At 69.2% G+C, this 48,041-nt stretch carries 46 protein-coding genes; 13 read left to right on the top strand and 33 right to left on the bottom strand.

Annotated features, from left to right (window positions below):
• The first annotated feature begins 272 nt into the window (after positions 1-272).
• Positions 273-1,076, top strand: coding sequence for a MarR family transcriptional regulator (locus DJ81_RS18375; protein ID WP_094526766.1), 804 nt, complete (start codon positions 273-275; stop codon positions 1,074-1,076).
• Positions 1,077-1,140: 64 nt separating this feature from the next.
• Here DJ81_RS18375 and DJ81_RS18370 read toward each other — a convergent pair whose 3' ends face one another.
• The 11 genes from DJ81_RS18370 to DJ81_RS18320 all read right to left on the bottom strand — a co-directional run bounded on the left by DJ81_RS18370 (position 1,141) and on the right by DJ81_RS18320 (position 13,332).
• A complete protein-coding gene (locus DJ81_RS18370; protein WP_094591027.1) occupies positions 1,141-2,235 on the bottom strand; it encodes a radical SAM protein in 1,095 nt (364 codons plus the stop codon).
• A 311-nt stretch (positions 2,236-2,546) separates the two neighbouring features.
• Positions 2,547-3,581: a tyrosine-type recombinase/integrase gene (locus DJ81_RS18365; RefSeq protein ID WP_094591024.1), complete on the bottom strand. Its 1,035-nt coding sequence runs from the start codon at positions 3,579-3,581 to the stop codon at positions 2,547-2,549.
• Positions 3,574-3,954 carry a DUF5805 domain-containing protein gene (locus DJ81_RS18360; protein ID WP_094591022.1) on the bottom strand — a complete coding sequence of 127 codons (381 nt, stop codon included), beginning with the start codon at positions 3,952-3,954 and terminating at the stop codon, positions 3,574-3,576. Before DJ81_RS18360 ends, DJ81_RS18365 begins: the two co-directional genes overlap by 8 nt.
• A 509-nt stretch (positions 3,955-4,463) precedes the next feature.
• Positions 4,464-5,369 (bottom strand): hypothetical protein, encoded by a 906-nt coding sequence (locus DJ81_RS18355; protein WP_094522345.1) that lies wholly within the window; start codon positions 5,367-5,369, stop codon positions 4,464-4,466.
• Between the two features lie 126 nt (positions 5,370-5,495).
• A complete protein-coding gene (locus tag DJ81_RS18350) occupies positions 5,496-7,151 on the bottom strand; it encodes a hypothetical protein (RefSeq protein ID WP_094591020.1) in 1,656 nt (551 codons plus the stop codon).
• A 101-nt stretch (positions 7,152-7,252) separates the two neighbouring features.
• Entirely contained in the window at positions 7,253-8,086 is an 834-nt protein-coding gene (locus tag DJ81_RS18345; protein WP_094591018.1) for an MBL fold metallo-hydrolase, read from the bottom strand.
• Between the two features lie 200 nt (positions 8,087-8,286).
• Complete coding sequence (locus DJ81_RS18340) at positions 8,287-9,621, bottom strand: glutamate-5-semialdehyde dehydrogenase (protein WP_094591016.1); 1,335 nt, start codon at positions 9,619-9,621, stop codon at positions 8,287-8,289.
• Entirely contained in the window at positions 9,614-10,504 is an 891-nt protein-coding gene (gene proB / locus DJ81_RS18335; RefSeq protein ID WP_094522341.1) for a glutamate 5-kinase, read from the bottom strand. Before proB ends, DJ81_RS18340 begins: the two co-directional genes overlap by 8 nt.
• Positions 10,494-11,270: a pyrroline-5-carboxylate reductase gene (gene proC, locus DJ81_RS18330; protein WP_094591014.1), complete on the bottom strand. Its 777-nt coding sequence runs from the start codon at positions 11,268-11,270 to the stop codon at positions 10,494-10,496. The genes proB and proC overlap by 11 nt, the downstream gene beginning before the upstream one ends.
• Positions 11,271-11,366: 96 nt before the next feature.
• Complete coding sequence (locus DJ81_RS18325; protein ID WP_094591012.1) at positions 11,367-12,362, bottom strand: glycosyltransferase family 4 protein; 996 nt, start codon at positions 12,360-12,362, stop codon at positions 11,367-11,369.
• Positions 12,363-12,465: 103 nt separating this feature from the next.
• The gene (locus DJ81_RS18320; RefSeq protein WP_094522338.1) at positions 12,466-13,332 is read right to left on the bottom strand and encodes a hypothetical protein; all 867 of its coding nucleotides are present in this window, start codon (positions 13,330-13,332) and stop codon (positions 12,466-12,468) included.
• A 123-nt stretch (positions 13,333-13,455) separates the two neighbouring features.
• On the opposite strand from DJ81_RS18320, the gene DJ81_RS18315 reads away from it, so the two are divergent.
• Complete coding sequence (locus tag DJ81_RS18315; protein WP_094591010.1) at positions 13,456-14,469, top strand: lysylphosphatidylglycerol synthase transmembrane domain-containing protein; 1,014 nt, start codon at positions 13,456-13,458, stop codon at positions 14,467-14,469.
• Positions 14,470-14,538: 69 nt separating this feature from the next.
• Here DJ81_RS18315 and DJ81_RS18310 read toward each other — a convergent pair whose 3' ends face one another.
• The 3 genes from DJ81_RS18310 to DJ81_RS18300 all read right to left on the bottom strand — a co-directional run bounded on the left by DJ81_RS18310 (position 14,539) and on the right by DJ81_RS18300 (position 17,820).
• The gene (locus DJ81_RS18310; protein WP_094522336.1) at positions 14,539-15,003 is read right to left on the bottom strand and encodes a pyridoxamine 5'-phosphate oxidase family protein; all 465 of its coding nucleotides are present in this window, start codon (positions 15,001-15,003) and stop codon (positions 14,539-14,541) included.
• 132 nt (positions 15,004-15,135) lie between these two features.
• A complete protein-coding gene (locus DJ81_RS18305) occupies positions 15,136-16,785 on the bottom strand; it encodes a DUF2070 family protein (protein ID WP_094591008.1) in 1,650 nt (549 codons plus the stop codon).
• Positions 16,786-17,820, bottom strand: coding sequence for a glycosyltransferase (locus tag DJ81_RS18300; RefSeq protein ID WP_094591006.1), 1,035 nt, complete (start codon positions 17,818-17,820; stop codon positions 16,786-16,788).
• Between the two features lie 324 nt (positions 17,821-18,144).
• Between DJ81_RS18300 and DJ81_RS18295 the strand changes: the two genes are divergently transcribed.
• On the top strand, positions 18,145-19,617 hold the full coding sequence (locus DJ81_RS18295; protein WP_094591004.1) for an NAD(P)H-hydrate dehydratase: 1,473 nt from the start codon (positions 18,145-18,147) through the stop codon (positions 19,615-19,617).
• Positions 19,610-20,122: a cyclic pyranopterin monophosphate synthase MoaC gene (gene moaC / locus DJ81_RS18290; RefSeq protein ID WP_094522332.1), complete on the top strand. Its 513-nt coding sequence runs from the start codon at positions 19,610-19,612 to the stop codon at positions 20,120-20,122. The genes DJ81_RS18295 and moaC overlap by 8 nt, the downstream gene beginning before the upstream one ends.
• A gap of 68 nt (positions 20,123-20,190) precedes the next feature.
• Here the strand turns inward: moaC and fdhF are convergent, their stop codons facing one another.
• Positions 20,191-22,338, bottom strand: a complete 2,148-nt coding sequence (gene fdhF / locus DJ81_RS18285; protein WP_094591002.1) for a formate dehydrogenase subunit alpha — start codon at positions 22,336-22,338, stop codon at positions 20,191-20,193.
• 230 nt (positions 22,339-22,568) lie between these two features.
• On the opposite strand from fdhF, the gene DJ81_RS18280 reads away from it, so the two are divergent.
• On the top strand, positions 22,569-23,213 hold the full coding sequence (locus tag DJ81_RS18280) for a hypothetical protein (protein ID WP_094590999.1): 645 nt from the start codon (positions 22,569-22,571) through the stop codon (positions 23,211-23,213).
• A gap of 18 nt (positions 23,214-23,231) precedes the next feature.
• Here the strand turns inward: DJ81_RS18280 and gcvT are convergent, their stop codons facing one another.
• Positions 23,232-24,413 (bottom strand): glycine cleavage system aminomethyltransferase GcvT, encoded by a 1,182-nt coding sequence (gene gcvT, locus DJ81_RS18275; RefSeq protein ID WP_094590997.1) that lies wholly within the window; start codon positions 24,411-24,413, stop codon positions 23,232-23,234.
• A gap of 145 nt (positions 24,414-24,558) precedes the next feature.
• Here gcvT and DJ81_RS18270 point away from each other — a divergent pair, with 145 nt between their 5' ends.
• Positions 24,559-25,221: a S26 family signal peptidase gene (locus tag DJ81_RS18270; protein WP_094526780.1), complete on the top strand. Its 663-nt coding sequence runs from the start codon at positions 24,559-24,561 to the stop codon at positions 25,219-25,221.
• Between the two features lie 14 nt (positions 25,222-25,235).
• Here the strand turns inward: DJ81_RS18270 and DJ81_RS18265 are convergent, their stop codons facing one another.
• Positions 25,236-25,790, bottom strand: a complete 555-nt coding sequence (locus DJ81_RS18265; protein WP_249269163.1) for an NYN domain-containing protein — start codon at positions 25,788-25,790, stop codon at positions 25,236-25,238.
• A 176-nt stretch (positions 25,791-25,966) separates the two neighbouring features.
• On the opposite strand from DJ81_RS18265, the gene DJ81_RS18260 reads away from it, so the two are divergent.
• A complete protein-coding gene (locus DJ81_RS18260) occupies positions 25,967-26,218 on the top strand; it encodes a hypothetical protein (RefSeq protein ID WP_094522327.1) in 252 nt (83 codons plus the stop codon).
• A gap of 88 nt (positions 26,219-26,306) precedes the next feature.
• Here DJ81_RS18260 and ilvD read toward each other — a convergent pair whose 3' ends face one another.
• The 5 genes from ilvD to purS form a co-directional block, all read right to left on the bottom strand.
• The gene (ilvD, locus tag DJ81_RS18255) at positions 26,307-28,100 is read right to left on the bottom strand and encodes a dihydroxy-acid dehydratase (RefSeq protein ID WP_094522326.1); all 1,794 of its coding nucleotides are present in this window, start codon (positions 28,098-28,100) and stop codon (positions 26,307-26,309) included.
• 86 nt (positions 28,101-28,186) lie between these two features.
• Positions 28,187-29,278: a type I restriction enzyme HsdR N-terminal domain-containing protein gene (locus DJ81_RS18250; RefSeq protein ID WP_094590995.1), complete on the bottom strand. Its 1,092-nt coding sequence runs from the start codon at positions 29,276-29,278 to the stop codon at positions 28,187-28,189.
• A gap of 58 nt (positions 29,279-29,336) precedes the next feature.
• The gene (locus tag DJ81_RS18245; protein WP_094526783.1) at positions 29,337-29,729 is read right to left on the bottom strand and encodes a VOC family protein; all 393 of its coding nucleotides are present in this window, start codon (positions 29,727-29,729) and stop codon (positions 29,337-29,339) included.
• Positions 29,730-29,783: 54 nt separating this feature from the next.
• Positions 29,784-30,461 (bottom strand): phosphoribosylformylglycinamidine synthase I, encoded by a 678-nt coding sequence (gene purQ / locus DJ81_RS18240; RefSeq protein ID WP_094591029.1) that lies wholly within the window; start codon positions 30,459-30,461, stop codon positions 29,784-29,786.
• 73 nt (positions 30,462-30,534) lie between these two features.
• Positions 30,535-30,786: a phosphoribosylformylglycinamidine synthase subunit PurS gene (gene purS, locus DJ81_RS18235; RefSeq protein ID WP_004595793.1), complete on the bottom strand. Its 252-nt coding sequence runs from the start codon at positions 30,784-30,786 to the stop codon at positions 30,535-30,537.
• Between the two features lie 180 nt (positions 30,787-30,966).
• On the opposite strand from purS, the gene DJ81_RS18230 reads away from it, so the two are divergent.
• Together DJ81_RS18230 and DJ81_RS18225 are read left to right on the top strand one after the other, a co-directional pair.
• The gene (locus tag DJ81_RS18230; RefSeq protein WP_094581272.1) at positions 30,967-31,950 is read left to right on the top strand and encodes a formyltransferase family protein; all 984 of its coding nucleotides are present in this window, start codon (positions 30,967-30,969) and stop codon (positions 31,948-31,950) included.
• A gap of 104 nt (positions 31,951-32,054) precedes the next feature.
• On the top strand, positions 32,055-32,243 hold the full coding sequence (locus tag DJ81_RS18225; protein WP_094590993.1) for a hypothetical protein: 189 nt from the start codon (positions 32,055-32,057) through the stop codon (positions 32,241-32,243).
• A 24-nt stretch (positions 32,244-32,267) separates the two neighbouring features.
• On the opposite strand, the gene DJ81_RS18220 is transcribed toward DJ81_RS18225, so the two are convergent.
• The 3 genes from DJ81_RS18220 to DJ81_RS18215 form a co-directional block, all read right to left on the bottom strand.
• Entirely contained in the window at positions 32,268-35,099 is a 2,832-nt protein-coding gene (locus DJ81_RS18220; protein ID WP_094590991.1) for an ATP-dependent helicase, read from the bottom strand.
• Positions 35,100-35,301: 202 nt separating this feature from the next.
• The gene (locus DJ81_RS19005; RefSeq protein WP_141212624.1) at positions 35,302-35,904 is read right to left on the bottom strand and encodes a hypothetical protein; all 603 of its coding nucleotides are present in this window, start codon (positions 35,902-35,904) and stop codon (positions 35,302-35,304) included.
• 45 nt (positions 35,905-35,949) lie between these two features.
• Positions 35,950-36,192, bottom strand: a complete 243-nt coding sequence (locus DJ81_RS18215) for a hypothetical protein (protein ID WP_094526788.1) — start codon at positions 36,190-36,192, stop codon at positions 35,950-35,952.
• Positions 36,193-36,829: 637 nt separating this feature from the next.
• Between DJ81_RS18215 and cmk the strand changes: the two genes are divergently transcribed.
• The gene (cmk, locus tag DJ81_RS18205; protein ID WP_094526789.1) at positions 36,830-37,444 is read left to right on the top strand and encodes a (d)CMP kinase; all 615 of its coding nucleotides are present in this window, start codon (positions 36,830-36,832) and stop codon (positions 37,442-37,444) included.
• An 86-nt stretch (positions 37,445-37,530) separates the two neighbouring features.
• On the opposite strand, the gene DJ81_RS18200 is transcribed toward cmk, so the two are convergent.
• From DJ81_RS18200 to DJ81_RS18185, 4 genes are all read right to left on the bottom strand, one after another.
• A complete protein-coding gene (locus DJ81_RS18200) occupies positions 37,531-37,914 on the bottom strand; it encodes a SaoD/DsrE family protein (protein WP_094526790.1) in 384 nt (127 codons plus the stop codon).
• 98 nt (positions 37,915-38,012) lie between these two features.
• A complete protein-coding gene (locus DJ81_RS18195) occupies positions 38,013-39,077 on the bottom strand; it encodes a YncE family protein (protein WP_094590989.1) in 1,065 nt (354 codons plus the stop codon).
• Positions 39,074-40,222, bottom strand: coding sequence for a sulfurtransferase (locus tag DJ81_RS18190; RefSeq protein WP_094590987.1), 1,149 nt, complete (start codon positions 40,220-40,222; stop codon positions 39,074-39,076). The genes DJ81_RS18195 and DJ81_RS18190 overlap by 4 nt, the downstream gene beginning before the upstream one ends.
• Positions 40,223-41,602 (bottom strand): twin-arginine translocation signal domain-containing protein, encoded by a 1,380-nt coding sequence (locus DJ81_RS18185; protein ID WP_094590985.1) that lies wholly within the window; start codon positions 41,600-41,602, stop codon positions 40,223-40,225.
• 155 nt (positions 41,603-41,757) lie between these two features.
• Between DJ81_RS18185 and DJ81_RS18180 the strand changes: the two genes are divergently transcribed.
• A complete protein-coding gene (locus DJ81_RS18180; protein WP_094590983.1) occupies positions 41,758-42,966 on the top strand; it encodes a YeeE/YedE family protein in 1,209 nt (402 codons plus the stop codon).
• Positions 42,967-42,995: 29 nt separating this feature from the next.
• On the opposite strand, the gene DJ81_RS18175 is transcribed toward DJ81_RS18180, so the two are convergent.
• The 3 genes from DJ81_RS18175 to DJ81_RS18165 all read right to left on the bottom strand — a co-directional run bounded on the left by DJ81_RS18175 (position 42,996) and on the right by DJ81_RS18165 (position 44,939).
• The gene (locus tag DJ81_RS18175; protein ID WP_094590981.1) at positions 42,996-44,126 is read right to left on the bottom strand and encodes a HAMP domain-containing sensor histidine kinase; all 1,131 of its coding nucleotides are present in this window, start codon (positions 44,124-44,126) and stop codon (positions 42,996-42,998) included.
• Between the two features lie 175 nt (positions 44,127-44,301).
• Positions 44,302-44,637, bottom strand: a complete 336-nt coding sequence (locus tag DJ81_RS18170; RefSeq protein ID WP_094525481.1) for a rhodanese-like domain-containing protein — start codon at positions 44,635-44,637, stop codon at positions 44,302-44,304.
• A 2-nt stretch (positions 44,638-44,639) separates the two neighbouring features.
• The gene (locus DJ81_RS18165) at positions 44,640-44,939 is read right to left on the bottom strand and encodes a sulfurtransferase TusA family protein (protein ID WP_094581266.1); all 300 of its coding nucleotides are present in this window, start codon (positions 44,937-44,939) and stop codon (positions 44,640-44,642) included.
• A 150-nt stretch (positions 44,940-45,089) separates the two neighbouring features.
• On the opposite strand from DJ81_RS18165, the gene DJ81_RS18160 reads away from it, so the two are divergent.
• Entirely contained in the window at positions 45,090-46,109 is a 1,020-nt protein-coding gene (locus DJ81_RS18160) for a PLP-dependent cysteine synthase family protein (RefSeq protein ID WP_094590979.1), read from the top strand.
• A 33-nt stretch (positions 46,110-46,142) separates the two neighbouring features.
• Here DJ81_RS18160 and DJ81_RS18155 read toward each other — a convergent pair whose 3' ends face one another.
• A complete protein-coding gene (locus DJ81_RS18155; protein ID WP_094525484.1) occupies positions 46,143-46,406 on the bottom strand; it encodes a MoaD/ThiS family protein in 264 nt (87 codons plus the stop codon).
• Positions 46,407-46,747: 341 nt separating this feature from the next.
• On the opposite strand from DJ81_RS18155, the gene DJ81_RS18150 reads away from it, so the two are divergent.
• A complete protein-coding gene (locus DJ81_RS18150) occupies positions 46,748-47,602 on the top strand; it encodes a molybdopterin-synthase adenylyltransferase MoeB (protein ID WP_094590977.1) in 855 nt (284 codons plus the stop codon).
• Positions 47,603-48,041: the final 439 nt, after the last annotated feature.

The following is a 48,041-nucleotide window of genomic DNA, read 5'->3' as shown; positions in this document are numbered from 1 at the left end:
CGACGACACCACCGACGACGGGTCGGACGACGGCGACGACGGCGTCCTCCCGCTGTAGGACCGCCGCCGGTATCTCTGACTGATAGTCGGGACCGACCGACGTGACGCCCGCTCGTACGCGGCGTCGAGCCATACGACGCGACCGCGGTCGACGCGATCGACCCCCTCCGAATGAAACGCTGTTTTCATCGATCGGCGAGCAGGCTCGTCTGCCGCAAACGGGCCGCCAGATATACAACACTACTTTATTTGCGGCCGCCGAACAGCCGATAATGGCCGACGCCGATGGCGGAGGATCGCCGGACGTCCTCGAGAACAAGCGGAGCGCGACGCGGTATCAGGTGCTCGTGGAGATCGCGGCCCGCCAGCCCGCCGTGAGTCAGGGCGAGATAGCCGAGACGATCGGGGTGACCTCGCAGGCGGTCAGCGATTACGTTCGCGACCTCGTCGAGGCCGGATACGTCGAGAAGGGGGGTCGCGGCCGGTACGAGGTGACCAAGGAGGGCGTCGACTGGCTCATCTCCCGGACCGACGACCTGGAGACGTACCTCGAGCGAGTGAACTCCGACGTCCTCGGGAGCGTCGAGGTCGACGCCGCCATCGCGCTCGGGAACGTGGCGGAGGGGAGCGAGGTCGGACTGGTGATGCGGGACGGCGTCCTCCACGCCGACCCCTCGGGCGGGACCGCGACCGCGGTCACTGTCACGAGCGGTAAAAAGGGCGAGGCCGTCGGCGTCGCCGACTTCGAGGGCGTCGTCGACTACGACACCGGGACCGTCTCCGTGCTTCCCGTGCCCACCGTCACCGACGAGGCCCCGCCCGATCCGGACGTGATATCGGATCACGTCCCGGAAGGCGGGCTTCTCGCGGTCGCCGGGACGGAGGCGTACGCGCTCGTTTCCCGGAGCGACGCGACCCCGGACGTCCGGTTCGGAACCGCCGATGGCGTCGCCGAGGCCGGCATGCTCGGCCTCGACGTCCTGTTGGTGGCGGTTACAGACGAGATCCCGCGTCACACGTCCAAACTCCGCGACAGGAACATCCCGCACCGGGTACTCGATTCGGACGACCGCTGATCGGGCGTTCGGCCCGCGGTCGCCGCCGAACAAGACGGCGACGGTGCGGTCTCGATACGCCCTCTCAATCCGCCGCATCGGTGACGCCCCGACTCTCGCCTTCCAGCCTCGTCGGTAGCTTACCGTCGTACCCCTCCGGCACGTACGGACAGAGCGGGTCGCTTCCGGTCGGGTCCCCGGTCGCCGCGAACGCCCGGGAGCGGCTCCCGCCGCAGACCCGTCGGAACTCGCAGGCGCCGCACTTGCCCGCGAACTGATCCGGTTCCCGGAGCGACTCGAACAGGCCCGAGTTCCGATAGATGTCCACCACGGACCGGTCCCGGACGTTGCCCGCGGACTTCGGGAGGAACCCCGACGGGTACGTCTCTCCGGTATGGCTGACGAAGGCGAACCCCCGGCCGGCCGTGATGCCGCCGCGTCGACGGACCCCGGCGTCGTCGCCGTCGCGCTGAAGACCGACCCGGCGGTAAAACGGCGCCTCCGTGGTCTTGACGCCGAACCGTTCCGCCTCGGCGACGTCGTGGAGCCACTCCATGACGGCCTCCGCGCGCTCCGGGGAGATCGGGTCGAGGATCCGCCCGCGGCCCACGGGCACGAGGAAGAAGACGCTCCAGAGCACCGCGCCGAGGTCACGGACCCGATCGCGAATCGCCGGGAGCTCCTCGACGGTCTCGGCGCAGACGGTGGTGTTGATCTGCAGCGGGAGCCCGTCCTCCCGGGCCGCTCGGACCGCAGTCACCGTATCGCCGAAGCTCCGCTCGCCGCGGAACCGGTCGTGGCTTTCTCGGGTCGCGCCGTCGAGGCTGACCGCCATCCGCTGAACGCCGGCCTCCGCGAGCGCCTCGACGCGGTCGGGGGTCAGCGACGCCGTCCCGCTCGGCGTAAGCGTCATGCGGTGGCCGAGGTCGTCGCCGTGCGAGATCAATTCCGTGAGGTCCTCCCGGGCGAGCGGGTCGCCCCCCGACAGGACGACCAGTTGGCCGTCGCCGAACTCGGCGGCGTCGTCGAGGAGCCGCTTCCCCTCGGCGGTCGTCAGCTCGTCGGGGTGACGCTCCGGCTTCGCGTCCGCCCGACAGTGACGACAGGCGAGGCCGCACGCCTGCGTCACCTCCCAGATCAGGACGAAGGGACGCCGGTCAACGTCGAAGTCGTCGAACATGTGCTCGTCCCGCGCTACGACCTTTGCCCCCTTGGGGAATACCCCGAACGTGTTCAGGTAACGTCCCGCTTCCCCGACCGCGGCTCAGCCCTCGCTCCGCCTGCGATCGGTCATCGAGAAACGCGTACCGACGATGTGCGATCGGCGTTCCGGGGAGCGCCGCTCTTCTCGTTCTCTCTGAGGGATTCGGGGGGACAGCGTGAATTCAGACGTGGGCGAAAATTCGTATAGCGGCATATAATTTATGCGTCCGACTCGCGACGCGATCCACGTTGCTTTCAAGCCAACAAAATACGATTCGGTCCCCGAAACTATCCCATCAGTCGGTAGACGTTCGCCTCGTACGTCTCCCGGACCTGATCGCCCCAGTTGTGCGTGTAAGTGTCGATCACGTCGTCGGCGACGTCGCCCCGCAGGTATTTGACCACGCCGCGGTCACCGGTCCTGTCGCGCAGGTGCGTCGTGAAGAAGTGCCGGAAGTAGTGGGGCGTGACGTTCTCGGCGGCGCCGCCGCCCGTCCGGTACCAGCCCGCATCGCGGGCGTACCGCTCGACGACGTGTCGCACCGCCTGCGGATCGAGCCGCTCGCCCCATCCCTCCGCCGTACCGACGAACAGGGGCTCCGCCGGCGAGGGGCTGTCGGGGCGGATCGCCAGCCAGCGCTTCAGGGTTCGGGCGAGTTCCTCGTCGACGGGGATCACCGTCCCGCGCTTCCGCTTGTTAGACGCCGTCCGCACCTCGCCGTTCAGCTCTTCGCCGACGGTCGCGTCCGGCGTCACGTACAGCGAATTCGGGCGGTCCGCGAGGACGTGACGCGTTCCGAGGTCGTACTCGCCTCGGATCTCGGCGTCGTCGACGGCGAGATCGCGGAGATCGAGGTTACAGCACTCTCCGACCCGCATCCCGGTCTTGAGAAGCGTCACGACGAGGGCCCGATGGAGCGGATGGCGGATCTCGGCGACGAACTCCCGCATCACCGGCACGGGAATGTCTCGGCGAGCGGGGTCCTTATCGACCGTCTCGTCCATTTCCTCCATCACGAGCGTCATCGGGTTCCCCTCGAAGACGCCGACCTCGGTCATGTATCCGTAAAACCGGTGCAGGTAGGCGGCGTACGTCGCCACCGTGCTGTCCGCCACGTCGCCGCGCAGCGAATGGACGAACGACATGCAGTCGCGGTGCGTCGCCGCCGCGGGCGTCGTCTCCGGGCCGAGGAACGACTCGAATCGACGGAGGACGCGCTCGTAAGACTCGCGGGTGCGCTCCGTCTTCCCGTGATACGTGAGGTCCTCGATGAAGTACCCTACCGGGTCCGAGACCTCGTCCGGCGCGCGGGCACTACTCATCGGTGAGAGTGTACCCGCCCTTCCGGCCGTTGTACCGAACGCGGTTGCGATCCTGTAACTCGTCGAGCGCGCCCTGCAACCGGTCCTCGAAATCGCCGACCACCGCCTCGGTGAGTTCCTCCCACGAGAGCGGCCCGTCGGCGAGGGCCGCTTCCACCCGTGTTTCGAGGCCGTCACCCTCGGGGTCAGACCCGGAAGGATCGGGTTCGGCCGGCTTCCCGGAACCGTCCGTCGAGAACCCGCGGCGTCCGGCCTGTACCATCGTCCTGACGAACTCGCTCTGTGACATCCCGAGCTCGTCCGCGTGGTCTCGCCACCGATCCTTTTGCTCGGCGGGAACGTACGTCTTCACCGAGCGGCGATCGTCGCTCATCGTTCGGATTCGGCTTCTCCGGCCGCCGACTTCAATCTATCCCACAATTCCGGATAAGGTCACTTATACTGAGTTATAGGTCTCTCGATGCGGCGCCAAGATGTGTGTATCTTGGTTTCTAGGACTTACTGATCGTCTATTAGTCCTAGAATATGGGATATATTATAGGGGCCGTTCTCAAAACCGCCGGATACTGCGGAACATAATTCGAGTAGAACCTCTCGCTCAGGAGGCCGCGCTCTCGCTTTTCGGTTTGGCCTACGCGTCGAGACGCGTCCCTTCGAGTTTTCATTCCCACTGCGACCACCGCGCCGCTGAGAAGCGCACAGCGCCGCGTCGACCGGCCCTGGTCGGCTCCCGGAGCGAGTGCCCGTCCCTCACACTGAGGGGTCCTCTCGTCGTCTCACCCGGCATGAGAGTTGGCGCCTCCTCACTGAAGAAGCAGAGGGCCCCGTCTCACGGGTCGTCCGCAACAGATGTATCGTATATCGCTATAGAAACAGTGGAGATCAGATTCGGATCTCGGAGGCGGCGTCCTCGACGTCGAGGGCAGCTATCGCGCGCTCGACCCGCGGGTCGCTTTCGACCGCGTTCCGCATCAGGACGGTCTCGCTCGGGAAGAGGTGTTCCCCGACGACGAGGCCGTGATCGCGGGCGGTCGACCCGGTGACGGTGAGATAGACGCCGACGCCAGCCCGGGCGATGCCCGCCTCTTCCTCCTCGTCGGGGTCCGGGTAGACGAACTCGACGCCGTCGAGCGCGTCCGTCCCCAACACAGCGGTAACGAGCCGCTCGTACCGAGGCGAGATACAGAGCGGCCCCTCGTAGCCGGCGAGGAACGCGCGGTCGAGGTCGGTCCCCGGCTGGATCCGCTCCGGTCGGGCCATCAGGGTGTGGTACACGGTGTCACCGAGCCCGTTGACGACGCGGACGTCGGTGTCGACCGGGTCGATCCGCTCGTTGATGTCGGCGATCTCGCCGAGCCCCTCCGGGCGGATCCCGACGACCTCCTCCAGCACGAGGTCCGCCGAATCGAATCCGAGCGCGAACTCATGGGTCCGGAGGGCGCGGAACGGCTCCTCGCGGCCGACGAGCTTCAGCCTGACATCGCCGAGGTCGACGGTCGCCGCGTCGAAGACGATGCGGCGGGGCTTCCCGTCCCGGTCGTCGCGGAGCAGCGTGAACTCCGGCTCGGACGCGGCGTGCGGGTCCGAGTACTCGGCCAGCCGCTCGTAGGGGCCGTCGTCCGCCTCGACGCGGCCTTTCGTGATCGCCTTCTCGTAGCGGAGCGTGTTGCTCACGCCGTCCGCGAGCCCTTCCAGCCGGTCCTCGCGGCCGACGGCCGCGATCCGTTCGAGGACCGCTTCGAGGGGCCGGCCCTTCCGCGGGACGGCGACCGGTACCGGTTCGCTCATTACCCGAGTTGCGTCACCGCGGCTAAAACGGGTTGCGCTTTCGGTCGGGGGAGAACGGCGATCCGACGGGAACAGCGGTCGGGATCGGAACGAACGAACAGAGCGAATTCGGTCGAGAGGGCGCCGTTACGGTCCGAACGCCTCGTTGAGCCGCTTGCGGAACGCCTCGAGCTCCTCCAGGTGGTCGTTGATGGATTCGAGCTCCGTCTCGACGTCGTCGATGTCCTCGCCGAGCCGGTCTTCGATCTCCGTCAGCCGGGTGTCGACCTCCGCGAGGTCGTCCCACAGGTCGTCGAACTCCTCGTCGAAGCGGCCCAGCCGGGACTCCACGTCTTCGACGCGGTCCGCCGTCGCCTCTGCCGCGGCGGCGGCGTCGTCGACCTCTTCGTACAGCGTCTCCACGTCGTCGCCGACGTCGTCGAGCGCCTCGTCGAGCGCGTCCGTCTCCGCGTCGATCCGCGAGACGTCGTCGGTGACCTCCTCGACCGTCGCCTCCACGTCGCCGACGCTGGCTTCGACGTCCTCGACGGTCGATTCGACCCCGTCGACGCGTTCGGTCACGCCGTCGACGCGTTCGGAAACGCCGTCCACGCGCTCGGTCACGCCGTCGACCTCCGTCGAGACGGTCTCGACGGAGTCGTCCACCCGACCGACCGTCTCGCGCAGGTCATCGCGGTCCGCGTCGGCCGCGTCGACCCTGTCGTCGAGCGCCGCCATCTCCGACTCGACGGTCTCCACCTTTCGGTCGAGCTCGTCGAGGATCTCACGGGCCGTCCCCTCGCCGTCGATGAACTCCGCGAGCGCGTCCGCGTACGCCTCGATGTCGGCGACGCTCGACTGGAGCCGCGAGATGCGGACGTCGACGCTCCGCGGGACGCCGACGTCGAGCTCCTCGCCGATGGTCTCGAGGTCCTCGTCAGCGACGTCGCCGGCGCGGATCTCGGCCGCCAGCGCGGCCGCGAGACCGCTCTCGGGCGACGGATCGGGGGCGGACTCGTCCGATTCCGGAGACTCTTCGGTCGCGTCGTCGGCGTCTGTCGAGTCTGTCGCTGCGGCCGCTTCGGCCGCCTCGTCAGCGTCGCTCGCCTCGGTCGTGTCATCCGCTCTCGACTCCGCCGCCTGCTCCGTGTCGTCGACTCCGTCGTCGCCCGTCTCGTCGTGCATCGTCACCGCCGCGCTGCCGCCCGCGGTGACGGTCCGGGGTTCCGGGGCGTCCGCCTCGGCGGCGGTCTCCGCTTCCGGATCCGCCTCGGTGACGGTCTCCGCTTCCGCGTCCGCCTCCGCGTCGGAATCGGCCGCTCCCGCGCCCTCCCCCTCCGCGACCGACCCCTCCATGCCGGGCAGGGTCGCGCGGTCGCCCGAGAGGACTTCCCTGACGGCGTCGGTGTCGCCGGTGCCGAGGACGTCCTCGATCTCCTCGCCGACCGGGACGTGTTCGATCACCGGCGTGCCGAGGAAGCCGTCGAGGTCCGGATCGTCGTCGCGGATGCCGAACACGGTCTCGATCTCGTCTCCCGGGTCGAGCACGCGCTCGAACTCGACGCGGTGGTCCTTGTACGCCGTCCAGTTCTCGCTTTCGTACTCCGGGTGAAACCCGATGCGGTCCATCGGGAACGACTCCGGGATCCGGTCGACGATGCGCACGCGCACGGGCTCTTCGCGGGTCGAAGAGAGCTCGTACATCACCGCGGGTACGGGGAACGCGTCGTCGGTGAAGGATTTCTCGACGCGAATACCGTCCTCGTCGACGGTCGTCGTCGCTTCTGCCGTCCGTTCGCTCATAATCAGTCCCTCCCGGAGCAGGGGCTTAAATTCCACGGGCCGGGTTTCGGGGTTGATAACCCCGGGTGGGGGAGGCGTTTCGCCCGTCTCGGCCGGTCCGCCTACAGGCCGATCCGGTCGCCGATCTCGACTATCTCCAGCCGGTTCGGGTGTTCGAAGCTCCGCACGTGGTCGTGGAGCGCGGTCGGGTCCGCGGTCAGCCCCTTCCACATGTCCCAGTGCGTCGGGACGAGCCGGTCCAGTTCGAGGTCGCTCGCTGCCTTCGCGATCTCGTTCTCGTCGCTGTACCACTTCGTACGGACGGGCTCGCCGGTCTCCTTGTCGGCGATGTTACCGACGGAACCGAACGCGAGGATCCCGAGGTCGATGTCGAACTCGTCGGCGAGGGCAGGAAACGACGCCGAGGGCTTGCTGTCCCCGGCGTGGAAGACGGTGCCGGCGTCGTGCTCGATCACGTAGCCGACGGGGTGCGTGGCGTCCGAGTCGTGCGTTGCCACGACGTGGACCGTGAACTCGCCGATCCGCAGTTCGTCGCCCTCGGTCACTTCCAGGAACGCCTCCCCGTCGACGTCCCAGTGTGCGGTCCACTCTTGGTCCTCTCGCGCGACCGCGAGCGAGTCGCCGGGGGCGACGAAGTCCGCGTCCGTGTTCGCGAGGATCGGCGCCTGCGAGGGGCCGTGGACGTGGTCGGTGTGTTCGTGGGTCGCGAGCACCGCGTCCGCCACGTCGACGTCGGCGGGGTCGAAGGGCACCGGGATCATCCGGACCGTGCGCGGCGGGTCGCCCGTCCCGACGTAGGGGTCGATCCAGAGGACGGTGCCCTCGCTGCCCTTGATCGCGAAGCCGTTACAGCCCAAGTACCACAGCGCAACCGTGTCGGGGTCGGCGTCCGCGACCGCGCGCGGCAGCCAGTCGCCCCAGTCGGAGTCGGCCATGTCCCACGCTGTGCGGGCGCGCGGGGTAATGATTCCGGAGTGCGCCAAAATTCCGACTCGCACACGGGGTCAGAAACGTGTCCGAGACCAGTCCCATAAACCGCATATCGCTATATAAAATAGTGCCCGAATCCGAAGCGGACTGGGACGCGAACGCACGGAACGAGAATCGACGAAAAACGGTGGTGTGAGCGCGTCTCTCAGCCGCCGAACTCCCACTCGGCGTCGAGCTCGCGGTGCGAGAACGGGAGCGCGTCTTCGCCGCTGTAGCTCGCGACGAGGTGCCCGTCGCCCTCCAGGTAGTACTTGTAGGTGGTGAGCCCCTCCAGCCCGACCGGGCCGCGCGCGTGGACCTTGCCGGTCGAGATGCCGACCTCGGCGCCGAGCCCGTAGCGGTAGCCGTCGGCGAAGCGCGTCGAGGCGTTGTGGAAGACGCTCGCGGCGTCGATGCCGGTCATGAACGCGTCGGCTGCCGACCGGTCCTCGGTGACGATGGACTCCGTGTGTTTCGAGCCGTGCGCGTTGACGTGGTCGACCGCCCCGAACACGTCGCCGACGAGCTTGATCGAGAGTTCGAGGTCGCCGTACTCCGCGTCCCAGTCGTCGTCGGTCGCCGCGCCGACGTCGACGATCTCGCGGGTGGCGGCGTCACCGCGGAGCTCGACGTTCGCGGCCTCGTAGCGGTCGACCAGTTCCGGGAGTAGGTCGGGCGCGACCGCCTCGTTCACGAGCAGCGTCTCGACCGCGTTACACACCGCCGGGTACTGGACCTTCGCGTCGAACGCGACGTCGGCGGCCATCTCCAGGTCGGCGTCGTCGTCGACGTAGACGTGACAGACGCCCTCCGTGTGGCCGAGCACGGGGATCTGGGTGTTGTCTTGGATGTACGAGACGAACTCCGAGGACCCCCGCGGCATCACCAAGTCGACCGCGTCGTCGCGTTCGAGGAGGCGGTCGACCTCCTCGTGGGCCTCGACGAGCCCCGCCCACCCGTCGGGGAGGTCGGCGGTCGCCTCGCGGATCACCCGGTGGAGGACGCGGTTCGACTCGCTCGCCTCGCTGCCGCCCTTGAGGATGACGGCGTTGCCGGACTTCAGCGCGAGGGCCGCGATCTGGACGAGCGCGTCCGGCCGCGACTCGAAGACGGTCGCGACCACGCCGATCGGCACGGACACCCTGTACAGCTCCAGCCCCTCGTCGAGCTCGCGGGCCGCGAGCGTCCGACCGAGGGGGTCGGTCTGCTCGGCGACGGACTCGACCATCCCGGCGATGTCGTCGAGCTTCGCGGCGTCGAGCTTCAGGCGGTCGACGAGCGCCTGCGTGTACTCGCCGCGCTCCAACATCGCCTCGGCCGCCTCGACGTCCCGCGCGTTCGCGTCGAGGATCTCGGCCTCGTTCGCGCGGAGCGCGTCGGCGATCGCCCGGAGCGCGTCGTCCCGGGTCGCCTCGTCGGCGTTGGCGAGCCGCAGGGCGGCCCGCTGGCTCCGCTCGACCAACTCGTCCGTGTCGCGCTCGATTTCCGTTGTCTCACTCATTCGTCTCACCCGCTGTCGGGACGAATAGCGTGCCCGTCGGTTTACCGGCTGCGATCCGCTCTAAGACGTCCCGGGTCGCCGAGCCGGCGATCACTCCGGGGGTGCCGCTCTCCGCCACGTCGCGGGCGCCCTCGACTTTCGTCTGTATCCCGCCGAAGTCGGTGGCCGTGCTGTCGCCGACCAGCTCCCGGACCGCGTCGTAGTTCGCTCCGACCGCCTCGATGACGGTCGCGTCCGGATCGCGCTTCGGGTTCCCGGTGTACACCCCCTCGACGTCGGTGAGCGTGACCAGCAGGTCGACGTCGAGCGCGATCGCGGCCGACGCCGACAGCATGTCGTTGTCACCGATCCGCAGCTCGTCGGTCGCGACCGCGTCGTTCTCGTTGATGACGGGGACGACGCCCCACTCGAGCAGGGTCTCGACGGTGTTGGTGAAGTTGTCGAACCGCTCGGGCGCGTCGAGGTCGGCCCCGGTCACGAGGATCTGCGCGACCGGCTGGTCGTAGCGGTCGAAGCTCTGCGTGTAGTGGCGCATCAGGAGGCTCTGACCGACCGTCGACAGCGCCTGGCGCTCGTCGATCACGTCGCTTCCCCGGTCGATGTCGACGTCGACCGCGGCGGTCCCGCCGCCGTTACCGAGCCGACCGATGCCGGCGCCGACGGCGCCCGAGGAGACGAGGACGACCTCCTTTCCGCGCCGGCGGAGATCCATCACGTCGGCGACGAGCTTGTCGAGCTTCACGCGGTCGAGCCGCGAGTCATCGTCGGTGAGGGAGTTGGTCCCCGCCTTCACGACCACGCGGTCGGCCTCGGCGGCCGCGGTCCGCGCGCGGTCGACGGCGTCCGGGTCCACCGCCCCGACCGCGACGCCGTCACTCGTCATCGAACGCCTCGGCCAGTTCCCGCGAGCGCTCCTCGGCCGCCGCGACGGCGTCGACCACCGCCTCGTTGGCGTCGCTGTCCCAGAGGACCTCCATCCCCTCGATCGTCGTCCCGTTCGGCGAGCAGACGGCGTCGATCAGCTCGTCGACGCTCCGGTCGTCCCGGAGGACGGTCTCGGCGGCGCCCTTGAACGTCTGCGCGGCGAGCGTCTCCGCCTGCTCGGGCTCGAGGCCGCCGTCGATCCCGGCCCGCTTCACCGCGTCGATGAGGTAGAAAGCGAAGGCGGGACCGCTCCCGTTGACCGCGGTCGAGACGTCCATCAGCGACTCGTCGACCTCGACGAACTCCCCGGCGTCGTCGAGCATCGCGCGGACCTCGTCGGTGAGGCCCTCGTTCGTCGCCGCCGCGGCCATGTCGCCGGTCTCCGCCGCGAGGTTGGGCATGATCCGGACCACGCTCGCCGCGGTCCGCTCCGCGACGAACTCGCGGGGGAGCCCCGCGGCCAGCGTCACGAGCTGCTGGTCGGCGCCCAAGTCGAGGTCCGCGAGGACGTGCTCGGCGACGTCCGGTTTCACGGCGAGGACCACGACGTCGGCCTCTTTCGCCGCCGCCACGTCGTCGGTCGTCTCGTCCGCGGCGTCCGCGACGGCCGCGAGCGCGTCCGGGTCGAGGTCGATCGCCGTCAGGTGATACGAGTCGGTTCTCGCGAGGCCGCGCAACAGGGCACCCCCCATGTTCCCGCAGCCGATGACGCTCACGCGTGTCATGTTACCTGCACGGAGAACGCTCAGGGTCAAACCAACTGCGGTTTGGACAACACTGCCGGCGAGTGACCGAAACCCCCGAGGGCGGGCGATCGGCCCTCAGATCAGCCCGTCGTAGAGCGACCGGTACCGCTCCGCGATGGCGTCGAGCGAGAACGCCTCGCTGCGGGCGGCCGCGCTCGCCCCGAGTCGCTCGCGGAGCGCGGGGTCCGAGAGCCGACGTATCGCGTCCGCGAACGCCTCGGTCTCGGAGTCGGCGTCGACGGGGTCCACCTTGAGGCAGTCCTCGCCGTCGTCGAGCCACGAGAACGTCTCGATGTCACGGACGACGACGGCCTTGCCGGCGGTCATCGCCTCCAGCAGCGCGATCCCCTCGTTCTCCTCGTGGGTCGGGAACAGGAACACGTCGCCCGCGGCGAACGCGCCCCGGACGTCGTCGACGAACCCCGTGAACCTGCAGTTGTCGGGCGACTCCTCGATGAGCCGGGTCGTCTCGCGGCCCTTCAGCGACAGGTCGAGCGGCCCGAACCACGCGAAGTCGACGTCGGGGAGCGCGCGGGCGACATCGACGAACGTCTCTAACCCCTTCCGCTTGATCACGTGGCCGACGAGGAAGACGGTCGGCGGCTCTAGGTCGTACCGCTCGCGGTACTCCGCTTCGAGCGACTCGAAGCCCGCCAGCTTCTCGCGGTCGACGCCGTTCGAGATAACGGTCGTCGGGGCGTCCGCGTACCCCTCGATCACGCCGCGGTTGTACTCCGAGGGGCAGACGAGCGCGTCGGCGAGCCCGTACGCCCGGCGCAGGTAGGGCCGGAGCGGCTTCGCGAGCGCGTTCGTGAACCGGAAGCTGTCGCCGAAGTCCTCCGCGGTGACGTGAGTGTGCGCCACGACCGGAACGCCGCGGTCGCTCGCGCGCTTCGCGTACCACGCCGAGCGCGGTCCCATCAGGTTGCAGTGGAGCACGTCGGCGTCGAGGGTCGGGGCCGTGGTGTACTCGATGCCGACCCGGTCGAGCATCTTCCGCTGGTGGACGACCGACTCGCGGATCCCGCCCGTGACGTGGTCTTCGAACTCGAAGTAGTGGCTGACCTTCATCGGGGAATCGAGGACGGGACGGGGGTCGAGTCCGCGGCGGTCGAGTCGGCGACGGTCGCGGACGCGACCGCGAGGGGCGACGCCGGCGTCGGCTCCGTAGCGTTCAGTTCACTTCCAGCCACGGGACCTCCATCAGCGGTGGGATGTGCGTCTCGATGTGGTGTTCCCAGACGCCCTCCTCGCCGAAGGCCTCGCCGTGGTCGGCGGTGACGACGACGGTCCCGTCGAGCTCCTCGACCAGCTCCGCGACGGATTCGAGGGCGATCCGGAGGTTCTCCTCGTAGAGGCGGAGCGCGGTGACGCGCGTGCCGTCCGTGACGAGGTCGGCCGGGTCGAGCTCCAGCCACAGCCCCGCCTTCTGCGCGAACTCGCTGTCGTCGAGCCGGCTCTCGATCTTGGGCCGGACCGTGTCGCTGAGCGAGGAGAGGAGTCCGCCGCCGTCGTCGTCGTCGCCGGCCGCCTCCTCCGCTTCCTGCTCTCTGATACCCTTTTGTATCTGCTTGAGCTTCTGGCCCTTCCCGCGGGAAAGGTAGGGGGCGTGCGGCTGCATGTAGTGGAGCACCGTGCGGTCGGCCCGCTCGACCGCCTCGGCGTTGTTCCGGAACGCCTCCGCGATCCCCTCAGGGGGGACCGTGCCGAGGTCGTCGTCCCACCCGGTCTTCCAGACGTCGTGGATGTCGCTGATGTGCTCGGAGGCGGTCCACTCGTAGTCGCAGCTCGCGCCCCACTTCAGCTCGTTCAGCGGGATTCCCAGGTCGTTGATGAAGGGATTGCCGGAGAAGTAGGCGATGTCGTGGTCGCCGGTGAACGTCCGGTAAGCCCACTCCGGCGTCGACGAGCCGACGCTCCAGCGCTTCTCGAGGTCGCCGTCGAGGTACTCGTCGTACACGTCCTCGAACACGTCGTAGCGGCACGCGTCGAGGACCAGACAGTAGTCCCACTCTGACTCGAGGAACCGCTGGTCTTCCATAGGTTGCGCGACGCTTCTCCACCGACGGTTGTATTCTTGTTGGTGCTCGGTCGGCCGCCGTCCCGGAATCGCCGGACGGTCGCGATCAGACGTTTCAAGTTCGCCACCGACGCACCGCACCGTATGGACGGAAACCGCCGGCGCGGACTGGTCATCGGCGGGACCGCGGCGGTCGCGATTCTCGCGGTGCTGTTCGCGGTCGTCGGCGCCGGCCGCGTGGTCGACGCGCTGCTGGCGTCCGACCCCTGGCTGGTCGCGGCGACGTTCGGGCTCGCGCTCTGCTGGCTGATCGCGTGGAGCCTCATGCTCAGGACGGTGCTCGGCTCGCTCGACGTCGACCTCCCGGTCGCGACGTCGTTCCTCGTGTACGCGGGGGCCGTCTTCGCGAACAACGTCACGCCCTTCGGACAGGCGGGCGGCGAGCCGGTCACCGCGGCGCTCATCGCGAAGGTGTCCGGCTCGCGATACGAGACGGGGCTCGTCGGCATCGCGAGCGTCGACGTGCTCAACGTCGTTCCCTCGATCTCCTTAGTCTTCCTCGGGGTCGGCGCCTACGCCGCCACCGCCGCCATCGGCGAGCGCCTGGAGGTCGCCGTCGCCGTCGCCGTCGCGCTGATCGCGTCGATCGCGACCGCGATCGCGCTCGGCTGGCGCTACCGTCGGGAGCTCGTCGACCGCCTCCCGGCCGCCGTCGGCGGGCTCCTCGGTCAGCTGCAGCGGTTCGACGCCGCCGCGGTCGAGACGGCGCTCGCGACGCGCCTGCGCAACTTCTTCGAGGACATCGAGCGCGTCGGCACGAGACCCCGGCGCCTCGCGGCCGCGGTCGGGCTCTCCCTCGCGGGGTGGACGCTCCAGGCGACCGCGCTCGCGGTCGCGTTCGCCGCCGTCGGCAGTCCCATCGCACCGGAGGTCGCCCTGTTCGCGGTCCCGCTGGCGTACGTCGCGGGCGCCACGCCGCTGCCCGGCGGACTGGGCGGGATCGAGGCGGCGTTCGTCGCGCTGCTCGTCCCGACCACGGGCGTCGCCGCGGCGACCGTCACCGCCGCCGTGCTCGTGTTCCGCGGCGCCGTCTACTGGCTCCCGACGCTGATCGGCGGGATCTCCGTCTCGGCGCTCGGGATCGACGCGATGCGGTGAGCGAGGCGCGCGACGACCCGGACCAGCGTCCCGTCGGTGGGAGAGGAGAGGGGGTCCCTGCGCTCGCCCTCAGCGACCGTCGGCCTCCACGACGCCGGTCAGCTCGTCGGCTTGGAGCCGCACGAGCGCGAACACCGCGTCCGCCGGCGCGTCGAACACGTGATAAAACGGGATCTCCATCTCGCGCTCGGCCTGACTGACCGAGCGGTCGCTCGGGCGGTGAGTGTCTAAGTCGTCGACGGTGCTGCGGTGTTCCGGCTCGCCGCGCGCGAGGACGCTTTTCCAGCCCGCCTCGGTCTCGGCGGCGACGACGAACGTCGCGCGCTCCGTCGCGTCGATGAACTCCCGCTTGCGGCTTCCCGGGGCGTATCCGAGCCTGAAGTAGACGTCTCGGTCGTCCGGGTCGAAGGTGAACGACACCGGGATAGCGTAGGACTCGTTCCCCTTCGCCAACGAGAGGGTCCCCACCGATTGCGTTTCGAGAAACGACTCGATCGCCGCGTCGTCGAGCGCCTCGCCCGTCAGTCGTGTCATGCGCGCACATGTGTCAGAGACAACCTAAATCCATCGCGGCCGTCGTCGGGTCTCTCCGGACCTGTGGCCTCGGTTCCGTCCACGGCGGCGACGCGTACCGTATTCCGAACGATCGCCCGCGGTCTAGCTCGTTCAGAAGAACAGCCACAGCACGAGCAGCGCGTACAGCGCCAGCAGCGCGATCACCGTCAGCCGGATGAGGATGTTGACGCTGAACACGAGCCCGTTGTAGTCGTTCTTGAGGAGCTTGAGGGGGTCCGTCTTCCGGCTTTCCAGCCCGACCGTCGCCGGCGAGACGTCGTCGAGTGCGCGCTCGATCGCCGCTTCGAGGGCGTCGACGTTGGACTGTTTCATGTTCGCGAGCTCGTAGATCGAGGCGTGGGTGTCCGTCGAGAACACGAGGACCTCGTCGAACGCCTCCCCGTAGCGGTCCTCCATCTCGCGGATGTCCGGCGTGACGCCGTTCGTGTCGATCCCGATCGTCAGCACGTCCTGGCCGTCGACGGTCTCGACCACCGCGATCATGTCCTGATCGGTGCGCTCGACCGCGAACCCGGCGGCGTAGCCGTGGAGCGACTCCTCGGCGAGCCGTTCGCGGAAGTCGTCGAAGCGGTCTTTCAGTCGGTCGGCCTCGCTGGAGCCGTACTGCACCTCCTTCGTCGGTCCGTCCTGGATGTCGTGCTTGTGGAGGTCGACCAAGAGCACCTCGGACTCGTCGACGTCCCGCATGAACACCCCGGTGTCGTAGTCGTCGATCCCCTCGCTGTGGAGGTAGACGACCTGCTTGTCGCCGATCCGTCGCCCGTAGAACTCGATCTCGCCGTAGTCCTCGTGGACGAGCCTGGAGGCGCGACCGACGCCGTCGGGATCGGCGACGGCGTCGAGGATCTTCCGGGCGTCGGTCGGGTTCGAGAGGTCCTCCTTGTGCGTGCACGGGACGTGGAGGAAGAAGCCGTGGCTCTCGCCCTCGTTCAGCGCCTCGATGACGTTCCCGCTGAGCTGACCGCCGCCGAACCCGCCCAGCGGCCCGGGGTGGACCCACGGGGCGGCGAGCGTCAGCCGTCGCCCGTTGTCGATCGCGAGGGTCTCCACGACGGGCTCGGCCTCGACGCCGAGGTCCAACGACTCCCGGTCGTTGCGGAGGATCCCGGACGTGAGCGCGAACGCGGAGACGTCCGTGTTGCTCCGGATGAGGTAGTCGACGAGGGCGAGCACCGACACGAGGAACGCGGCCGCGATCAAAAGCGACGCGAACGCGAACACGTGACGGTACGTCGAGAACCCGAGGTCGCCGCCCGCGAACGCGTAGAAGGCCGCGATCAGCGCCGCCGGCTCCGCGAGCGACACGAGGAGGATCCGCTTGTAGCGGTCGATCCCCGTCGAGACGACGAGCGCGAGGATGTTGATCAGGTAGATCGTGATGAAGAGGAGCCAGACGATACTCCAGACGTTCCCGACGTCGTTGGCGCCGGAGAGCACCAGCGAGTAGACGAACAGGACGAACTGGTTGACGGCGGCGAGAAAGAAGCTCCACGACCGGGGGTAGCTAGGCAGCAGCCGGTGGAACAGCTCCCCGGCGAACAGGAAGGGGAGCAGGAAGAGGAGGACCGCGACCGGCAGGACGCTGGACGGCGCCGGGGAGAGCGGCGTGAACGTCGAGAACGCGACGAAGGCGAGGAGGCTGTACACGCCGCTGAGCCCGACGAGCGCCGGTATCTGCACCTTCAGCGGCGGGACGCTGAACACCAGGCGCTGGAAGACGTCGACGTTGTCCGCCCCCATCTACGAGGACACCCCGTAGATGGACTCGAGCTCGTCTATCGTGCGCGTCACGGAGAACCCCTCGACCGCCTCCCGAGTCCGCCGATCGCCGTCGAGACAGTCCCTGACCGCGCGCTCCATGTCGTCGCGGTCGCCGTACGCGAAGCGGGCGCCGTTGGCCTCGCCGATGGTCTCGTCGAACGGGGAGACGTCGGCCGCGGCGACCGGCGTCCCGCAGGCGTTCGCCTCCAGCGTCGAGAGACCGAGGGTGTCGCAGGTCGAGGCGGTGGCGAAGACGTCGAGCGCGGAGTAGAACGCCGGCAGGTCCTCCCGCGGGAGGAAGTCGCGGAACCGGGCGTTGTCCGGGGCGTCGCGTTCGAGGGCGTCACGGACGGGCCCCTCTCCGACGAGCTCGAAGGACACGTCCGGCATCCGCTCGGCCAGCCGCAGTATCTCGTCGACGTTCTTGTTGCGGGTCATCCGGCCGCTGTAGCCGACGGTCGGCCCGTCGCGCTCGAACCGCGAGTCCTCGACGGGGCGGAACGTCTCCATCTCGATACCGACGGGGAGCTTTCGCGGGGCCACGTCCCGCCGGATCCGCGACGTCGACGCGGTGACGCAGTCGAACGAGCTGAGAAACCGGTTCTCGTAGGCGACGTACAGGCGCCCGGCGACGTCGGAGAGCGACTCCAGCTTCAGCCCCTGAACGAAGTAGTCCTCGACCGGCGTGTGGTGGGTGTACACCGACTTCACGCCGCGCTTCTTCGCGTACCGGCGTCCCATCAGTCCGGTCGACGCGGGACCGTGGCAGTGGACCACGTCGAGGTCGGGAAGCGTGGAGAGCCGGCGGTAGACGGGAACCCGGTACTGGCGGTAGAAGGGGTTCGGCAGCGACCGCACGGGGATCTCCCGCTCGTCCGGCTCGTGGCTGCTCGCCGGGTAGACGACGAACACGTCGTGGCCCCGGTCCTCCAGGCGATCCCGCCACGCGCGGATCGTGTAGGTGACGCCGTCGACGCCGGGAAAGTAGCTGTCTGTGAAGAATCCGATGTTCATACGAGGGTCCGTCGTTCGCGTGTCGTCCGCCGGAGACCGCTCTGCGGAGGGGTGCGGACGACGTTCTGACGAGCCGATCCGCCGACCGCCGCGTCCGCGGCGGACGGGAGCCGGTCGGGCCGCGTCGGCGCGTCTGGATGTGCAGCGGGTCGCACGGGTTCTGTCTCCCGGATTCCCCACCGAAAAGCTTCAACATTTTCATTCCGAGCGCGACCGAGTCGCCGGGGCCGGCCTGCGGCCGTCCCTTGCCGCCCCCTCGCCGCCCGCTCGCCGCTACCTCGCCGCGACCCCACGCTTAATCCGACGGGGCGCGGATCCAGAGGCATGATATCGACGGAACGCATGGCCGCGGTCGACGCCAACGCCGCCGCCCTCGGCGTGCCGCGCAAGCAGCTGATGGAGTCGTCGGGCAACGCGGTCGCTCGCGAGGTCCGGGGCGTCGCCGACTCGGGCGCCGAGGTCGCGCTGCTGTGCGGGCGCGGGAACAACGGGGGCGACGCGTTCGTCGCCGCGCGGTTCCTCTCCGCGTACGACGCGACGGTGCACCTGCTCGGCCGGCCGGAATCGATCCGCAGCGACATCGCGCGGGAGAACTGGGCGGCGCTCGACGCGGCCGAGATCCCGACCGAGACCGTCACCGACTCGGCGGACCTGTCGCTGGGCGACCCCGACGTCGTCGTCGACGCGATGCTCGGAACGGGGGTCACGGGCGCGCTCCGGGAGCCCGAGCGGACGGCGGCGCGGCTGGCGAACGGGAGCGACGCGACGGTCGTCGCCGTCGACGTCCCCTCCGGGATCGACGCCGACACGGGCGAGCCGACGGGAGCCGGTGGCGGTTCGGACGGCCGGGCCGACGCCGGCCGTCGCGTCGAGGCCGACCGCGTCGTCACCTTCCACGACGAGAAGCCTGGGCTCGGCGCGCTCGACGCCGCGGTGACGGTCGCGGACATCGGGATCCCGGCGGCGGCGGAGCGGTACACCGGGCCCGGCGACCTGCTCGCGCTCGGTCGCGACCCGGACTCGCACAAAGGGGAGAACGGCGAGGTGCTCGTCGTCGGCGGCGGCCCCTACACCGGCGCGCCGTCGCTGGCCGCGCGGGCCGCGCTCCGGGCCGGCGCCGACCTCGTGCGCGTCGCCTGCCCGGAGACCGTCGCGCGCGAGGTGCAGGGGTACTCGGCCGACCTGATCGTCCGCGGGCTCCCGGGCGGCCGGGTCGCCCCGGCCCACGTCGACCGCGTCGCGGAGTTGGCGGCCGACAACGACGTCGTCGTGTTCGGGCCGGGACTGGGCGACGACGACGCCACGCTGGAGTTCGTCCGCGAGTTCCTCGCCGGCTACGACGGCCGGGCCGTGGTCGACGCCGACGCGCTCCGCGCGGTCCCCGAGGTCGACACCGACGCGACGCTGGTCTGTACGCCCCATCAGGGCGAACTCGTCGGGATGGGCGGCGAGACCGCGGCCGACCCCGACGAGCGCGCGGCGCTCGTTCGGGCGTTCGCCGCCGACCTCGGTCACACCTTGCTCGTGAAGGGCGCGGTCGACGTGATCAGCGACGGCGACGGCGACGCCGTGCGACTGAACCGGACGGGGAACCCGGGCATGACGGTCGGCGGAACGGGCGACGTGCTCGCCGGGACCGTCGGCGCGCTGGCGGCCGTCACCGACCCGTTCCGGGCGGCCGCGATCGGGGCGTACGTCAACGGGCGGGCCGGCGACGCCGCGGCCGCCGCCCGCGGGAACGGCCTCGTGGCGATGGACTTACCCGACCGGCTTCCCGAGGCGATGCGTGATGAGTGACGAGCGCGAGCCCGCCGACGGAGCCACCGACGAGCTGACCCACACCGACGACTCCGGCGAGGTCCGGATGGTCGACGTCGGCGCGAAGCCGGACACGAGCCGCCTCGCGGTCGCGCGCGGCGAGATCCGACTGACGCCCTCGACGATCGCGGCCGTCGAGGCCGACGAGGTCGGGAAGGGAGACGTGCTCGCGACAGCTCGGATCGGCGCCGTGCAGGCCGTCAAACACACGTGGGAGACGATCCCGATGTGTCACCAGATCCCGATCACGAACGTCGACACCGACTTCGCGGTCGGCGACGACCGGATCGAGCTGACCGTCGCGGTGGAGACGACCGGCAAGACCGGCTGTGAGATGGAGGCGCTAGAGGGCGTCACCACCGGGCTCAACACGGTCTGGGACATGGTGAAGGCCGCCGAGAAGGACGCGGACGGCGGCTACCCCGACACGCGGATCGCGGACGTCGAGGTCGTCGAGAAGACGAAGCGGGCGATCGACGGGTAACCGCTCCGGGCGAGGCGACGGCGGGCCGGAAGCGACGGTCCCGGTGCGGACGGGAGCGGTCCGTCCCGTCAGTCGTCCGCGGGCTCCGCGTCGTCCGCGGACTCTCCGCCGTCTGTCACGGTAACCGCGATGTCCGCCGCCGCGGCCTTGTACTCCGGAATCTTCGCGCGGTCGTCCAGCACGTCGTTCGTGAGGCGGTTCGCCGAGGCGGCGGCGAAGTGCGGCGTCGTCCAGACGACGCCCTCCTTGATGTCCTCGGTCACCTGCGCCTTCACCTCGATCTCGCCGCGACGGGAGCGGAGCGTGACCACGTCGCCGTCCTCGATGCCGTACTCCGCGGCGTCGTTCGGGTGGACGTCGACGAAGTTCTCCGGGTGCTGACGCGACAGCGTCGGCGAGCGCCGGCTCATCGTCCCCGTGTTGTAGTGTTCCTCGAGTCGCGCGGTGGTGAGGATCAGCGGGTACTCCTCGTCCGGCACCTCGGCCGGCGGCTGGTGGCGGACGCCCTCGATCTGACCGAGGCCGTTCTCCGTGTCGAAGGAGTCCTCGTAGAGGTACTGATCGCCCTCGTCGCCCTCCTCGTAGCAGGGCCACTGGATCCCTTCCTCGCCGAGCGCGTCGTAGGTCATCCCGTGGTAGCTCGGACACACCCGGCGGAGCTCCTCGAAGACGGCCTCGGCGTCCTCGAAGCGGAACTCGTCCTCGCTGAAGAGGCGGCTCCCGACCTCCATCAGGATGTCGAGGTCGTGCTTCGTGTTCTCGTGGACCGTGTCGACGCCGCGCATCCGCTGGACGCGGCGGTCGGTGTTGGTGACTGTGCCGCCGCGCTCCGCCCACGTCGTCGCCGGCAGGACGACGTCGGCGAACTTCGCGGTCTCGGTCATGAAGATGTCCTGGGCCACCATGAACTCCAGCGACTTCAGCCGCTCTTCGACCTCGTTGCCGTCGGGTTCGCTCATGACGGGGTTCTCGCCCATGACGTACAGGCCGTGGACGGAGTGGCCCGCCTCGTGGGAGATCTCGACGTTCGTGAGCCCGGGCTCGTCGGGCACCTCGAAGCCCCAAACGTCCTCGACGCTCTTCCGGGCCTCGTCGTCGTCGACGAGCTGGTAGCCCGGTAGGACGTTCGGCATCGCACCGACGTCACACGTGCCCTGGACGTTGTTCTGGCCGCGGAGCGGGTTGACGCCGGTCCCGGGCCGGCCGAGGTTCCCCGTGATCAGCGCGAGGTTGATCTCGTTCTGCACGTTGTCGACGCCGCAGGTGTGCTGGCTCATCCCCATCCCGGTGAAGATGGCGGCGTTGTTCGCCATCGCGTACTTCTCCGCGGCGAGCTCGATGTCCTCGAGGGGGACGCCCGCCTCCTCGGCGGCCGCCTCCTTGTCGAAGTCCGCGAGCGTCTCTTTCAAGTGCTCGAACCCCTCGGTGCGCTCCTCGATGAACTCCTCGTCGATCCAGCCCGCGTCGGGCTCTTCCTCGTGGCGTTCGAGGATCGTCTTCAGAACGACGTTGAGCAGGGGAATGTCGGCTCCCGGGTTCAACTGGAGGTGCATGTGCCGGTCGGTCTCGTCGATCTCGAACGACCGGGTCGTCTTGTTCGCGTGGGGGTCGACCTGGATGACGGTCGCGCCCTCCAGGACGGCCTGCCGGAAGTACTGGCTGTTGGCGATCGGGTGCTGCTCGCCCGGGTTCGCCCCCTGGATCCAGAACACGTCGGCCGCCTCCTCGAGGTCCTCCATGCTGTTCGTCATCGCACCCGCGCCGAGGCTGGTCCGGAGCGCCCACACCGTCGAGGCGTGGCACATCCGCGTGCAGTTGTCGACGTTGTTGGTGCCGTACCGGCGCGCGAGCTTCTGGAGGAGGTAGTTCTCCTCGTTCATCGTCTTCGAGGACCCGAAGAAGCCCATCGCGTCGGGGTCGTAGTCGTCCCGGATACGCTCCATCTCCGAGACGATCCGGTCGTACGCCTCCTCCCACGTCGCCTCGCGGAACTCGCCGTCCTCCTTTATGAGCGGCTCCGTGAGACGGTCCTCGTGGTCGACGACCTGCGTCGCCGCGCCGCCCTTGATGCAGACGCGCCCCTCGTTGACCGGGGCCTCGCCCCACGGCATGAAGTTTACGTCGCCGGGGTCGTCGCCCTGGTTCACCTTGATCCCGCACCCGACGCCGCAGTACGGGCAGATCGTTTTCACCGCCTCGTCTCCCTCAGTCGACATGGTACTCACCCTGACGTGCAGTCATATGTCACGATTTGTGATGCCTCCTGCATCAGTGTATCGGTCGTTTCAACAGTGTGATGCGTCGTGAGCGGGCGCGGCGCGCCCGCGAAGGCCGACTCGGACTCCGGACGCCCGCTCCCAACGCCCCCTCGCTGCACGCTCGCACTCCGGACGCTCGCCGCCAACGCCCGCCGAACCGTTTTGTCGACGGCCGGCGTTCGGCCGGTATGGACGCGACACTCGCCGACGTCGAGGCGCGCGTGGACGAGCACGTCGAGACGTACCGCGAGACCGCCCCCTTCCACCCGGTCGAGGCGGAGTCGATCGAGACGCTCCCGGACGCGTTCCGCGCCGGCGACTACGGCAGGCGGGACGTCGAGTGGGTCGTCCGCTGGTACTTCCGGCGCCGCGTCGACGCGATCGACCAGGAAGAGCGTCGGGCGGTCGAGGGGGCCGTCGAGGACGCGGACCCGAGCGAGCTCCGCGGGGCGATGTGGGACGCGATCGACGCGCTCGACGAGGCGGCCCCCGAGGAGGGCGGCGACCCGCGAGCGCCCGCCCACCACCGCGCCCTCGACGCGCTCGCGGACCTGCCCGGCGTCGACGTCGCGATCGCTTCCGCGCTGCTCTGGTTCCTCGACCCGGACCGGTTCCTCGTCGTCGGCGACCGCGAGTGGCGAGTCGTCGCGGCGCTCACCGACCTCGACCCGGCGTATCCGGACCCGATGACGCCGGCGGCGTACGACCGCTACCTCGACGCGGCCCGGACGCTGGCGGACCGGCTCGGCGTCGACCACTGGCGACTCTACATGGTGATACAGCGGGTGTACGCGGAGGAGTTCGGCGGCGAGGGCGGCGACGCCGACGGGTGACCGCGAGTAGCCGGACGGCTACCGGTCGAGGAACGGCGGGATCACGATCTCGGCGCGCTTCTCGTCGCCGCGCACGACGACGCTCACCTCGGCCCCCGGCTCGACGTAGCTCTCGTGGAGGTAGCCGAGGCCGATCGGCTCGTCGAGCGTCGGGCTCATGGTCCCGGAGGTGAGGTGTCCGATCCGAGTGAGGTCGCCGTCGGTCACCGCGTAGCCCCCGCGGGGGACGCCGCGCTCCAGGAGGCGGACGCCGACGAACCGCTCGTCGACCCCCTCCGCCTTCTGTCGCTCGAGCGCGTCGCGGCCGACGAACTCCGTGTCCAGCTTCACGACGAACCCGATCCGCGCCTCGTAGGGGGTTCGGGGCTCGTCGTCGGGGTCGAAGTCCTGCCCGGAGAGGAGGTAGCCCATCTCCGTCCGGAGGGTGTCTCGCGCGCCGAGCCCGCACGGCTGTGCGGCCGGCTCGGCTCCGCCCTCGCCGGCGAACGCCGACCAGACGCCTTCGACCGCGTCGGTCGGACACAGTATTTCGAACCCGTCCTCCCCGGTGTATCCGGTTCGGGCGACCCAGCTGTCGGCGCCCGCGACCGCGGCGACCGTCGCCTCGAACTTCGGGAGGCCGACCACGCGGTCGGCGGGGGTCGCGTCGTCGACCGCGTCGGCCGCGTCCGGGCCCTGCACCGCGAGCATCGCCCAGTCGTCGGTGACGTTCGCGACGGTCGCGTCGAGCCCCGCCTCGTCGCGGTACTCCGTCCACCGGTCGGTCATCTGGTCGTCGTGGCCCGCGTTCGGGACGAAGAGGTACGCGGGGTCGCCGGCGGCGGCGTCGAGGTCGCGGTCCATGCCGGCCAGCGCGTCGGCGCCCGTCCCGGCCTCGATCCCGTCAGGGAGCCGGTAGACGACGGTGTCGTCGAGCATGACCCCCTCCTCGTCCGTGATCGCCGCGTACTGCGAGTCGCCCGGGTCGAGCGCCGCCGCGTCGTTGGTCGTCAGGCGGTTCATCAGCGCCGTCGCGTCCGGGCCGGACACCTCGATCTCGCCCATGTGCGAGACGTCGAAGACGCCGACGGACTCTCGGACCGCGGCGTGCTCCTCGCGGATCGACCCGAACTCGACCGGCATCTGCCAGCCGCCGAAGTCGGTGAACTTCGCGCGGCGCGCCTCGTGGGTCTCGTGGAGGGGTGGAAGCCGATCGGTCATGGCCGAACGGTCGCCGGGACGCGCCTAAGGTCTTGCCATCGGGGCGGTCTCGGCGCCCGGAGTCGCAGGGTCTCGGCGCCCGACCGCCGCCGGAAGGGGCGGGGGCGCCGACAGGCTCAAGCCGCTTCCCCACTCCCTGACTCGCGTGAAGCGGAACGTCTCCGAACTCCTCGCGCCCGCCGCGGCGGTCCTGCTCGTGGCGCTCGTCGTCGCGGCGGCCGCGGGCGTGTGGCCCCCGTTCGTCGCCGTCGAGAGCGGGAGCATGGAGCCGACCGTCGAACGCGGCGACCTCGTGGTCGTCACCGCGACGGAGCGGTTCCCCTGGCGCGGGCTGGTCGGACACGCCGAGCCCGACGCGCCCGCGCGGCTCGGGGGCGCGGGAGACGTGGTGGTGTTCGACCCCCCGGACGGGGAGACGCGGCCGATCCTCCACCGGCTCGCGTTCCGGGTCAGCGCGGGCGAGGACTGGACCGACCGCGCTGACCCCGCGCTGCTCGACGGCGACTGCGCAGACCTGGCGAGCTGTCCCGCGCCCTACGACGGCTACATCACCTTCGGCGACGCGAACGGCGAGTACGACCAGAGCGCGGGGATCGCCCCGGTCGTCCGGGAGGAGTGGATCTCCGCCAAGGCGCTGGTGTCGGTCCCGAACCTCGGCTGGTTCCGGGTCGGCGTCGACGCCGCGATCGCCCGCCTCGGGCTCCTCCCGACCGCCGTCGGTATCGGCGGCGCCGCGGCGATCGCGGGCGGCTTCGGCGCGGTGCTGATCGGGTGGGCGGGTCGCGGACGCGGCGGCGGGCGGAGGTAGCTCGGTGCCGAACGTTACTCGGGTTGGGAGTCCGCGGCCGCGTCCGACCCGATCGCCGCGTCCCCCTCGACCGCGTTCGGTTCGCCGGGCTCGCCGCCGTCCGAGCCGGCCTCCCCGTCGTCCGCGCCGACCTCGTCGAGCGTCACGGACCCGGTCGCGGCGTTCCGCAGGGCGTCGGACCGCCCGAACTCGCCGGGCGCGATGGCGAGGGTCCGGATCCCGTAGCCGTTCGCCGTCTCGACGACGGGCTTGAAGTCGGTGTCGCGGGAGGCGATCGCGAGGACGGACATCCGGTTCTCGGCCGCGAACTGGGCGGCGTCGACCGCGAGCTTCACGTCGACGTCGCCGCTCGTGATCACGACCTCGAACCCGCGCGCCTCCGCGGCCTGTATCAGCCCCGGGGTCGCGTGCTCGTCGAGGTAGAGCCGCGTCGCCACGAGCGGCCCCTCGGCCTCGGCCGCCCGTCGGACGTCGTCGAGGTCGACGTCGAACTCCTCGCGCAACACGTTCGGTCCGTCGACGAACAGCGCCACGCCGACCGGCTCCTCGTCCTCCCGACTGGATTCCATGCGTCGGGGTCGGCGGCGGGCGGAAATATGCGTGCTGGTCCGAGACGACCGCCGACCGCTCCGTTCCCCGCGTCGCCTGCGGCGTTATACACCTTATATCCGTTTTACCACCTGATTGACGACCGTAGTGAATATACGGAGAATTAAAGTAGTATGTCCAAGAATAACGGGTTAAGATGTCGAACTACGACACCTTCACTGTAATTTCCGAACAGAACGATCACGAATGCACCACGGTTCGTGCACATCCGCGCAACGAGACGTACCACGTCGTCGACTACGCCGACGACGACGCCCGCGAGGAGGTGGCCGACCTGCCGGTCGGCTCGGTCGTCAAGATGGAGCTGTCGCGCGCCGGTCGCCGCAGCAACGTCTGGCGCGCCGAGTCGGTCCGGACCGCGCACACTGACGGGGGAAAACGGGAGTAGACGGCGGCGAATCGTCCGGTCTCGCCGCTCTCACGGCCGCGCGCCTCAGGTCTTTCCTCGCCCTCTATTTCAAACGAACTCCGGTTACCTAACGGTCCCGCGTCAGCCGCGGGTTCGTCACCGCGCCGTCGGCCGCCGAGGCGAAGTCGCGAGCGTACTTCGCGAGGATACCGCCCTCGTACTGCGGCGCGGGCGCCTCCCACGCCTCGCGGCGCTCCTCGAACTCCTCGTCGGAGAGGTCGACGCTGAGGTCGCGCTCGGGGATGTCGACGGTGACGTGGTCGCCGTCCTCGATGAGGCCGATCGGGCCGCCGTCGGCCGCCTCGGGGGCGACGTGGCCGATCATCGGGCCCCGCGTCGCGCCGGAGAAGCGCCCGTCGGTGAGGAGCGCCACGTCGTCCTCGTGGCCCGCGCCGACGACGGCGGCGGTGACGCCGAGCATCTCGCGCATCCCCGGCCCGCCGGTCGGCCCCTCGTTGCGGATCACGATCACGTCGCCGGAGTCGACCGCGCCCGACTGGACGTACTCCATCGCGTCCTCCTCGTGCTCGAACACGCGGGCGGGCCCCTCGTGGTAGAACTCGTCGTCGCCGGTCACCTTCAGCACGGAGCCCTCGGGCGCGAGGTTCCCCTTGAGGATCTTGATCGCGCCCTCCTCCTCCTTCGGCTCGTCCACGGTGTAGAGGAAGTCGGCCTCGATCTCCGAGTCGTCGGGGAGCGCGCCGCTCTCCTCTAGTTCCGCGATCTCCTCGGCGAGGGTGCGGCCGGTGACGGTCATCGCGTCGCCGTGGAGCAGATCGGCCTCCAGGAGGCGGCGGAGCACGACCGGCACGCCGCCGACCTCGTGGAGGTCGTTCATCACGCGGCTCCCGCCGGGCTGGAGGTCGGCGATCTTCGGCGTGCGCCGCGAGATCTCGTTGAAGTCCTCGATCGAGAGGTCGACGTCGGCCTCGGCGGCCAGCGCGAGCAGGTGGAGGACGCCGTTCGTCGAACCGCCGATGGCGGTCTGGAGAGCGATCGCGTTCTCGAACGACTCCCGCGAGAGGACGTCGGAGGGGCGGCGGTCGTTCTCGATGCAGTCCAAGACCAGCTCGCCGGCCCGCTCCGCGACCTCGTAGCGCTCTTTGTCCTCGGCGGGCGCGGAGGCCGAGCCGAGCGGCGCCATCCCGAGCGCCTCGGAGATGGAGGCCATCGTGTTGGCGGTGAACATCCCGCCGCACGAGCCCGCGCCGGGGCAGGCGTGGCGCTCCAGTTCGTCGAGCTCCTCGCCGCTCATGTCGCCCTCGGCGTAGGCGCCGACGCCCTCGAACACCTGGACGATGGTGACGTCGCGCCCCTCGTGTTCGCCGGGCATGATCGAGCCGCCGTAGAGGAACACGGAGGGGAGGTCCGTGCGGATCGACGCCATCAGCATGCCGGGGAGGTTCTTGTCGCAGCCGGCGACGGTCACCAGCGCGTCCACGCGCTCGCCGAACGAGACGAGCTCGACCGAGTCGGCGATGACCTCGCGGGAGATCAGGCTCGCCTTCATCCCCTCCGTCCCCATCGAGATGGCGTCCGAGATGGTGATCGTTCCGAACTCGATCGGCATCCCGCCCGCCGCGTCGATCCCGTCGATCGCCGCGTCGGCGACGTCGTCGAGGTGGACGTTACACGGCGTGATGTCGGCGGCGGGGTTCGGCACGCCGACGAGCGGCGAGGAGAGGTCCTCGTCGTCGAACCCCATCGCCCGGAACATCGAGCGGTGGGGGGCGCGCTCGGCGCCCTCCGTCACGTCTCTGCTCCGCAGGTCCTCGTCCTTCTCCCCCGCGAACCGGTCCGCGTCGCCTCCGCGTCGCCGAGGGGCCTCCCCCTCGTCGGATCGTGGCTGCTGTTCGCTCATACCTGACCCTGTCGCTCGGGGGTCTTAAACGACCGCAAGGGGGCGAGGGTTGCTCGCGGAGACGAACCGGTTCGGGTCCGGGCGGACTACCACTCGCCGTCGAAAGAGATGTCGACACCGCACGCGTCAGCGAAGTCGATGAGGTGTCGTTTCTTGTCTCCCTTGTTCAGCGATGTATACACGTAATAGCCGCCGCCGACCGCACGATACAACCGCATCTCTTCGCCCGACGGATGAGTCGGCTCGTCGTTCAGGATCGCGATTTTCTTTCCCGGAACGTACGGAAGCGGGGCATACGCGTCGATCAGTCCGTGTTCCCTAATGAGATGGTCCACGACCGTTCCCATGAGGTCGGCCTGACTGTCGTCGCTGAACGAGGTAGATTCCGTTTGATCAGCGATTTTGACCACGTATGTATCGGACGGATCGTCGGTCTCGGTCTCTTCACCGTCGCCTGACGCAGTTTCCGATTGCGTGGAATTCCCACCGGAGTTTCGACCGTCGTTTTGATCGCTTTCCAGCTCCGAGATTAGGTCATCGACAAAGGTCTTCGAGAGGGACTCCGCCGGCTGTGAAACAACTTCGCCGACGCGGTCGATAACGGTTTTACGGATCGCCTCGGCGATTTCCGATTTTCCGTCGGAGAGTGCATTAATCGCCTGTCGACGGCGTTCGACACGCTCGTATATCTCCGTCGATGCGCCCGACTGGATCGATTCTTTAGATAATGCCGCAAGCAGCCAGTCGTTTGCAGTGAGATCGGCCAGTTCGATGCGCCTAAGCAGTTCCACGTCGGGCTTGTCCCCGTCCTTTTTGAGTCGGAAGACAAGGAATGACTTTCCGTTCGTGAGAAGCCCCCAGTCGACCCACTCTTGGCGCATGTAGCTCCGGAGCTGATCAGCGTGCGACTCGGAAATAGTCGTGTCACAGCCTTTCGCTTCGACGAACACCGCCGGAGATCCGTCGGCGAATAGCGCGTAGTCGACCTTCTTTTTAGTCGACCCCATCTGGACCGAGTACTCCATCTCGATCGATGTCGAATAGAAGTCCCAACCGAGTACGTCTTTTATAAACGGATCTATCAGCCGCGCCCGGGTGTTCTGCTCGTCCATCTGCGGGGACTCCTCTACGAGCGACCGCGAGCGTTCAATATATCTCGTCACCGTCTCCTCGTCCATCCTCCTGATACGTCGCGTGCGTGTCCTCTTAAAAGTACAAGCGTCGATACTGTCGGTTTTACACCCGCGCCTTCAGTTCGACCCGGTAGCCGAACGGGTCTCTGACGTACACCGCCGGCGCCTCCCCGGTCGCGCCGAGCGGCTCGTCGAGCGTCTTCTCGATCTCGACGCCGGCCGCGTCCAGTTCGGCCTCGATCTCGTCGATCGACTCCTCGACGACGACGGCGACGTGGTCGTAGTTCGTCGCCGTCGGCGGCTCGAACTCGTCGGTCGGCCAGAGGTGGACGACCGCCGTCGCCGACAGCCGCACGTCGAAGAAGGGCTTCTCGTCGGCCGCGTACAGCGCGTCCTCGATGCCGAACCCGAGCCGCTCGCCGTAGAACTCCCGGGCGTCGGCGACGCCGTCCTCGGGGATCCGGACGTTGACGTGGTCGATGTGACGTGCCTGCATACCCGGAGATTTGTCGGCGCGGCGCAAAAGGTGCGGCGGTGGCGACGGGACTCGTCAGGCGAACGCCTTCAGGATCCCCGCCCCGTCCGTGCTCCGGCCGAGGTCCGGGAGCGTGGCGCGCTCGGGATGCGGCATGAGGACGGCGACCGTCTCCCGCTCGCCGATGACGCCGGCGACGTTGTCGGTGGAGCCGTTGGGGTTGGCCGCGTCGGTGACGTTTCCGTCGGCGTCGCAGTAGCGGAAGAGCACGCGGTCGTCGGCGACGAGGTCGGCGTGGGCGTCCTCGCCGATCTCGAATCGCCCCTCCCCGTGCGCGATGGGGACCTCGATCACGTCGCCCTCGTCGTAGGCGGCGGTCCAGGGCGTGTCGGCGCGTTCGACGCGGAGGCGGACCGGTTCGCACTGGAAGCGCGCGGAGGCGTTGGTGGTGAACGCGCCGGGGACGAGCCCGGACTCCGCGCCGATCTGCGCGCCGTTACAGACGCCGATCACGGGGACGCCGTCGGCGGCGGCCTCCCGCACCTCGGTCATGACCGGGGCGCGGGCGGCCATCGCGCCGGCGCGGAGGTAGTCGCCGTACGAGAAGCCGCCGGGGAGGACGATGCCCTCGGTGTCGGCCGGGAGACCGTCCTCGTGCCAGACGCGCTCGGCCTCGACTCCGAGGTGCTCCAGCGCACGGACCGCGTCGCGGTCGCAGTTGGAGCCGCCGAACTGGACGACGGCGACCGTCACGCCGACCACCCCGCGTGGGCGGCCGCGACGACCGCGCCGGTGACGAGCGGCGTCGTCTCGACGACGGCGACCGTCATCGCTCCGCGACCGCGACGTCGTAGTCGTGGATGGTCGGGTTCGCGAGGAGCCGCTCTGCCATCTCATCGGCGCGGTCGGCGGCCTCGTCGGCGTCGGCCGCATCCAGGTCCACCTCGAAGCGGTCGGCCGACCGGAGGTCAGACAGCTCGAACCCGAGGCGTTCCAACGCCTGCTGGGTGGTCTCGGCCTCCGGGTCGAGGACGCCCCGCTTCAGCCGGACCGTCACCGTCGCGGTGTATGCCGTCATGCTCGATACTGCGAAGTCGTGTGTAAAAACCGTTTTGGAACGCCTCTTATATCCATGTTCGTGGGTATATATTGGTCGATCATGCCGGTGGCAGACCCCGCGCGGAACGAAAGGGGCAAACCCCTCCGCGCTCTGGCCGGAGTGTATGCAGCCGCTCGAACCCGCGGAGGTGATCGTCGCATGACCCGCGAACTGACCGAGATCACGGTCGTCGGAGGAGACAAGACCGGACTCATCGCGCGGGTCACCTCCCTGCTGTTCGAGCGGGGAATCAACATCGAGGACTTGGACCAGGCGGTCCGCGAGGGCGTCTTCCGGATGACGACCCGCGTGGACGCCTCGGAGATGGAGACCTCGCGCGGCGAGCTCCGCCGCGCCCTCGCGGAGCTCGGTCGCGAGCTCGGCGTCGACATCCAGGTGCGCTTCCCGAGCGACCGGGACGCGCGCCGGATCGCGCTGCTCGTCACGAAGGAGACGCACGCGCCCGAGGCGCTGCTGGAGGCGGAGGCCAACGGCGACCTCGCCGAAGACGGCGAGGAGGCCGAGATCCCGGTCGTCATCGGCAACCGCGGCGACCTCCGCTCGCTCGCGGAGCGCTACGACAAGCCCTTCTACGACGTTGGCGACGGCAACGGCAACACCGACGAGGGGCGGCTGCTCGACCTGCTGGCCGAGTATGACGTCGACCTGATCGCGCTGGCCCGCTACATGCGCATCCTCTCGCCCGAGGTCGTCTTCCGCTACGAGGGGCGGATCATCAACGTCCACCCCTCGCTGCTCCCGGCGTTCCCCGGCGCCGAGGCGTACCGGCAGGCGAACGACGCCGGCGTCCGCATCGCGGGCGTCACCGCCCACTACGTGACGACGGACCTCGATCAGGGGCCCGTGATCTCCCAGCGCGCCTTCGATGTCCCCGCGGGCGCGGGCGTCGACGAGATCAAGCGCCGCGGGCAACCGCTCGAGGCCGACGTGCTGCTCGACGCCGTCCGGCTCCACCTCGCCGACGCGATCGCGATCCACCGCGGCACGGTCCACGTGCGCGAGGACGCCGACGTCGACGCCCGGCTCGGGCTCAGCGAGGCGGCGATCGACGCCAACCCCGACGAGCCGGTCGACGGCGAGCCGCTGTCGCGCTCGGGGACGCCGCCGGTCGAGAGCGACTGACCGGCGGCAGTCGGCGGCGACCGCCGACCGACTCGCTCCGTGTAACGCGGTTCCGACTCGCGTCGTGCGACCCTTTTACCGTACCGGGCGCGTACGAGCGGGCGATGCCGATCGGCGGATCTATCTCGGAAATCGCCGGCGACGCCCGCGCCGTCGTCCGGAGCGACGAGCGACTGATCCTGCTGTTCCTCCTGCTTCTTTCGGTGGTCGCCCTCGCCGTGTCCCTCCACTACACCACGCTGATCCTCGACGGGCTTCCGGACGTGATCCCCTCGGAGCCCCCGCGACCGTGAGCGGGCGCGCTCCGACGTCGACGCTCACTCGCCGTCGCCGTCCTCGATCGACTCCGTGACGCGGGCGTGGAACTCCCGGAGGACCGCCGACTCGTCGTCGGCGAGCACCGTGTCGGAGTCGACGAGCGTCGCGAGCCCGAACGAGAGCGGGGCCGGCGAGTCGACGGTGTGGTGCACGACATCGACGTCGCCGTCGGCGACCCCGACGAGCACCTCGCGGATGCCGGCGAGGTCGAGCCGGTCCTCCAACAGTTCGCGGTACGTCTCCTCGGTGACGGCGAACTCGTCGAGCCCCTCCGCGAACGAGAGCAGCATCTCCGCCGACACCTGCTGTTCGGCCGCCGTCTTCTCGTACCCCTTGTACCGCTTCAGGATGAGCAGCGAGCGGGCCGCGTCGATGCGGAAGTAGCGCTGGAGGAGGTCGGTCCCCTGCACCGCCTCCCGGAGGTCCTCGCGGACGGTGTCGGGGGACAGCTCCCGGAGGATCCCGCCGACGTCGACCTTGCGGTTCAGCGGGAGCGCGAGCGAGAAGCCGCGGTCGGCGACCGCGACCGCGACGTTCGCGTCCGTGCGGTTCGCGACCCGGGCCCCGACGAGCCGCGAGAGGCCGTCGTTGAACCGCCGGCCGTAGTTCGAGTGGACGTAGAACCGGCGCTTGTACTCGGCGCGGTCGAGCTCCTCCTCGACGACGAGCCGCCCGGGGGTGGGCACGCTCTCGGCGCCGGCGTACGCGACCTGTTCGTCGTACATCCGGGTGATCGCGCGGACCGCGCTCCCGTCGAGAGGGAACTCCCGGAGCCACGCGCGGACCGCGGGCGGCCCCCCGTCCCGGAGCCGGTCGAGCAGCTCGCCTTGGAACGCGAGCACCTCGCGCGCGAGGTCGTAGGAGAGCGGGAGCCGCTCGGAGTACCACGAGGGGACGGTCGGGCGCTCGCTCGTCCGGTCGACGTACACCTTCGAGCCGCGGCGGTACCGGAAGGCGAACCGCTCGCCGCCCAGCGCGAACACGTCGCCCGGATCGAGCGTGTCGAGGTAGCTCTCGTCGAGCGTCCCGACCGGCTCCCCGTCGCGCGTGAGCACCTGACAGCTGAACGAGTCCGGGATCGTCCCCACGTTCGTCATGTAGATCACCCGCGCCAGCCGGCCGCGCTTCCCCACGAGGAGTTCGCCTACGGGATGTTCTTCGTGGTGGTGCTCCCCGCCCGGCGGGTCGTTCTCGTCGCGCCACACCTTCGGGTAGACGTTGCGGTCCGCGAGCCCCTCGTAGTCCGCTGTGAGGTACCGCATCAGCCGCTCGTAGTCGGCCTCGCCGAAGTCGCGGTACGGGTGGGCGCGCCGGAGGATCTCGCGGACCTCGCGGTCGGGACGGATCCGGTTTATCGCCATCCCGTACACGTGCTGGGCGGCCACGTCGTAGGCGCCCTCGGGGAGGAAGACGCGGTCGACGAAGCCGTCCTCGGCGCGGGCGAGCATCGCCGCGCACTCGACCAGCTCGTCGCGGTCCAGTGCGAACACCCGCCCCTCGACCGTCTCGCCGGGGCTGTGGCCCGCGCGGCCGACGCGCTGGAGCAGCGCCGCGACCGACTTCGGCGAGCCCACCTGCACGACCAGGTCGAGGTGGGGCATGTCGATCCCGAGCTCCAGGCTCGTCGACGTGGTGACCACGTCCAGGTCACCCGCCTTCAGCCCCTCCTCGATCCGAGTGCGTTGCCCCTCGCCGAGGCTCCCGTGGTGACAGCCCGAGTCCGACTCGTCGTAACCGTACCGCTCGCGGAGCTCCTGCAGGGTGCGTTCCGCGCCGGAGCGGGAGTTCGTGAACACCAGCGTGTTCTCGTGGTCGGCGATAAGCTCGTGGAGCGCGTCGTAGAAGCGGTCGGTGACGGCCGACCGGGGGGTGTGTATCAGGTCGGCCGCCGGGGTGCGAAGCTCCAGGTCGAACTCCCGGACGAACCGCGCGTCCACCAGCTCGTACGGTCGGGGTTCGAGGCCGGACTCGTCGCCGACCCCGCCGGCGACGCGCTCGCGGCCGACGAGGAACTCGGCGACCTCGTCGAGCGGCTCGACCGTCGCGGAACAGCCGATGCGGGTCGGCGACCCGTCGGCCAGCTCCGTCAGCCGCTCCAGCGAGACGGAGAGGTGGGTGCCGCGCTTGTTCGCCGCCAGCGAGTGGATCTCGTCGACGATGACGTACTCGACGGTCCGGAGCTTCTCCTTGAACTTCGGGGAGTTGAGCAGGATCGCCAGCGTCTCCGGCGTGGTGTTGAGCACGTGCGGCGTCTCCGCCAGCATGGCCTGCCGGTCGGCCTTGCTCGTGTCGCCGTGGCGGATCGCCTGCCGGACGCCGGGGTCGTGTGCGTCCCCGTCCCCGTCTCCCTCTCCGTCCCAGTCTCCGGAGCACGTCTCCGCCGCGATCCCCTCGATCGGGACCTCCAGGTTGCGCTTGATGTCGTTCGCGAGCGACTTCAGCGGCGAGACGTACAGGCAGTAGACCGAGTTCTCCAGCTCTCCGGCTCGCTCCCGGGCGAAGAGGTCGTCGAGCACGGCGGTGAAGGAGGCGAGCGTCTTGCCGCTGCCGGTCGGCGCGGCGACGAGGCAGTTCCGCCCCTCGTCGACGTGGGGGATCGCCTCGCGCTGCGGCGGGGTGAAGAAGCCGCCGTTCTCGCCGACGTACGCGCCGAACTCCGAGACCCACCACCGGCGGACCGGCGGCGAGAGCCGGTCGAGCACGTCGCCGTCCGGGAGCGGCACCGTCTCCGGGTCGAACTCGACGGAGGGGGAGTCGTTACCGGCGAGGGTCTCGCAGAGGAGCGCCCGCGCCGAGGGGCGTTCCGCGCCGCGTTCCGTGAGTTCGCTCACTGTCACGTACGTGGGCGCGCGGAGGCATATCGGTTGTGTCGGTTCTGTGGAACTCTTCGGTCGCTTCTCGTTTGGAGAGGCTATGCTGACTACGGGGCGCGTATGGCGCTCTGGGCCCTTACCAGAAAGAAATGGCTCGAATAGGTCGGTGTGGTGATTCACCGATACAGTCTCTGGGGCGGTCTTGGGTTAGCCCACCCGGTCAGTACCTGTCGTAGTTCGCACCGAGGTTGAAGCGACTAATGTCACAAGTGGATGGTGGCTGACTCGGGGGTTCGGTCTCTTTCGGGCGAACGTACCCCACGCGGAGATCGTCAGTCTCCTCTACCCAGAACTTCTCGACAGACGCGTGTCCAGCAAGGGGGAGTTCGTTGAACGCAGTACGATGGGCCTGCGCATGGACGTGGTCACCCGCATCGTTCACCGGTCCCAGTTTGATTTTGTAATTCACTCGATCGAACTCAGTCGTTAGGGTATCGTGCAATTCCGATGAGACGGCAACCGATGCATCGTTAATGGCTCCATCAACGTACTCCGGATCGAAAACCCCGAAGACCTCGTCTCGATCGCGGTCAAACTGTAATCGAAGGATATCGGTCAAAACAGATCCCTCCGTCTGGGTGAGTTCGACCTGGACTTTCTTTTGCCAGACTACTCCGTCGACAGACTCGTCCGACCGGTCGATGGTCGAACACCCCGTGAGAGAGACGAAACCGCCAGTCGCATAGACCGAAAGGAACCGTCGACGCGAAAGGGGAGGGCTCACAACAGAACGAAATGGTTCGTTTCGTGTGCGTTTTTCCATACACAATCCATTTTCGGTATATCGTTCGATACGTAAGTGGCGTCGTCACGCTGTTTCATGCCAGTAATCGACAGTACGGTAGAGCATATAGAGGAGGGCATTAAGAAAGCCCACTACAATCAACAGTTCACCAAGCTGCGTGAACACTCGCTCGAAAGAACTTGTGAACTCGGTCACACCGTAACTGAAAAACGCAGCGATCACACCCCAAATAAGCAGGATTGCCGCGATACGTGCACCATCTGCGACGTAGTCTGTGATAGACTGTGGTTCTGGAACAGCGCTCACAGTGAGTCGTACACCCGGTTTTGTATAATACGCTTGAATGCTCAAAAACCTCTTTTAGCTGTTAGTTTACTGCCCGTGGAAAACACACGGCGCAGGTCGGTCACTCAATTATCGAACCGGCCATCTTGATACTGTAAAATCCGTGTCAATCAGGTTGGTCTACACCAGTAGTGCGACTTCGGTGACTGATACCCCGAGGAGAATGAGGCCGAGATACGCCACCGCTATCGATCCGAGGTCCCGTATAGCCGATACCGGTCAGTCGTATGCAAAAAAGCAATAGGGTGCCTACAACACTGATGCGGAGGCCGACAGCGTTTGTCCAGAGTCCTACCTTCTTATGACATCCTCTCGTGTATCTGAAATCGAACGGAGAACGTATAGCATGTTTTAATCGTCTTTTGTCTCTGCAATCTGCGGTTGGTAGCGGCATAGCCACACCCCTAGTGAGCGTAATTTCCGTCTACTGCATCCATTCTCTATATATACAGCAGCCAGAGAGTGTCACTCACTGACGATTTCAACAGAGCCGTTGTGTCGGTGGAGCCGACCGCTTCCGGCGGCGTGCGGGACGCGCCCCCGGCAGCGGTGCGCGAACCGCCCCGTTTATCCGCGATCCGTCCGTGGCGCCGCACGTATGAGTGGAACCTCGCCGACGGCGGAGCGGGAGATCGACCGCAACCTGTTCGTCACCGTCTCCGGCCCGCCGGGCTGCGGGGCGACGACGCTGGTCGAGGCGCTCGCGGAGGCGCTCGACTGCGGCTACGTCTCCGGCGGGGAGCTGTTCCGCGAGATCGCCGCCGAGCGCGACATGAGCCTCTCGCAGCTCATCGCGAAGACGGGCGAGTCCGAGGAGATCGACCGCGCGCTCGACCGCCGGCTCCGCCGGATCGCCGAGAAGTGGGGCGCCGCGAACAAGGCGTTCATCCTGGAGTCGCGCCTCGCCGGCTGGATCGCCGGCAACCGCGCCGACGTCCGGATCTGGCTCGACGCGCCCGACGAGGTGCGCGCCGACCGGACGCTCGACCGCGAGGAGATGACCTCCGAGATGCAGGTCCGCGAGGTGATAGAGGAGAAGCGGTACAAGTCGTACTACGGGATCGACCTCTCCGACCGCTCCATCTACGACCTCGCGATCAACACGGGACGGTGGGACCCGGAGACGACGCTCGACGTCGCGCTCACCGCGATCGAGGGCTACGACGTCGAGGCCGACGAGGGCGCGTTCGACACGCCCGACTTCGAGATCTAGCGGACCTTCTCGGCCCGCGTCCTTCCGGGCCCGGCCTTCTCGCCCTGTCTTTCCGGACCCGGCCTTCTCGCCCTGCGGTCCCTCGCCTACAGCGTGATCACGTGGTCGACGCCGACCTCGCCGAGCGCCGCGTAGAGGTCGGGGAAGCAGCCGACGGTCGCGCCCTCGACCGTGTTCGTCGGCTCGTACCGGTCCCGGCCGTGCTCGTCGGTGCGGTCGAACTCGGCGAGCCCGCGGCGGGTCGCGCACTGATCGCAAAGCATGAGGAGGATGTCCCGATCGGCCGCCACGTCGGCGAGCCGCTGTCCCAGCGGGTCGCCCTCGCGGAGCGCGTAGGTGTTATCGTGGAAGAAGAACATCCCGACCACGTCGGCGCCGTGCGCGTCGGCCTCCAGCTGCGGGAGGATCATGTCCCCGAGCACGTAGTCGATGGTCTGTCCGGCCGTCGCGAAGACGTAAGCGACCTTCATACCGCGTGGTCGAGCGGTCCGCTGATTGCTCCGCGGGCATCGGCAGCGTTCCCCGGTGTCTGTGACGGCGGTTCGCGGCCCCGACCGCCGGACCGCGCTCAGACCACGACGGACCCGAAGGGGTACGCGCCCGTCTCCGCCGTCCATATCGGACCCCGCGAGACGTCGACGAGCGAGACCCGGTCGTCGTCGTAGTGCGAGACGACCAGCCGGTCGCCGACGCGGGTCGCGGCGAGCCCCGGCGCCGGGGTGTCGACGATCGCGCCCGAAAGCGAACGGAGGCCGTCGGCGGCCGCGTCGAGCACCCACCGCTCGCCGCCGATCCTGAGCAGGTCGACGGGCCGGTCGAACCCCTCGTGGACCGCCGCGAGCCCGAGGTCGCGGTCGAACTCGTGGACGACGCCGTCGCCGCGGCCGGGGACGAACACCCGGTCCGCGGTGACGACGAGGTCGTACGGGTCCGCGCCGACCGCGGCCTCGCCGAGGACGGAAGCGTCGGAGGCGTCGCCCGGCTCGTCGGCGCCTCCCGCCGCGTCGGCCCCTCCCGGCGCGTCGGCCCCTCCCGGCGCGTCGACTCCCTCCGTATCGAACGCGACGACGCGGGCGCCCGCCTGATCCACGGCGTAGCCGCGGTCGCCCTCGGGGCCGACCGCGACGCCCTGCACTCGGGCGTCGGGACCGACATCGACGGCGCCGAGTCGCTCGCGGGCCGCGGGGTCGACGACGTCGACGACGCCCTCCCGGCGGCTGCCGGCGTAGAGCCGATCGCCGTCCTGAGAGACGGCGACCTCGTGGGGCTCGGCGCCGACCCCGATCCGGGCGACGAGGGTCAGCGACTCGGGGTCGACGACGGCGAGCGCGTCGCCGGCGGTACAGGAGACGAACAGCTCCCCGTTCGCGGTCGCGAAGTGCGAGGGGCCGAGCACGCCCGTCTCGACCCGCGAGACGGCGCCGTCCGCGTCGACCGCCGTGACCGCTCGCTCGCCCATCGTCGCGACGAACGTCCGTCCCCCGCGGGTCGTCGCGTGGACCGGGTGGCTGCCGACCGGGACCTCGCCGAGGGGCTCGCCGTCGGCGAGCGCGAACAGCGCGAGCGCGTCGTCGCCCTCGCAGGGGACCGCGACGATTCGGTCGGGCGGACCGTCTGAGCCGCTCTCGCTCATCCGGTACAGGAGAAGTCGCCGCCGCCGTCGTCGCCGCCGACGCTCCCCTCCGTCTCGATCACGGCGCTCGTCTTGGTCTCGACGGGGTACCGCCCGCGGTCCCCCTCGACGTTCGACCACTCGCCGAACCCGCCGTCGTACAGCCGCACGTCCTCGAAGCCGATCGCCCGCAGCGTCAGCCACGTGGACGTGGGGTCGACGTTGTCGTCGCCGTAGACGACCACGGTGCCCGAGCGGTCGAGCCCCGCCCGGTTCTCGTACAGCTGCACGAGCTCGCCCGGGTCCGTCATCCGCCGGCCGTCGACGTTGCCGACCCAGTGGACGCCGATCGCCCCGGGGAGATGTCCGTGGCGGTCGTTGTCGGGATTCAGGGCGTCGGCGGCGGGCGCTCCGAGGTACGCCTCCGGGACGCGCACGTCGACGAGCCCCGGTCCGTCGCCGTTGAACGTCCCGACGCGGTCGGCGAGCCACTCGCGGGTGACCCACGCCGACGCGGCGGGGTCGGCCTCGTACTCGGTCGGCTCGACCCGGTCGCGGGAGCCCGTTCCGAGCCGACCGTTCCAGCCCGAGAGGCCGCCGTTGAGGACGCGGACCGATCCGGCGTGGCCCAAGGCGACGAGCGCGAACGCGGTCCGGGTGACTCGCGACCCGACGCTGGCGCCGTAGACGAGGACGTCGTCGTCGGGCGACACCCCGACCTCACCGAACGCGTCGGCGATCGCCTCGACGTCCGGGACCAGTCCGGCGTCGGTCGACGCTCGGCGCGTGACCGCGTCGAACGGGACGCGCCTGGCGCCGTAGATCCGCTCCTCGCGGAAGCGCTCGGGGTCGCGAGCGTCGAGGACGACGACGTCCCCCCGGTTCTCGGCGAGCCAGCTCGGTCCGACGAAGTGCGAGACGTTCCCGCTCAGCCCGTACTGCGCGGCGGTGTCGGCCGGGGTGGTGATCCCGAGACAGCCGGCCGTGCTCGCCGCGCCGGCGGCCGTCGCACCCGCCGCGGCGCGGAGGAGGCCTCGGCGAGTCGACGCGGGATCGGACCCGCTCGTCTCGTCTGCTCCGGCCGCGTCGCTCTCGGCGGGGTCGGCGGGCGAGTCGCTCTCGGCGGGGTCGGCGGGACCGTCGTCGCGCACGTTATCCGAGGCCATCTACCCGCAGTAGCAGTGGTCGTCCATGCACCACGACGCCTCCATCTCGCCGAACGCGATGCCGAGCGAGGCGAGCGACGCCTGGAGGCTCGACACCGCGTCCTCCTCCGGGCGGACCGTGCCGGCGACCGCGCCGGTGGGCGCCTCGCCGGCCTCGACGGTCGCGACGACCTCCCGCTCCGCGTGGTCGATCACGGCGACCTGGTTCGCGTCCTGCACGGGGACGTACAGCTTCTCGCGGTTCGGCCCCCACGCGCCGGCGATGCTGCTGCCGCCGACGTCGAGCGTCGTCGCGTACTCGTTCGCCTCCAGGTCGACGACGCCGACCCCCTCGCCGGGGATGAAGAGGTACGCCGCCGAGTTGTCCGGGGCGACCTCGCTCGTGATCGGCGCGCCCGGGAGCCCGTCGTCGCGGGTGACCTTCGCGATCTCCTCCGGGTTCTCCGGGTCGGAGACGTCCCAGACGCTCTCGGAGCCCTCGCGGGGCACCTCGGGGTCGCCGCCGAGCGTCCCCTCCCCGTTCTCGACGAGCAGGAGCTCCCCGTCGAACGAGGCGGTGCACATGAAGGGGAGGACGTTGCCCTCGGTGACCGGTTCGCCGGCGTCGACACGCGTCACCGTCTCGAACGGGTCGACGCTCAACACGCGGACCGCCTCGTCGGCGACGTCGACGACGAAGGCGTAGTCGCCGTTCGGGCCCAGCGTCATGTCGCAGGGGCCGACGTAGCCGGTCTCGATCTCGGCGGTCACCTCGCCGAACGCGTCGCTGTCGCGGTCCGCGTCGACGCGGAAGATAGCGTGGGCCTCGTCGCCCTCGGGCGCCATTCCGGTCGTCCCGCCGGAGGCGATCAGGAGGTGCTCGCCGTCGGGCGTCACGTTCGGGTAGTTCGGGCCGTACCCGGTCTCGACGAAGGCGAGCTCCTCCAGCGTGCGCTGGTCGAACGCGCGGACGCCCCCGGAGACGTTCAGCCAGAGCACGTCGTGCTCGTCGTCGACGCCCGTGGCGTACTGGTTGGCCGGGAAGGAGGCGGTCGTGCCGAGGAACGCGGTGTTGAGCAGCTCGTCGCTCTCCGTGTCGATGACGCTCAGCGTTCGGTCGCCGTTGTTGAACACGAACATCGTCGGCGCGGGCTCGTCGCCGTCACCGCCGCCACCGCCGCCGGAACAGCCGGCCAGCGCCGTCGTCGCGCCGACGGCGCCCGACGCCTGCAGGAGGCGTCGCCGGTCGATCCCGTCGGCGAAGGGGTTGCGCCGGTCGTCGTTCGCCAGCTCGCTCCCCTTCGCGGGACGGGGCGCCGCGTCGGCGGACGCGTCTGGCGCGGCGTCGCCGGACGCGCGCGGCGCCGAGTCGTTCGATCCGCATCCGCAGTCGTCGCTCATATCCCCACGACGCGGCTCGCGCCTAAAGGGCTCCCGGAGGCGCGCTTCGTTGCCCCGTGTGTCAAATAGCGGCAAATGTTGTTTGTTCCTCTGATCATCGCGCACCGTTACCGTCTTCAGCGACGTTTTACGCCGGGGAGCACTCGACCCGCGTAATGATACTGTCTCCCGTCGCGTACGTCGGGATATCGATCGCGGTCGGCCTCTCGTTCGGCGTGCTGTTACAGAAGGCGCGGTTCTGCTTCGTCAGCGCGTTCCGGGACTTCGTCGCGTTCAAAGACACGCGCGTGCTGAAGGGACTGCTCGCCGGGCTCGCGGTGATGACCGTGTTCTGGAGCCTGCAGGCCACGTTCGGCTACTTCCGCGGCTTCTGGACGCCCGCGTGGGGGCTGGGGTCGCTGTTCGGCGGCTTCGTCTTCGGCCTCGGGATGACGCTCGCCGGCGGCTGCGCGTCCGGCACCCTCTATCGGGCCGGACAGGGGTACCTCCAGTTCTGGCTCGTCCTCCTCTTCATGTTCGTGGGGTACGTCCTCTTCGCGTTCGCGTTCCCCGTGGCGGAGACGTACTACTTCCAGACGCTGAACCCGTTCGAAGGGCGGACGCTGTACCTCTCGCTGCCGTTCTCGCCGGCGATCACGGGGACGCTGGCGGTCGCGGCCGGCACCGTCGCGTACGCGTTCGTGAAGGGGCGGAGCCGGCTCCCGGACGACCCCTCAGGCGGGACCGGCGTGGGGGCCGACACACGCGCGCAGGCCGTTCTCGGCGCCTCTCGGACGCTCTCGGCCGTCTCGGTCGGCCTGCGTGGCATCGCCGACGGCACCGTCGAGTACGTCCGCGGCCTCCGCGGCGACGACCGACCGGTGAGAGTCCGGCTCCGCGACTCGTGGGACGCGCGGACCGCGGGCGTCGCGATGGCGGTCGTCGCGAGCCTCTGGTTCTACGTGCACGGCCACTGGGCGATCACCGGCAGCGAGGCGCGCTGGGCCGGCTACCTCCTCGCGCAGACCGGCTACGACGTCGCGAGCGTCGAGTACTGGGGCTCGATCCTCTTCCGCGACGGCGACATCTCCCTGAGCATCGACATGGTGATGATCGCGTCGCTCGTCGTCGGCTCCTTCCTCGCCGCGTACGCCTCCGGCGACTTCCGGATCCGGAAACCGAAGCTGAACCGCGTGCCGAACTACGCCGCGGGCGGCCTCCTGATGGGCGTCGGCTCGCGGCTCGCCGCCGGCTGCAACATCGCGAACCTCTTCTCGGGGATCGCGCTGCTCTCCGTGCACTCGTTCCTCGCCGGCGGGGGGATCATCCTCGGCGTCTACGTCATGACTCACTACATGTACCGCGAGGTCGGCTGCGCGATCTGACCGACGGCGCCGATCCGCCGTCGGTCCGGTCAGTCCGTCACCGGATCGAGCACGGCGACGTCGCTGACCTCGAACCGAGTGCCGCCGTTCGGGGCGTCCGTGACCGCGATCTCCCAGCCGTGCGCGGAGACGACGCTCGCGACGATCGCCAGCCCCAGCCCGCTCCCCTCCGACTCCGACGAGTACCCCCGCTCGAAGACGGAGTCGCGCTCGATCTCCGGGATGCCCGGTCCGTCGTCCTCGACGAAGAACCCCGCGTCGTCGGGCAGCGCGCCGATCCGGACCGTGACGTCGTCGCCCCCGTGCTCGATCGCGTTGCGAAAGAGGTTCTCGAACAGCCGCCGCAGCCGGTCGGGGGCCGCCCGGATCGCCAGGTCCGACTCGACGCGGAGCGCGGACTCCTCGGTCACGACCGATCGCCAGCATCGCTCGGCCACCGACCCCAGTCGGATCTCGTCGGCCGACTCGACGGACCGGCCCTGTCGGACCATCGTCAGCACGTCCTCGATGAGCTCCTCCATGCGGTCGAGCGCGGTCGCCGCCGTGTCGAGGTCCCGATCGCCGGTCGACTCCCGAGCGAAGTCGACGTACCCCTGCGCCACCCCGAGCGGATTGCGCAGGTCGTGGGCGAGCACGCTGGCGAACCGGTCCAGCCGCTCGATCTCGACCGCGGTGCGCCGACGCTGCAGCTCGTGTTCGAGCACCCGGGCGATCAGCTCCGCGAACAGCGTTTCCTCGTCGCTGAAGGGCCGCGATCGGGCGCCCTCGGAGACGAAGCAGACGGTCCCGTAGAGCTCGTCGTCGACGACGACGGGGCTCCCGTGGTAACAGCGGAGTTCGTGCGCGTCGAACGCCGGGTCGTCGGCCCACCCCTGTTCGGGAGCGTCGTGGAGCGCGACCGTCTCCCGATCAGCGACGACGCGCCGGCAGTAGGTGGTCCCGAGGTCGAGAACCAGTCCGGCCGGGAACGCCCCCTCAGGCGGGTCCGTACTGGCGACCGTCTCCCAGTAGTCGCTGTCGGGGTGGATCTCCGTCAGGTGGGCGTTTTCGACGTCGAGGTACCGTTTCCCGAGCGCGAGGGCTCGTTCTGCCTTCTCGTCGAACTCGCGCGACTCGTTCATCACCTCGTAGAGCTCTCGGCGGGCCTTCTCGGCGTCCATGCGGGCCACTAACTGGCCTGCGGTACAAAGAGATACGCCAACGTGACAGTCGGACGCACATATAGTTTCAGAGACCGCTGTGCGGGCCGCCGCCGCCGCCCTCTCCGAGCGCTGCCGACGGAAACCGGGGGGCGGGTCGGGGCGACCTCCGTGTCAGCGGACAGATCGGGGCGAACTACGCGTCGGCGGACGCGTCGGTCTCCAGCTCGAAGTCCCACTCCTCGTAGCCGCCGGACATGCTGGCGACGACGATGTCTTCCTCGACGCCCTCGTAGCTGCTGATCAGCATCGCGGCCTGCTTCGACGACTGGCCGACCGGACACGCGCAGACGACGTCCCTGTCGTCCCAGTCGATGTCCGGGACCATCGACGGGAGGTCGCCGAGCGGGACGTTGATAGCGCCCGGGATGTGACCCCGCTCGTACTGTTCCTGCGGTCGCGTGTCGATGACGCGGATGTCGCCATTCTGGACGCGCTCGTTGACTTCCTCGGGGGTGAGTTCTTCGACCATGATCACTCCTTCCGCATGAAGATGCGGTAGCGGCCGTCGCCCGACTTCCAGACCTTCGCGGTCGCGTCGTCGCCGACGGCCTTCGGGACGTTCTCCGTGCTCGGGACGTGGTCAGTCTCTTGGACGAGCACGTCGCCGGGGGAGAGCCCCGCGACGGCCTTCTTGGCCTCGACCTGCGGGTACGGGCAGACCTCGCCGGTCATGTCCTGTACTTCGGTCGCGTCATCGAAGAGCGCCTCGGCGGTCTCGTCGTCGAGCTCGTCGGGCATCTCGACGACGTCGTCCCACGATGGTTGGCTCATACGGCTCGATAGACGATTCGCCGTGTAACGCCTTTCGTGACCGGCAGGCTTCTCCCGTATCTCTGACGGGCGATCGCGACGCACGACCGCGATAGGCGCCGAGACAGCCGTTTCCGTCGGACTCTTACCCGGGAGCGATCTACGAGGCCTATGAGCCAGTACGTCGTCGACGAGTCGACGATCTTCGAGACGCCCCTCGTGGAGCTCGACCTCGACCTCGGGGCCGACGCGGACGTGTACGCGAAGGCGGAGTGGTTCAACCTCTACGACGCCCCCCACGGCGGCGGGTCGATCAAGTCCCGGATCGCGAAGGGGATGCTGGACGGCGCCGAGGAGCGCGGCGACCTCGAGTCCGGCGTCACCGTCATCGAGCCTACCTCGGGCAACACCGGCAGCGAGGTGGCGCGGCTCGCGGCCGCCCGCGGCTACGACGTCGAGATCGTCATGCCCGACAACGCCGCCGGCGGGAAGGTGGACGCCGTTCGGGACGCGGGCGCGGAGATCCACTTCGTCGACGCCAACCTCGGCTACGACGCCGTCATCGAGCGCTGCGAGGAGATAATCGCCGCGGACCCAGAGGCGTACTTCCGCCCGAACCAGTACGAGAACCCAGACAACCCGGGCACCCACGAGCGGACGACCGCCCGGGAGATATACGAGGCGACCGACGGCGACGTGACTCACTTCGTCGCGGGGGTCGGGACGGGCGGGACGATCACGGGGACCGGCCGTGGCCTGACGGACCTGAGCGACGGGGCGACGGAGATCGTCGGCTTCGAGCCCGACGAGCAGCTCCACGCCATCGACGGCCTGAAATACCTCAAGACGGGCGACCACTACCACCCCGAGACGTACGACAAGTCGGTGCTCGACCGGACGGAGTACGTCGCCACCTCGGACGCGTACGACCAGGCGCGGGCGCTCCGCGAGCGCTACCTCGACGAGCCGGTGCCGATCGCCGACCTCGGCCAGCACGACGAGGCGACGGTCCGCGAGCACCTCCGCGTCGACGATCAGTTCGTCGTGGGCACGTCGGCGGGCGGCGGCGCGGCCGTCGTGGCGAACCTGGACGCGGCGGGCGAGCTCGACGACGACGACGTCGTCGTCTTCATGCTGTGCGACCGCGGCGACAAGTACGCGGACATCCCGCTCTGGGAGGACTACTTATAAGCGAATCCCGCCGCGAACCGAGAGACGGACCGGTTACCGACCGCCGGACGCCGCCGGGATGACGCGGACCTGCGCGTCTGCCGGGACCTCGGCGTCGACGCCGTCGACGGGCGTCCCCTCGACGTAGACGTTGATGAACTCCTTTATTTCGCCGTCTTCGAGCACGCTGTCTCTGAGCTCCGGGCCGTGCTCGTCGGCGTGGTTGTCGAACAGTTCGTTGACGGTCTCCCCTTCGACCTCGACCTCAGAGGTCGCGGACCCGCCGACGAGGACGGCCGGCAGCTTAATCGTGGCCATATTAGCGGTTCTCGTCCCAGTCAAAAAAGGACCCCGCCGACGGCAACGGTGGCCCCGGTCTAACACGACCGCCGAGCCCGGAGCGACGCGCCCGCGACGGACGTCTGCCGTCGGTCCCGCGTCCGCGACGAGTCGAGCGAGGCCGTCGTCGGGCGCGGTACCGGCCGGCTCCCCGTGCGCCGCCGGTCGTCCTCTCGATGCGTTGCGGGCCGTCCCCCGATGCGCCGCGGGCCGTCCCCAGATGCGCAACCGGTCGTGCGAACCGGGCGCATCTCCGAGATGTCGGCAGCACGCGCCGGTGGGCGGCCGTCTTATTGGTTTGCAGCGACAAGCGGCGGCAAATGAGCGACCTCGACCTCGATCCGACGCAGCTCGACCGGTACTCCAGGCACATCATCATGGACGACGTCGGTCCCGAGGGGCAGAAGGCCCTGCTCGACGCCGAAGTGCTCGTGCTCGGCGCCGGTGGGCTCGGCGCGCCGATCATCCAGTACCTCGCCGCCGCCGGGGTGGGGACGCTCGGCGTCGCCGACGACGACGAGGTCGAACTGTCGAACCTCCAGCGCCAGGTGATCCACGGGAACGACGACGTGGGACGGAAGAAGGTCGACTCCGCCGCCGACTTCGTCGAGGGGCTCAATCCCGACATCGACGTCCGGAAGCACGAGCTGCGGGTGACCCCGGACAACGTCGAGGAGCTGATCGAGGGCTACGACTTCGTCGTCGACGGCACGGACAACTTCGCGACGCGGTACCTCGTCAACGACGCCTGCACGCTCGCCGGGGTCCCCTTCTCGCACGGCTCCATCTTCAAGTTCGAGGGGCAGGTGACGACGTTCGCGGGCGACGACGACTCGCCGTGTTACCGCTGTCTGTTCCCCGAGGCGCCGCCGGCCGGGATGGTCCCGAACTGCGCGACCGCCGGCGTCCTCGGCGTGCTCCCCGGCACCGTCGGCTGTCTGCAGGCGACCGAGACGGTCAAACACATCATCGGCGAGGGCGAGTCGCTCGACGGCTCGATGCTGTTCTTCGACGCGCTCGACATGGAGTTCGACAAGGTCGAGATTCCGAAACAGGACGACTGCCCGGTGTGCGGCGACGACCCCGCCATCGAGTCGGTCCACGACGTCGACTACAGCGCCTCCTGCGCCATCGATGTCGGCGGCGACGAGCCGGAGATCGAAGCGGACGACTGAGGCCGACGGTCGGAGCGGTTCTACTTTTCAATGTGACCGCTGACCGCGGTGCGTATTTAAAGAGCGAGCGAGCCGGCGATAGTAGCTAATAAACAAACGATGCGGTGGCGCGTGCCTGCGAGGCCGCTCCCGCGGCCGAGCAGCACGCGCGAGGTCGTCGGGCTTCGCCCGACTGCCAGAGGCGCGTTGCGCCTCGCTGTCGCCGGCGCGTAGCGCCGGCTGCCAGAGGGACCTCCGGTCCCTCGCTGGAGTCAGTCGCCCGAAGCGGAGCGAGAGCGACTGACGAGGCTGGGGAGGGATGAGGTGCGGTCGCTGGGCGGTCGGGTGGGATTCAAAGGGGCAGCCGCGAGGGCGGCACAGGCGACGTAAGCACCGCAGGGAGTGAGTGTAACGAGCGACCGAGGAGCGCAGCGAGCGTGCGCCGCCCTCGCGGCTGGGG

The sequence above is a fragment of the Halorubrum sp. Hd13 genome, from assembly GCF_002252755.1.
GTDB lineage: Archaea > Halobacteriota > Halobacteria > Halobacteriales > Haloferacaceae > Halorubrum.
This window is presented reverse-complemented; position numbering and strand designations above follow the sequence as displayed.

Bases quoted from the DNA above. Each gene is read 5' to 3' on its own strand.
- DJ81_RS18310 (WP_094522336.1), bottom strand. From the start codon at position 15,003: ATGACACGACTGACGGGCGAGGCGCTCGACGACGCGGCGATCGAGTCG.
- proC (WP_094591014.1), bottom strand. From the start codon at position 11,270: ATGACACGCGTGAGCGTCATCGGCTGCGGGAACATGGGGGGTGCCCTG.
- cmk (WP_094526789.1), top strand. From the start codon at position 36,830: ATGAGTGGAACCTCGCCGACGGCGGAGCGGGAGATCGACCGCAACCTG.
- DJ81_RS18340 (WP_094591016.1), bottom strand. From the start codon at position 9,621: ATGAGTGAGACAACGGAAATCGAGCGCGACACGGACGAGTTGGTCGAG.
- DJ81_RS18180 (WP_094590983.1), top strand. From the start codon at position 41,758: ATGATACTGTCTCCCGTCGCGTACGTCGGGATATCGATCGCGGTCGGC.
- DJ81_RS18190 (WP_094590987.1), bottom strand. From the start codon at position 40,222: ATGGCCTCGGATAACGTGCGCGACGACGGTCCCGCCGACCCCGCCGAG.
- DJ81_RS18375 (WP_094526766.1), top strand. From the start codon at position 273: ATGGCCGACGCCGATGGCGGAGGATCGCCGGACGTCCTCGAGAACAAG.
- DJ81_RS18370 (WP_094591027.1), bottom strand. From the start codon at position 2,235: ATGTTCGACGACTTCGACGTTGACCGGCGTCCCTTCGTCCTGATCTGG.
- proB (WP_094522341.1), bottom strand. From the start codon at position 10,504: ATGACGAGTGACGGCGTCGCGGTCGGGGCGGTGGACCCGGACGCCGTC.
- gcvT (WP_094590997.1), bottom strand. From the start codon at position 24,413: ATGACCGATCGGCTTCCACCCCTCCACGAGACCCACGAGGCGCGCCGC.
- DJ81_RS18225 (WP_094590993.1), top strand. From the start codon at position 32,055: ATGCCGATCGGCGGATCTATCTCGGAAATCGCCGGCGACGCCCGCGCC.
- DJ81_RS18195 (WP_094590989.1), bottom strand. From the start codon at position 39,077: ATGAGCGAGAGCGGCTCAGACGGTCCGCCCGACCGAATCGTCGCGGTC.
- DJ81_RS18360 (WP_094591022.1), bottom strand. From the start codon at position 3,954: ATGAGCGACGATCGCCGCTCGGTGAAGACGTACGTTCCCGCCGAGCAA.
- DJ81_RS18250 (WP_094590995.1), bottom strand. From the start codon at position 29,278: ATGGACGAGGAGACGGTGACGAGATATATTGAACGCTCGCGGTCGCTC.
- moaC (WP_094522332.1), top strand. From the start codon at position 19,610: ATGAGTGACGAGCGCGAGCCCGCCGACGGAGCCACCGACGAGCTGACC.
- DJ81_RS18325 (WP_094591012.1), bottom strand. From the start codon at position 12,362: ATGAAGGTCAGCCACTACTTCGAGTTCGAAGACCACGTCACGGGCGGG.
- DJ81_RS18315 (WP_094591010.1), top strand. From the start codon at position 13,456: ATGGACGGAAACCGCCGGCGCGGACTGGTCATCGGCGGGACCGCGGCG.
- purS (WP_004595793.1), bottom strand. From the start codon at position 30,786: ATGACGGCATACACCGCGACGGTGACGGTCCGGCTGAAGCGGGGCGTC.
- DJ81_RS18230 (WP_094581272.1), top strand. From the start codon at position 30,967: ATGACCCGCGAACTGACCGAGATCACGGTCGTCGGAGGAGACAAGACC.
- DJ81_RS18355 (WP_094522345.1), bottom strand. From the start codon at position 5,369: ATGAGCGAACCGGTACCGGTCGCCGTCCCGCGGAAGGGCCGGCCCCTC.
- DJ81_RS18265 (WP_249269163.1), bottom strand. From the start codon at position 25,790: ATGGAATCCAGTCGGGAGGACGAGGAGCCGGTCGGCGTGGCGCTGTTC.
- DJ81_RS18300 (WP_094591006.1), bottom strand. From the start codon at position 17,820: ATGAACATCGGATTCTTCACAGACAGCTACTTTCCCGGCGTCGACGGC.
- DJ81_RS18245 (WP_094526783.1), bottom strand. From the start codon at position 29,729: ATGCAGGCACGTCACATCGACCACGTCAACGTCCGGATCCCCGAGGAC.
- DJ81_RS18350 (WP_094591020.1), bottom strand. From the start codon at position 7,151: ATGAGCGAACGGACGGCAGAAGCGACGACGACCGTCGACGAGGACGGT.
- DJ81_RS18150 (WP_094590977.1), top strand. From the start codon at position 46,748: ATGAGCGACCTCGACCTCGATCCGACGCAGCTCGACCGGTACTCCAGG.
- DJ81_RS18305 (WP_094591008.1), bottom strand. From the start codon at position 16,785: ATGGGGGCGGACAACGTCGACGTCTTCCAGCGCCTGGTGTTCAGCGTC.
- fdhF (WP_094591002.1), bottom strand. From the start codon at position 22,338: ATGTCGACTGAGGGAGACGAGGCGGTGAAAACGATCTGCCCGTACTGC.
- DJ81_RS18365 (WP_094591024.1), bottom strand. From the start codon at position 3,581: ATGAGTAGTGCCCGCGCGCCGGACGAGGTCTCGGACCCGGTAGGGTAC.
- DJ81_RS18170 (WP_094525481.1), bottom strand. From the start codon at position 44,637: ATGGTCGAAGAACTCACCCCCGAGGAAGTCAACGAGCGCGTCCAGAAT.
- DJ81_RS18185 (WP_094590985.1), bottom strand. From the start codon at position 41,602: ATGAGCGACGACTGCGGATGCGGATCGAACGACTCGGCGCCGCGCGCG.
- DJ81_RS18260 (WP_094522327.1), top strand. From the start codon at position 25,967: ATGTCGAACTACGACACCTTCACTGTAATTTCCGAACAGAACGATCAC.
- DJ81_RS18345 (WP_094591018.1), bottom strand. From the start codon at position 8,086: ATGGCCGACTCCGACTGGGGCGACTGGCTGCCGCGCGCGGTCGCGGAC.
- DJ81_RS18165 (WP_094581266.1), bottom strand. From the start codon at position 44,939: ATGAGCCAACCATCGTGGGACGACGTCGTCGAGATGCCCGACGAGCTC.
- ilvD (WP_094522326.1), bottom strand. From the start codon at position 28,100: ATGAGCGAACAGCAGCCACGATCCGACGAGGGGGAGGCCCCTCGGCGA.
- DJ81_RS18155 (WP_094525484.1), bottom strand. From the start codon at position 46,406: ATGGCCACGATTAAGCTGCCGGCCGTCCTCGTCGGCGGGTCCGCGACC.
- DJ81_RS18320 (WP_094522338.1), bottom strand. From the start codon at position 13,332: ATGGAAGACCAGCGGTTCCTCGAGTCAGAGTGGGACTACTGTCTGGTC.
- DJ81_RS18200 (WP_094526790.1), bottom strand. From the start codon at position 37,914: ATGAAGGTCGCTTACGTCTTCGCGACGGCCGGACAGACCATCGACTAC.
- DJ81_RS18160 (WP_094590979.1), top strand. From the start codon at position 45,090: ATGAGCCAGTACGTCGTCGACGAGTCGACGATCTTCGAGACGCCCCTC.
- DJ81_RS18280 (WP_094590999.1), top strand. From the start codon at position 22,569: ATGGACGCGACACTCGCCGACGTCGAGGCGCGCGTGGACGAGCACGTC.
- DJ81_RS18295 (WP_094591004.1), top strand. From the start codon at position 18,145: ATGATATCGACGGAACGCATGGCCGCGGTCGACGCCAACGCCGCCGCC.
- DJ81_RS19005 (WP_141212624.1), bottom strand. From the start codon at position 35,904: ATGGAAAAACGCACACGAAACGAACCATTTCGTTCTGTTGTGAGCCCT.
- DJ81_RS18175 (WP_094590981.1), bottom strand. From the start codon at position 44,126: ATGGACGCCGAGAAGGCCCGCCGAGAGCTCTACGAGGTGATGAACGAG.